50 protein-coding genes and 1 pseudogene (2 of these 51 only partly in view) are annotated in these 57671 nt (G+C 54.3%); 11 read left to right on the top strand and 40 right to left on the bottom strand.

Annotated features, from left to right (window positions below):
* The 3 genes in view from B5T_RS08625 to B5T_RS23025 are tightly spaced (at most 23 nt apart) and all read left to right on the top strand, a layout consistent with a single transcriptional unit that may run on beyond the window.
* Positions 1-1653, top strand: the 3' portion of a protein-coding gene (locus B5T_RS08625) for a glycosyltransferase (protein WP_014994109.1). It extends 264 nt beyond the left edge of the window; 1653 of the gene's 1917 nt are visible here — the last part of the coding sequence; its start codon lies off the left edge, out of view; it ends in the stop codon at positions 1651-1653.
* Between the two features lie 4 nt (positions 1654-1657).
* Positions 1658-5434 (top strand): glycosyltransferase, encoded by a 3777-nt coding sequence (locus B5T_RS08620; protein ID WP_014994108.1) that lies wholly within the window; start codon positions 1658-1660, stop codon positions 5432-5434.
* A gap of 23 nt (positions 5435-5457) precedes the next feature.
* Entirely contained in the window at positions 5458-6549 is a 1092-nt protein-coding gene (locus B5T_RS23025; protein ID WP_148279234.1) for a capsular polysaccharide export protein, LipB/KpsS family, read from the top strand.
* On the opposite strand, the gene B5T_RS08610 is transcribed toward B5T_RS23025, so the two are convergent.
* From B5T_RS08610 to B5T_RS08555, 12 genes are all read right to left on the bottom strand, one after another.
* Positions 6546-7499, bottom strand: coding sequence for a glycosyltransferase (locus tag B5T_RS08610; RefSeq protein WP_014994106.1), 954 nt, complete (start codon positions 7497-7499; stop codon positions 6546-6548). The two genes, B5T_RS23025 and B5T_RS08610, sit on opposite strands and share 4 nt — an antisense overlap.
* A gap of 18 nt (positions 7500-7517) precedes the next feature.
* A complete protein-coding gene (gene glf / locus B5T_RS08605; RefSeq protein ID WP_014994105.1) occupies positions 7518-8666 on the bottom strand; it encodes a UDP-galactopyranose mutase in 1149 nt (382 codons plus the stop codon).
* A gap of 34 nt (positions 8667-8700) precedes the next feature.
* Positions 8701-10038, bottom strand: a complete 1338-nt coding sequence (locus B5T_RS22270; RefSeq protein ID WP_014994104.1) for a glycosyltransferase family 2 protein — start codon at positions 10036-10038, stop codon at positions 8701-8703.
* Between the two features lie 22 nt (positions 10039-10060).
* Entirely contained in the window at positions 10061-11023 is a 963-nt protein-coding gene (locus B5T_RS08595; protein ID WP_014994103.1) for a glycosyltransferase family 2 protein, read from the bottom strand.
* A 30-nt stretch (positions 11024-11053) separates the two neighbouring features.
* Positions 11054-11692: an ABC transporter ATP-binding protein gene (locus tag B5T_RS08590; RefSeq protein ID WP_041716948.1), complete on the bottom strand. Its 639-nt coding sequence runs from the start codon at positions 11690-11692 to the stop codon at positions 11054-11056.
* The gene (locus tag B5T_RS08585) at positions 11692-13167 is read right to left on the bottom strand and encodes a tetratricopeptide repeat protein (RefSeq protein ID WP_014994101.1); all 1476 of its coding nucleotides are present in this window, start codon (positions 13165-13167) and stop codon (positions 11692-11694) included. Before B5T_RS08585 ends, B5T_RS08590 begins: the two co-directional genes overlap by 1 nt.
* Before the next feature lie 95 nt (positions 13168-13262).
* A complete protein-coding gene (locus B5T_RS08580; RefSeq protein WP_014994100.1) occupies positions 13263-14429 on the bottom strand; it encodes a nucleotide sugar dehydrogenase in 1167 nt (388 codons plus the stop codon).
* 156 nt (positions 14430-14585) lie between these two features.
* Positions 14586-15962 (bottom strand): phosphomannomutase/phosphoglucomutase, encoded by a 1377-nt coding sequence (locus B5T_RS08575; protein ID WP_014994099.1) that lies wholly within the window; start codon positions 15960-15962, stop codon positions 14586-14588.
* A gap of 12 nt (positions 15963-15974) precedes the next feature.
* Entirely contained in the window at positions 15975-17618 is a 1644-nt protein-coding gene (gene pgi / locus B5T_RS08570) for a glucose-6-phosphate isomerase (RefSeq protein WP_014994098.1), read from the bottom strand.
* Entirely contained in the window at positions 17615-18895 is a 1281-nt protein-coding gene (locus B5T_RS08565; protein WP_014994097.1) for a UDP-glucose dehydrogenase family protein, read from the bottom strand. The genes pgi and B5T_RS08565 overlap by 4 nt, the downstream gene beginning before the upstream one ends.
* Positions 18885-19766, bottom strand: coding sequence for a UTP--glucose-1-phosphate uridylyltransferase (locus B5T_RS08560; RefSeq protein ID WP_014994096.1), 882 nt, complete (start codon positions 19764-19766; stop codon positions 18885-18887). The genes B5T_RS08565 and B5T_RS08560 overlap by 11 nt, the downstream gene beginning before the upstream one ends.
* A gap of 291 nt (positions 19767-20057) precedes the next feature.
* Entirely contained in the window at positions 20058-21206 is a 1149-nt protein-coding gene (locus B5T_RS08555; protein WP_014994095.1) for an MFS transporter, read from the bottom strand.
* Between the two features lie 159 nt (positions 21207-21365).
* On the opposite strand from B5T_RS08555, the gene B5T_RS08550 reads away from it, so the two are divergent.
* The gene (locus B5T_RS08550) at positions 21366-22757 is read left to right on the top strand and encodes an aminotransferase-like domain-containing protein (protein ID WP_014994094.1); all 1392 of its coding nucleotides are present in this window, start codon (positions 21366-21368) and stop codon (positions 22755-22757) included.
* Between the two features lie 131 nt (positions 22758-22888).
* Here B5T_RS08550 and B5T_RS08545 read toward each other — a convergent pair whose 3' ends face one another.
* The 4 genes from B5T_RS08545 to galE form a co-directional block, all read right to left on the bottom strand.
* Entirely contained in the window at positions 22889-24865 is a 1977-nt protein-coding gene (locus tag B5T_RS08545; protein ID WP_014994093.1) for a polysaccharide biosynthesis protein, read from the bottom strand.
* 556 nt (positions 24866-25421) lie between these two features.
* A complete protein-coding gene (locus tag B5T_RS08540; RefSeq protein WP_014994092.1) occupies positions 25422-26198 on the bottom strand; it encodes an ElyC/SanA/YdcF family protein in 777 nt (258 codons plus the stop codon).
* A gap of 18 nt (positions 26199-26216) precedes the next feature.
* Positions 26217-26831 carry an acetyltransferase gene (locus tag B5T_RS08535; RefSeq protein WP_014994091.1) on the bottom strand — a complete coding sequence of 205 codons (615 nt, stop codon included), beginning with the start codon at positions 26829-26831 and terminating at the stop codon, positions 26217-26219.
* 209 nt (positions 26832-27040) lie between these two features.
* Entirely contained in the window at positions 27041-28054 is a 1014-nt protein-coding gene (gene galE / locus B5T_RS08530) for a UDP-glucose 4-epimerase GalE (RefSeq protein WP_014994090.1), read from the bottom strand.
* A gap of 267 nt (positions 28055-28321) precedes the next feature.
* Between galE and B5T_RS08525 the strand changes: the two genes are divergently transcribed.
* The 7 genes and pseudogenes from B5T_RS08525 to B5T_RS23740 all read left to right on the top strand — a co-directional run bounded on the left by B5T_RS08525 (position 28322) and on the right by B5T_RS23740 (position 35358).
* Positions 28322-29986 (top strand): AMP-binding protein, encoded by a 1665-nt coding sequence (locus B5T_RS08525; RefSeq protein WP_014994089.1) that lies wholly within the window; start codon positions 28322-28324, stop codon positions 29984-29986.
* Entirely contained in the window at positions 29983-31152 is a 1170-nt protein-coding gene (locus B5T_RS08520; RefSeq protein ID WP_014994088.1) for a thiolase C-terminal domain-containing protein, read from the top strand. The genes B5T_RS08525 and B5T_RS08520 overlap by 4 nt, the downstream gene beginning before the upstream one ends.
* Before the next feature lie 26 nt (positions 31153-31178).
* Positions 31179-31601 carry a Zn-ribbon domain-containing OB-fold protein gene (locus B5T_RS08515; RefSeq protein ID WP_014994087.1) on the top strand — a complete coding sequence of 141 codons (423 nt, stop codon included), beginning with the start codon at positions 31179-31181 and terminating at the stop codon, positions 31599-31601.
* A 148-nt stretch (positions 31602-31749) separates the two neighbouring features.
* Positions 31750-32886: a TRAP transporter substrate-binding protein DctP gene (gene dctP / locus B5T_RS08510; protein ID WP_014994086.1), complete on the top strand. Its 1137-nt coding sequence runs from the start codon at positions 31750-31752 to the stop codon at positions 32884-32886.
* A gap of 2 nt (positions 32887-32888) precedes the next feature.
* Entirely contained in the window at positions 32889-33419 is a 531-nt protein-coding gene (locus B5T_RS08505) for a TRAP transporter small permease subunit (protein WP_014994085.1), read from the top strand.
* Positions 33412-34729 (top strand): annotated as a pseudogene (locus tag B5T_RS22535) (TRAP transporter large permease). The gene B5T_RS08505 and the pseudogene B5T_RS22535 overlap by 8 nt, the downstream one beginning before the upstream one ends.
* A 386-nt stretch (positions 34730-35115) precedes the next feature.
* Entirely contained in the window at positions 35116-35358 is a 243-nt protein-coding gene (locus tag B5T_RS23740) for an addiction module protein (RefSeq protein WP_014994084.1), read from the top strand.
* Positions 35359-35503: 145 nt separating this feature from the next.
* Here B5T_RS23740 and B5T_RS08495 read toward each other — a convergent pair whose 3' ends face one another.
* From B5T_RS08495 to B5T_RS08395, 24 genes are all read right to left on the bottom strand, one after another.
* A complete protein-coding gene (locus B5T_RS08495; RefSeq protein WP_041716947.1) occupies positions 35504-35833 on the bottom strand; it encodes a HigA family addiction module antitoxin in 330 nt (109 codons plus the stop codon).
* Between the two features lie 14 nt (positions 35834-35847).
* Entirely contained in the window at positions 35848-36141 is a 294-nt protein-coding gene (locus B5T_RS08490; protein ID WP_041716946.1) for a type II toxin-antitoxin system RelE/ParE family toxin, read from the bottom strand.
* Positions 36142-36469: 328 nt separating this feature from the next.
* Positions 36470-37729 carry an O-antigen ligase family protein gene (locus B5T_RS08485; RefSeq protein ID WP_014994081.1) on the bottom strand — a complete coding sequence of 420 codons (1260 nt, stop codon included), beginning with the start codon at positions 37727-37729 and terminating at the stop codon, positions 36470-36472.
* 289 nt (positions 37730-38018) lie between these two features.
* Positions 38019-38579 (bottom strand): hypothetical protein, encoded by a 561-nt coding sequence (locus B5T_RS08480; protein WP_014994080.1) that lies wholly within the window; start codon positions 38577-38579, stop codon positions 38019-38021.
* On the bottom strand, positions 38576-39154 hold the full coding sequence (locus tag B5T_RS08475) for a ComF family protein (RefSeq protein WP_014994079.1): 579 nt from the start codon (positions 39152-39154) through the stop codon (positions 38576-38578). The genes B5T_RS08480 and B5T_RS08475 overlap by 4 nt, the downstream gene beginning before the upstream one ends.
* Positions 39155-39235: 81 nt before the next feature.
* On the bottom strand, positions 39236-40813 hold the full coding sequence (gene tnpC, locus B5T_RS08470; protein ID WP_014992699.1) for an IS66 family transposase: 1578 nt from the start codon (positions 40811-40813) through the stop codon (positions 39236-39238).
* A gap of 74 nt (positions 40814-40887) precedes the next feature.
* Positions 40888-41223: an IS66 family insertion sequence element accessory protein TnpB gene (tnpB, locus tag B5T_RS08465; RefSeq protein ID WP_014992698.1), complete on the bottom strand. Its 336-nt coding sequence runs from the start codon at positions 41221-41223 to the stop codon at positions 40888-40890.
* Complete coding sequence (gene tnpA, locus B5T_RS08460) at positions 41220-41603, bottom strand: IS66-like element accessory protein TnpA (protein WP_041716686.1); 384 nt, start codon at positions 41601-41603, stop codon at positions 41220-41222. The genes tnpB and tnpA overlap by 4 nt, the downstream gene beginning before the upstream one ends.
* 353 nt (positions 41604-41956) lie before the next feature.
* A complete protein-coding gene (locus B5T_RS23020; protein WP_148279233.1) occupies positions 41957-43318 on the bottom strand; it encodes an ImmA/IrrE family metallo-endopeptidase in 1362 nt (453 codons plus the stop codon).
* Between the two features lie 665 nt (positions 43319-43983).
* Positions 43984-45159, bottom strand: coding sequence for a DegT/DnrJ/EryC1/StrS family aminotransferase (locus B5T_RS08445; RefSeq protein WP_014994076.1), 1176 nt, complete (start codon positions 45157-45159; stop codon positions 43984-43986).
* A gap of 68 nt (positions 45160-45227) precedes the next feature.
* Positions 45228-45527 carry a type II toxin-antitoxin system RelE/ParE family toxin gene (locus tag B5T_RS22525; protein WP_014994075.1) on the bottom strand — a complete coding sequence of 100 codons (300 nt, stop codon included), beginning with the start codon at positions 45525-45527 and terminating at the stop codon, positions 45228-45230.
* The gene (locus tag B5T_RS08440; RefSeq protein WP_229682937.1) at positions 45524-45805 is read right to left on the bottom strand and encodes an addiction module protein; all 282 of its coding nucleotides are present in this window, start codon (positions 45803-45805) and stop codon (positions 45524-45526) included. The genes B5T_RS22525 and B5T_RS08440 overlap by 4 nt, the downstream gene beginning before the upstream one ends.
* A gap of 215 nt (positions 45806-46020) precedes the next feature.
* Positions 46021-46605 carry an acetyltransferase gene (locus tag B5T_RS08435; RefSeq protein WP_229682936.1) on the bottom strand — a complete coding sequence of 195 codons (585 nt, stop codon included), beginning with the start codon at positions 46603-46605 and terminating at the stop codon, positions 46021-46023.
* A gap of 152 nt (positions 46606-46757) precedes the next feature.
* Positions 46758-47381: a sugar transferase gene (locus tag B5T_RS08430; RefSeq protein ID WP_085942837.1), complete on the bottom strand. Its 624-nt coding sequence runs from the start codon at positions 47379-47381 to the stop codon at positions 46758-46760.
* Between the two features lie 23 nt (positions 47382-47404).
* Positions 47405-48640 (bottom strand): glycosyltransferase family 4 protein, encoded by a 1236-nt coding sequence (locus B5T_RS08425; protein WP_014994072.1) that lies wholly within the window; start codon positions 48638-48640, stop codon positions 47405-47407.
* An 11-nt stretch (positions 48641-48651) separates the two neighbouring features.
* Positions 48652-49719: a non-hydrolyzing UDP-N-acetylglucosamine 2-epimerase gene (gene wecB, locus B5T_RS08420; RefSeq protein WP_041716945.1), complete on the bottom strand. Its 1068-nt coding sequence runs from the start codon at positions 49717-49719 to the stop codon at positions 48652-48654.
* Positions 49712-50836, bottom strand: a complete 1125-nt coding sequence (locus tag B5T_RS08415; RefSeq protein WP_014994070.1) for a glycosyltransferase — start codon at positions 50834-50836, stop codon at positions 49712-49714. Before B5T_RS08415 ends, wecB begins: the two co-directional genes overlap by 8 nt.
* On the bottom strand, positions 50833-51930 hold the full coding sequence (locus B5T_RS23015) for a glycosyltransferase (protein ID WP_148279231.1): 1098 nt from the start codon (positions 51928-51930) through the stop codon (positions 50833-50835). The genes B5T_RS08415 and B5T_RS23015 overlap by 4 nt, the downstream gene beginning before the upstream one ends.
* A complete protein-coding gene (locus B5T_RS22520; RefSeq protein WP_014994068.1) occupies positions 51927-53102 on the bottom strand; it encodes an O-antigen ligase family protein in 1176 nt (391 codons plus the stop codon). The genes B5T_RS23015 and B5T_RS22520 overlap by 4 nt, the downstream gene beginning before the upstream one ends.
* 54 nt (positions 53103-53156) lie before the next feature.
* Positions 53157-53720 carry an acyltransferase gene (locus B5T_RS22515; protein WP_014994067.1) on the bottom strand — a complete coding sequence of 188 codons (564 nt, stop codon included), beginning with the start codon at positions 53718-53720 and terminating at the stop codon, positions 53157-53159.
* Positions 53717-55099, bottom strand: coding sequence for a lipopolysaccharide biosynthesis protein (locus tag B5T_RS22510; RefSeq protein ID WP_081586845.1), 1383 nt, complete (start codon positions 55097-55099; stop codon positions 53717-53719). The genes B5T_RS22515 and B5T_RS22510 overlap by 4 nt, the downstream gene beginning before the upstream one ends.
* Complete coding sequence (locus tag B5T_RS08405) at positions 55089-56180, bottom strand: DegT/DnrJ/EryC1/StrS family aminotransferase (protein WP_014994065.1); 1092 nt, start codon at positions 56178-56180, stop codon at positions 55089-55091. Before B5T_RS08405 ends, B5T_RS22510 begins: the two co-directional genes overlap by 11 nt.
* Positions 56180-56761 (bottom strand): acyltransferase, encoded by a 582-nt coding sequence (locus B5T_RS08400; protein ID WP_041716942.1) that lies wholly within the window; start codon positions 56759-56761, stop codon positions 56180-56182. Before B5T_RS08400 ends, B5T_RS08405 begins: the two co-directional genes overlap by 1 nt.
* A 10-nt stretch (positions 56762-56771) precedes the next feature.
* Positions 56772-57671 carry the 3' portion of a Gfo/Idh/MocA family oxidoreductase gene (locus B5T_RS08395; protein WP_014994063.1) on the bottom strand. It continues 48 nt past the right edge of the window, so the window shows 900 of its 948 coding nt (coding positions 49-948); the start codon falls outside the window, past its right edge — the gene reads right to left on this strand; the stop codon is at positions 56772-56774.

Raw genomic sequence — 57671 nt, 5'->3', positions numbered from 1 at the left:
GATGCAGTCTGGTGTGCCCATGTACTTGAGCATGTATCCGATACCGGCAGAGCGCTGGCCGAAATCCGCAGAATCCTGAAGCCCGACGGCTGGCTATTCATCGCTGTGCCGCCCTTCAAACACGAGGTAGTCGGGGGTCATGTCAACACAGGCTGGAATATCGGAACCCTGATGTATGTCCTGGCCAATGCGGGCTTTGACCTTACAAATGGACGTTTCGTGCGTCACGGCTATAACATTTTCGGCATGGCTCAGCGGGGACCTGGGCCTCTACCTAAAGAAGAGCTACGCCGCGCAAATGGTGATCTGGAAACACTGACCAAGGCAGGGCGCTTTCCAAAAGGGTTAGAAGTCAAACAAGGTTTCAATGGTGACTTACCATCTGTCAATTGGAAGTGGAACTGTGCTCCCAAATCAATAGAGGTATCACGGTTGATGCTAGCTTCTCCCGGCCCAGTGCCCAAAATGCGAATTGGTTTTTTCATACCCTGGATCACTCAGGGACGCGGGGGCACTGAAAATGTCGGCCAGATGATGGCCAATGCAATGGCTGGGCGAGGCCACAGCGTAGTCATCTTCACCTTCGACAATAACAATGGCCCATCCCTCTGGCCGCTCGACGATAGCATTGAGCTTGTCCACCTTTCTGAGCATGATGATGAAAGAGCGGATCAGATGATGGTAGTTGAAGTTGCCAGCCGCAATCTCGATCTGCTTGTCGGACTGCATATGAACCGCACCTTCTTGCGCTACGTACGCTGTGCGCAGAAGGTTGGGTTGCCGATTGTGCTTTCGGAGCATATTGATCCAAGATTTCCTGACTGGATAGGAACTTTTCCAGCGGACGAGAGAGTGATGGCGTTCTCCGGTGCCACGTTGGTACATACCCTCGTCAATGCCTTTGTGCCCACGCTGCCTGATTTTCTTCAGTCCCGGATGCGCGTCGTGCCGAATACCATACGAGAACCTGAGGTTCTGGCGAAACCCGGTAAAGAAAAAGAGGTTAAATATCTGCTCACCGTTGCACGTCTTGTGCCACGCAAGAATACCTCTCGCTTAGTAGAGGCCTTCGCTAAGCTGGCTCGCGATTTTCCAGATTGGAAGCTTCGTATCGTCGGGGGAGGCCCTGAGGAGAGAACCCTCAGAGAAAAAGCGCAGAGACTTGGTGTTGCCAATGCCATCGAGTTTCTGGGGGCTCAGGAAGACCCTTACGCCTTTTATCATGAAGCAGATATCTTCGTGATACCGTCTTTTTTTGAGGGATTTCCCCTGACCCTCTGCGAGGCGCTCGCTCATGGCATACCGGCCGTTGGTTATGAAGTATGTAACGGTGTTAACGAGCAAATCATCCATGGAGAAAATGGTCTTTTGGCACAAGGAAGAGACGGTGCCGATAATCTACCCGTGGAGCTGCACAAACTAATGGCAAGTCGAGAGTTGCGTGAGCAAATGGGGCAGGCAGCTCGTGAGACATTTCTTGCGCGCTTTAGCAACACAGTGATTCATACAGCGTGGGAAGAGATTTTTTCTGAAGCTTATGAAATAGGTCCAATTTTCTGTAATTCTAGTAAAAAAGATATAGCAGAAGTGCGACTTTCAGAGTTTTTATGGGGGAAGGCTCAGCTTAGCGACGCTGGCAACAAAAAGGCTTAATGTTATGACAAACAACCAGACTGCATTCCAGCGTTTTGCTGAACTCCTGGACATAAAGCAAAAAGAGTTCGATTCTGATCGTGATATTCGGGACTACGTTTTATCGGCTTCCCAAAAGCCTGTGGCTTTTAGCTATGTCAGAAAAAATATAGAGTCAAATTTTGGGTCTAATCTTCCTATGATATTCCCAAGAATAACTGCAGTCGATGAACCTGATGTAGGAGACTGCGCGTTACATTTTGTGTCAGGGACAATATATCGAGACGACCAATATTCACACAAAGGTGCTGTCAAGATTTTTAATAATATCCCTGAGACTGCTGAAATAATACTATTTGAAGCAGGCTTTTTGGCTACTACCCATAGTTGGTCACATAGCTTCAGAGAGGGCAAGCCGGAATATGCTTGCTTAGGGTATGTCTATGATGACATCGCGCATTATTTTATGGCGGATTACCCTAACAGAATTATCCAGAAACTTAACAGCGAAGAGCAACCAAGTACAGAAGAACTGACACGCGCCCGTGGCCTGATTCAACGTATCGTTGAGCGTCGTATCAGTAAATATAATGCTCAACCCATGCACGCACCGGCAATGACAGAAGGCTATACACGCCGGGTATTGGTATGTGACCAGGCCTTCGCCGATGCCTCGACAATCTACGGCAAAGCCGATGAAGCGGCATTCGAAAAGATGCTCGTTGCCGCGATCCAGGAAAACCCTGATGCGGAAATACTGGTCAAGACTCACCCCGATAGCAGTTGGGAAAAGAGCAAGCGATCGGGATACTACTCGCATTTGTCATCTTCCGGGCGGGTCCGCTTGCTACGTGAGCCGGTCAATCCCTACTGCATTTTTGATTTGGTAGACAAAGTTTATGTTGGAACTAGCCAAATGGGGCTCGAAGCTTTGTTTGCTGGCAAGGAAGTGGTCTGCTTTGGTGCTCCTTTCTATGCGGGCTGGGGATTGACGGACGACCGCCAGAAAATTCCGCACCGTCATCGGCAGCGCTCTCTGGAAGAACTTTTCCATTATTTTTATATCTGGTACACGATTTACCATGTACCAGAGTGTGAAGCCCCAAGCCAAATTGAGGACGCCCTTGACTATATCGAGGCTCATCGCCCTTATACTCTTCCCCCGACGGAAGTAGAGGCGGCTTCTCCACCCAGAGTCTCAATCATCATACCCGTGTATGGTGTGGAAGATTACATTGAGGAATGCCTTACCTCTATTCAGAACCAATCACTCCGCGAAATTGAAATCATCCCTGTCAATGACTGCAGCCCTGATGGCAGTCAGGCAATCATTGATAGACTCGCGGCCCAAGACCCTCGAATTCGCCCTATCGTATTGAGTGAAAATGTTGGGCAGGGGTTCGCCCGAAATCGTGGGATAGAGGCTTCGCAAGGCGAATACATCTGGTTTATTGATGCAGATGACTGGCTTGTTGATCCAGTCTTTCTTGAAAAGATAATTACTGCTGCCGATAAAAATAATGCGGATATGACTCGTGCAAAAAAAGCGGGAGAAGCGGTATTTGATAAGAACGATGAATTAATTAGAGTCATTGAGGATAAGAGCGAGGCTTTTTTTACTACTAACATCAGCAAGACAAATTTCAAGAATAGCCCTGAAATTCTTCAAAATCGGCACTTCTGGATGTGGCTTTATCGCCGCACTTTCCTTAAAGATAATAATATCCACTTTGTCACAACACAGTGGGAAGAGAGGGCATTTTTGCTTAAGGCTTTGCTGAGCGCAAGACATCTTACCCTAACGACCAACTTGGGCACGATGTATCGCATTCGACAGAACTCTACAGCCCGGCGTTCCAAAAACATGAAGGACGTCGAAAACTTCACACGAAATATCGAACAAATCGCCACTTTGCTAAAAGAGCATGGCGCAGCTGATCCTGCTAGTGAATATCGTGAGCATCTTAAATTTCAGATATCACAGTTCATCCACTTCTCGTTTTTTGGTTTCTTTTACTCTACGCTTATACGTGAATGCGAAAACCCCGAAGTCTACCTGGAGCGACTAGCTAAAGCATTAGAGAGCCTGGACTTCCTAGCCACCGACATTTCTCGCACACCGATTAATATTAGTAAGAAATTCTTATCGCTCGGGGTATATCAACTCGCCACATCAGCCCTATTGGCTCGCCATTTTGATTTACTTGCTATAGCCGCGAATCGCCAACCCGTACAACAAGATCAACTCTACGATTTTCAGCTTGCAGAACCAGAAAACGCTCGAATTGCCAACCTCCAGAATGCACTGAGTACTTATGCCCGCAATGAACAGGTGACAACACTCACTCATAAGGCAAGCTCAATCACTAAGAAGGCACGCATTGTGATCCACATAGGTGCGACCAAAACAGGTAGCACCTATCTTCAGCATTATCTAGAAAAGAACCGCCCCGCATTACTTCGTGCAGGTGTGTGGTTTCCTGAAGTTGGCCTATTCTGGCAACCGACCCGCCCCCATAAGCAAGCTGGGCATAGTGACGTCATCCAAGCCGCCGTCAATAATCAACCCGACGTGCTAAGGCATATCGAAGCCGGTTTGACATTGATGTCAGGCAAGATCCATACAGTTGTACTCTCTAGCGAAGCCTTCTTCCTGAATGAGAAAGCACACCGCATTGCAGAATACTTTGCAGGCTACCCGGTAGAGATGGTCGCTTATCTAAGACGCCAGGATGAATGGGCCAATGCGCAGTATTGCGAGTTCGTCGCAGGTGGCGCAGTGGGACGTGTGGACATCCCGTTTTCCGAATGGCTGAAGCGCCCTGAAACGAGGCGTCTGCTTGATTATCGCATCCCTCTTTCCGCATGGGCAGATGCAATTGGTCAGGAAAACGTGAAGGTACGAGTATTCGAAAAAGAGCGCCTTCACGATAATGACCTTCTGGCAGACTTTGCAAAAACCATCAACCTTCCTGCCCTTCTGGATCTACCAGAGCCTCCGGAGGATGATCGCAATTCCGCTCGGTTGTCGACAGCTCATGTGGAACTGATACGGCTTTTTAATAGTCGCCCCTTCCGAGATCGTAATGCCTACTTCGACTTCATTGAAGAAGTCACCCAAGGCCTACAGCGGTGGAGAACTAAACGTGGATTGGCAATGCCCAAACCCTGGGTTCTATCCGATCAATTGGCTGCCGAAATCATGGACGACGTCAGATACATTAACCAGGAAGTGGCCACAACATACTTTAAAGGCAATGAAGGCCCACTATTCGGTTCCGCAGCACCGCGCCCTGAAACTACCGGTATTTATCCTGAAGAAATAGTGTTGATTGCAGATGCTTATGAAAGAGCCAAGCCGCTCGATACAGCCCCATCGCAATCGGAAAGACTCGTTATGTCTTCACAAACAAGCCTAGCATCGCTCAAGATTGTCAATTATGGGCTTTTCGGCTGGCGCTACTGGCTCTTGACCCCCCTCCTCGCACTGCTTTTTGCGAAACGCGCAACACCAGAGCTACAGCGTGAGTTCTTGAAGGAGCCAGCTCAATTTGCACGAAAAAACTGGTCTCAACGCCGCCCGGTAATGACAAAATTACTGTATCCCGACACGGACCCTATGGGGCCATTTCAGGTTTTCCGTATTTGGGTGCGATTGATGAGCAAAGTGGCCCGGCTTTCTGGCCGAGCGCATTTATCCAAAGCCATTGAAGATGACCCGATTCGATTTGCCCGAACCATGCACAACCCTGTACGACGCTTTATTGGCCGTTTAATGTTCCCGTGTGGGGAACTTCGGTAATCGCTCTCCGTTGAGGTTTAGCAATGTTAGATTCCGATGTCATTCTTGAAGTCCCGGTCTCACGCCTGCAGAACCCGTTGGATGGGGAAAGGCATCGGCATCTTTTTTCCTCCATCTTGATTGCACTTTCACAGCTCTCTGTTTCCGTCCGTCCGGTTCCTGTGCCATTCGGTGCAGATGATGCAGAGCGGATATATGAGCACGGGCAGCTTGTTATCAGCTATCACTCCCGCGGCCCCTCAAGCGCCAATATATTAAGGGTTAAAGAATCCTACATTCCCCCTTACTACACCATTGACCGTCTGGGTTTCTCTGGTTTTTCCGAGCTTGCTCTGAACCCTACTTCTTTTCTTGAAGAAATAGAACGATTTCCTTTAGAGCAAGCTCAAAATTTAGTAAATGAAATAAAACAACAACTTATTGAGAAAAACCTGTCAAAATACTCCCAGCCACAATCAGTACAGGGATATTTGCCGGATGACTATATCTTTATCCCACTACAAACGGTTGGAGATCCCGTTGCTGATTTGAGTCAACTTGACCAACTGGATGTGGCACAAGCGGCAGCGGAATTCGCGGCTTCTATTGGAAAAGACATTGTAATCAAACGACACCCCCTTTGTCGTTCCGAGCAAGTTGAAGTTGCTCTCACCCATCTCGAACGGGACTTCTCCAATGTGCATGTAGTGGATCATTCCATTCACTCCTTAATCGAAAAAGCATTCTGTGTAATGGGCTGTAATTCCGGAGTGCTATGTGAAGCACTGGTGCATGGTGCTCACGTAATAACCTTTGGAGGGTCCGATTTCCAGATAGCAACGCGCTCCATTTCTCACCCGGATGACATTCCAGCCGCGGTACTCGGCTCCAGCGAGGTTGATCATTCATTTCGGTTGCGATTTCTGGCCTGGTATCTTTCCAGTTATTGCGTCCGCGCCGATGATGTTGAAGCTATCCAAAACCATATAGGCATCGCGTTATCTCAACTGGATGTCTTGCCAAAAGATGCGAACGCCAGACAATTGGAGAAATTCAATGAATGCGCCCAAAGAGAGCGCGAGCGCCGCAATCGTGTTCTTGCCGAATACAGAACCAGCCGAAACGATGTTATCTAGCCGGACTTATCCATCAGATCAAGCACCGCTTCATGAGACACGGAAAAGCGCCCTGCCAACCCATCTCTAACCGCACGGACCATCACGCGAAAGTGCTGTCGTGGCGATGGGTAATGGCGCGAATCCAGTGACCACTTGATCAGAAACAACGGCAGCAAAAACCAAAACAGCAAACCCATGGCTTTCCGGTACGTCAGCATCCGGTTGCGGTAAGCGTAATAGCCTTTCCAAAGCGGCTTGAATAGCTCGTGATTCCTGTCTGGCGCAGAACATTCGTGGGTAAAACGAACAGAAGGGAGAAAAGCCAGAGATTTACCTGCCGCCGACAATGTCATGGTGTATAAAACATCATCACCATAAATGAACAAGCGGCCATCCGGGTAACCACACTCTTCCACCACGCTCCTGCGCACGAAAAAGCCGACAAACGAAGTCACATCAATCCCACGACTGCCAGAGCTTTTATAGTCTTCATTTGAGACATGAAATGCCTGGCTTCCGGAAAACAGTGTTTTTACAAACAGCGAAAAATGCCAGAACGGGTTCCGCGTGGGGCGGTTCATCTCACAGACTTCTCCATCCGGGTAGTACACCGCTGCCGCCGCACCATCAATGCCGTCAAGATTTTCTGAGAGGAACTGTGCCAAAGCGCCGGGCTCTGGCCGGGCATCATCGTCCATACAGACGAGCCAGTCCGCCTGATGAACGTCAAAAGCTCGGCGAAAACCCAACTCAAAGCCACCAGCGCCTCCCAGGTTTCTCTCGGTATGCACCACGTCCAGGAGGGTGTGGTAATCGCCCTGCTCTTTCAACCATTCTCTGGAGCCATCACGGGAACCGTTATCCACGACCACCACCGCGTCACAGGGTTCGAGCAACAACTGCGTTATCACCTTTTTCAGTTTATCAAGACGATTGTAGGTAACAACAACAGCAACCAGAGAAGGCATAGTTAACTCAACAAAAAATTAGAGCGGTTGAACAAAGAAGGCGGGTACCGTTTCGCCTCTCTCTACATGAGACAAGAATTGTCTGGCTGCATCCAGCCCCTCACGAATCGTCACATCCATATCGAGATAGCGGTAGGTACCCAAACGTCCCACAAAGCTTACGCCAGTAGTTTGATTGGCCAACGCGATATAGTTGCCCAGCATTTCCTTTTCTTCGACCAAGCGAATCGGATAGTACGGAATATCATCCGGACCACATTCCCGGCTGTATTCTTTGTAGCACACCGTACCCTCATGTTCCTCCCAGGGTGAAAAATGCTTGTGCTCGGTAATGCGGGTATAGGGTACCTCTTCTTCGCCGTAGTTCATCACCGCACAACCCTGATAGTCCCCTTTGTCGGTGAACTTCTCAAAATCCAGAGTACGGTAACCCAAACGCCCCTGCTCGTAATCAAAGAAGCCATCCAGCGGACCAGAGAAGAAAACATGATCATAGTCTTGTGCCTGACTACGCTCAAAACGGGTATTCAGCTTCACCGTGATATTGGGGTGATCGAGAATGCCTTCCACCAGCCGGGTATAGCCATGTTCCGGCATGCCCTGGTAGCGATGGAAAAAGTAGTTATCGTTGTAGTTAAAGCGCACCGGCAAACGCTTGAGGATACTGGCTGGCAGCTTACTAGGGTGGCAGCCCCACTGCTTCTGGGTATAGCCTTTGAAGAAGGCTTCGTATAGATCATTGCCAACAAACCGTAGCGCCTGTTCTTCAAAGGTTTTTGGATCTTCAATAGAAGTGTCAGCCTGCTGCTCGATGAAGGCCTTCGCCTCATCCGGCCGCAAGGTTTTTCCGAAAAACTGGTTGATGGTGTGCAGATTGATCGGCAACGAAAACACCTGCCCCCGAGAGGTAGTCTTGACCCGATTAGTGTAATCCTTGAACGAGGAAAAGCGGTTCACATACTCCCACACTTCCTGATCGTCGGTGTGAAAGATATGTGGACCATACACATGCAGCATCACATTGGTATCAGGGTCACGCTCAGTGTGACAGTTACCGGCAACGTGCGAGCGAGAATCCACAATAGTGACCTGATGGCCAACCTCTGCCAATTCGCGGCCGATAACCGCGCCGGAGAAGCCGGCGCCAACAAGAAGGTAGTTTTTCATGAGCGAACCCCTTTCAAAATAGCCTGCTCAGCCATCAATCTCTTTTTTGACTCAATAAAACCTTGATCTCATCAATATCGCTTTGCAGTTGATCAACCTTTTTTTCAACACGCGCGACTTTCTCATCACCAAGCATTGTTAACAGCTTGGTGGTTTCCAGTTGAACTCTGATATCCCGCAGCTCTTTCTTTGTACTGCTCCTCATTCCAATAGAAGTATCTTCCGAGTTACTACGTAGTTTTCCGATTACCTTGCGAACGGGCATGGGCATACGACGGTAAAGGTATTCAACAACCTTACGCACCGTCGCGCCAATGCCGAATTCTTGACAATAGCGCAGCGCCTCAGCTGCCAGTGGAAATTTAGTTCCTACACCGCGAGAGACAGGCCAGCCTCCCGATGGCCGAAAATTATCGCCCATCGCCTCAGCTGCCAGGTTACGCCCTTTACTGCCCATTCTGTCCGGATTACCCAGCAGCTCGGACGCCAACGCGGAATCATGCTCACCAAGCTCTTCACCAAGACGACGAATCACATCAGGCTTGAACTCGTCCCTGATCGCGTCATAAATCCAGCAGCTATGGTTAACCACCCAAAGAATAATGTCTTCTTTATAGGTTTCGTAGAGATCATTCTCGGTTAGCCAGGTAAAGATAGTGCGATGATGCTCGTACATTGCCAGCAAACGCTTGTCACCGCTGGACATGGTTTGGCCAACCCGGTTCATACGGTGATAACAAAGACAATCTGGAATCAGGACAAAGCGCTCGCCTTTCGTCAGGCAAAACCAGTGGAACGGGTTATCTTCATAAAAATAGTCCCCTTCCGGAAAACGAATCTGGTTAGCTTCAAGAAAGTCACGCCGGTAGAGTTTCCGCCACGGAACAGGATTAAACGCCAATAGTGCTTTTTTATTGGCCACTCCCTCTAGCGCTTCTCCAAGAGGAAGCCCTTTCAGCCAAAGACGCTTATCAGCGGGGTCATAATAAGAACCCGACACCTCATCGTAGTTCTTGAAATCCCCAATAGCCACTTGTGAATCCGTGGCTTCCAATACTGTAACCAGCTTCTCGAACATATAAGGTTCGCACCAGTCGTCCCCATCCACAAAACCGATGTATTCGCCAGTAGCATGACTCATGCCCACATTCGCTGCGACCGCTACCCCGCCGGGCGTATTCTCTGGCATCAGAACTGGTTTGATACGCGCATCTCGTTTCGCTATCGACGCGATCAAGCCTGGTGTGCTGTCATTGGATCCGTCATCAACAACGATAATTTCCAAATCCAGATAGGTCTGCGCCAGCACACTATTCAGACATTCTTCAATATATTTTTCAATATTATAGGTAGTAACAATTACGGAAATCATAGTCTTCCTCGAAAGACCAGAATTACATCTGGCGCATACGATAACGAAGCACATCCAATGCTATATTGGGCACTTTTTTCGACAAATCAAAGAAATCACGGCTCGTCATCGACTCAAGCGTTCTACAGAAGCCGTCCTTGAACATTTCCTGGTGAGCATTATCAATTTTCGACATCCCCCAATGAAACAGTCTGATCTTGAAGGAAGTGTAAATATGATAAAAATGCTCTTTTAGTTCTGGATGCCGCACAAAATAATCATCCAGCTCAGCAAAGACATCAAGCATGGCCATGCGTCGCTCATCGGCGATATTGGTAATCTGATTGGAGTACAAAGAAACCCGGTGGCCGCAGAATGACGCATTCAGCACGGCAACCCGCGTGGCATTCATCAAAATCAGCCAATGGGCAAAGACATCATTATGCACTGGCGTCGACGAAAATCGCAGGCCGATTTCCTTGCAGTAGTCCGTACGCTGCAACTTATTCCAGGGGTAATTGGCAATTTCCAGTGCATACGCCGCATCCTTCATGGCAAAGGCGGATTGTCCAAATGCGCTGGTCAGCCGTGACAGAATGCCTTCATCCAGCGGATTCATGCCCAATTTTTTGTCATTGGCATCATGCACTCGCTCATACTCAGTCAGGACGACCTGTGCCCCACTCTCATTAGCCCGCTCAACGGCTTTATCCAACATGCCGGGATAGAGGAAATCATCCGCATCAAGAAACAGCACATACTCCTCGGTGACATTGGCAAAGGCAATATTACGACAGAATCCCGCACCCTTCCCCGCTTCGTTACGGCTTACTTGGTGGGGAATATTATTTTCCTTTAGGTAAGACTCAATCGCCTCTTTCGTACCATCACTGGAAGCATCGTCAACGATATAAAACTTTGCCTTAGCCTGATTGAAATCGACGATGGATTTCACCGCTTCAACCAGACGCACACATTCATTATGGGCGGGAATGACCACGGCCACTCTGCAATTCATGAGCCTTCATCCCCCCAATTAAAGAGCAATCTTTCTCTCACAAACCCGTTCCACCTGGCTTTCTGAGTGAGACACCAGTAACACCGTCTGATCAGAATGAATTTTTTTCATCATTTCGGCTTCGGCTTTTTGTTTGAACTCCTTGTCACCAACGCTCAGCACTTCATCCAGCAGCAGCACGTCCGGTGACAGATACATCGCCACCGAGAAACCCAGCCGCGAGCGCATTCCCGAGGAGTAGGTTTTCACAGGCTGCTCCATAAAGTCGCCCAGTTCGGAAAACTCCCGGATGTCGTCCATTCGAGCCTCCACCTGCTTGCGGGTGTAGCCCATCAGCATGCCGCCGACAATAGCGTTATCGGTGCCTGGCAGCTCGCCATCAAACCCCGCCTGCAAGGTCAGCAGCGATGCGGTGACACCATGGTTAATCACTTCACCACTGTCTGGCTGGATGATGCCCGCAATCACTTTCAGCAGGGTCGATTTACCAGCGCCATTGCGGCCGACGATGCCCAGGGTTTCGCCCCGATAAATGTCGAAACTGATGCCCTCCAGGGCTTGATAGTAGTCCGGTTTCCGGAACAAGCCCTTTCTGCGCTTGAAACGCACACCCACATCACGCAACGAGATAATGACGTCGTCTTTCTGACCCGACATCACTCAATCACCACTCTGGGGAAAACCGGTTCCAGGCGGCGATACATCCATAGCACCACGCCCAAACCCACCAACAAACCCAGTGTTAGCCAACTGAGCATACGCCATTCCGGCCATTGGTTTTCCACCAGAACCTGCCGGTATTGATACAGCAGATTCGCTACCGGATTACTGAAAAACAACGTTTGCCACTGAGTCGGTATGCGATCCACGGTGTAAAAAATACCACTGGCAAACATCACAAACTGAATTCCCGTGGGCACCAGATTACTCAAATCACGAATGAAGGGAATCACCATGGCCACCAGGCAGCACACCACCACCATCAGCAGTATCTGTACCAACACGATCGGCAGCAACGCCAGCCAGTGAATGGTTGGCGGAAGGCCATACAACACCAGAAAAATCCCCAGCATGGCAAACACCAGCAGCTGTTTGCCGCTATTCTGCACAATTCCCACCAGCGGGAAAAACAGCGGGGAAATCCGCACTTTGTGCATTAGCCCCTTGCCGGCAACAATGGAAGTCGCCGTCTGGTTGAGCGTTTTGGAAAACCACTGGAACGGCACCAAACCGGTGAGGAGGTACGCCACAAAGCCTTCACCGCCGCGCTGCAGGAGCAGACCGAATACCACGTAAAACACGGCCATATACAGCAACGGGTCCAAAATCCACCACATATAGCGCAGGTGATTACGGTTTGCCTCGGATTTCAAATTCAGGCGAGCCTTGGTCCAAACCAAATCGACAAAGTTGCGCCAATCTCGGCGTTGGGGAGGAGAAATCGGCTTGGCCTCCTCGGATTCAAGTTCCTCCAGCCATTCCGCACCATGCGCTTCAGCCAAACGCAGGCGGCGTGCCTCACGGGATCGCCCAAGATTCTCCTCTGCCTCAGCGGCCCGTCTGTAGCCTGCCGGCCAATCGGGGAAAAGCGCCCGCACTTCAGTCCAGCGCTCGCGGGCCGTTTCCCAATCACCGCTTTTCATAGCCATTTCCGCGTATTGACTGTGGCCACCCGGGTCATCGGGAAAACGGCTACGGGCATATTGGTTGTGTTCCAGCGCGATATCAACGTTCCCCTGGGCCCAAGCCAGGTCAGAACTGCACAGCCATACCGGAGCCTTGTCAGGAAATCGCGCCCGCGCCACCTCCAGTAATTCTTCCGCCTTTTTCAAATCACCCGCTGCCAGAGCCGTCCTGGCACCTTGCACCCAACCCCCTGGATGGTCCGCAAAGCGACGGCGCGCCTCCTCCAGCAATGTCTCAGCTTCCAGGTGGCGTCCCCGATGACGATGAGCGATCGCACCTTGAATCCATACTGGAGGATAATCGGGATAGGCTGCGCGCAACGTGGCCCAACGGCGGGCCGCCAACTCCCAGCGGCGAGCCGCCATTGCATCCCGCGCCCATTGAGCCGCATCATTCGGCTTGAGCAGGAGGTCATGGTCGATTTTAAAAGCACTATTCTCGCTCATTGGAAACCATTCTGATTACTTTTATGGCTACACCAAGCTCAGACCGCTGCCATTCCGGCACCTGCATCATCCATCTCCCTCAGGCCAAGGCCGGATCAGTCTCGATCGAACAAGTCTCGGGTATAAACTTTATCTCTTACATCCGACAATGATTGAGAGTGTCGATTAGATAGAATAATAGAAGAAATTTCCTTGAACTCCCCCAAATCTCGGATGATGGGGCAGCCCAGGAAATCGTCACCATCTAGCATTGGCTCATAAATCACCACCTTGACACCCTTATCCTTGATTCGCCTCATGACCCCTTGAACGGCTGACGAACGATAGTTGTCCGAGCCAGCCTTCATAACCAAGCGAAAAATTCCAACTACTGAAGGCGCTCGTGCAACAACAGCGTTCGCAATGTAATCTTTTCGAGTGTCATTTGCATCGACAATAGCGCCAATGATATTGTTCGGCACATCCCGATAATTCGCTCTCAGCTGCCTAGTATCTTTCGGCAAGCAATACCCACCGTACCCAAATGACGGATTATTGTAATAATTTCCAATTCGCTGATCCAGACATACCCCTTCAATAACCTTTCCAGCATCCAGGCCATGCGTTTCCGAATAGGTATCCAGCTCATTAAAATAAGCAACTCGCATAGCCAGATACGTATTCGCGAATAATTTTATGGCCTCCGCCTCCGTGGACTCGCAGAATACGACAGGCACATCGTCTTTTAGCGCTCCTTTCTGGAGCAACTCACAAAAGCGGCGTGCAGCGGAAGATTTATCGCCGATCACTATGCGGGACGGATAAAGGTTATCGTGCAGAGCCTTGCCTTCACGTAGAAACTCCGGAGAGAAAATGATCATTTCGTGATCGAGCTTTTCTCTTAACATTCGGGTAAAACCGACAGGCACTGTGGACTTTATGATGATGGTCGCATTCGGATTAATCGATTTGGCATCCTGCACTACCTCTTCCACAGAGCGAGTATCAAAGCAATCGGTATTACTGTCGTAGTCAGTCGGTGTTGCCACGACAATGAAATCCGCACCGTCATAGGCTGCTGCTACATTTGTCGTGGCGGAGAGGTTAAGCTGCTCAGTATCCAGAAAGCGCTGGATCTCCTCATCTGCGATAGGAGCCTGTCTCTGCTCGATCATCCTCACTTTTTCAGCATCAATGTCTAGTGCACACACCTGATTGTGACGGGCAAGCAGCACAGCCATAGAAAGTCCAACATACCCGATGCCTACTACCGTGATTTTCATTTATTGCGAACCTCGTGATTCATTGGGACCATGCTGTATTACCAACCTTGTTGATATTTTCAGCACCCTCCACAGAAATGCCCCTGTGGAATTGGACGGAAACAGAACACATCTTAGACCATCACTCAGCTGACCTTGTTATTGCCACCATCCGGCCTATATTTCAGCCATTTTGACGGCATTTTTGATGGCTCTTTCAAAGCAGGCCCTGATACGGGCTAATATCATTTCATCCACCGCCTCATACCGAGTCACCAACTTAGGCGACGTATTGGAGGCCCGACACAACCCCCAGCCATCCTCATAATCCATACGCACGCCATCGATCACCGTGCGTTTGCCCTCGCCGAGGTCGGCGTGCTTCTGCATGTATTCGACTATGGCGAACTTGGTTTCCTCGGTGACGGGGATGGTGATTTCCGGGGTGGTGCAAAGTTTCGGGTAGCGATCGAAGAAACTGACGGCGTCGCCGTCATGATGGCTTAGGATACGGAGGATACGGGCGGCGGCAACGGTGGCGTCGTCAAAGCCGTACCAGTCTTCGGCGAAGAAGATATGGCCGCTCATTTCACCCGCGAGCAGCGCACCTGTTTCTTTCATCCGTGCCTTGATCAGGGAGTGGCCGGTACGCCACATCTCCGGTTCGCCGCCCGCATTGCGGATAATATCAAACAGAGCACCGGTACATTTGACGTCAAAGATGATCTTGGCACCCGGCACCCGGCTGACCAGATCCTCGGCCAGAGCCATCAACAGGACGTCCGGGTAAACCACCTTTCCATCCGGCAACACCACTCCCAACCGGTCGCCATCACCGTCAAAGGCCAGGCCCAAATCGGCGTCTTCCCGGCGAACAGTATCAATAAGGTCTTTGAGGGTTTCAATATCGCCGGGATCGGGATGATGATTGGGGAAAGTGCCGTCGACTTCCGCATAGAGCGGTATGACTTCGCAGCCAAGGGAGGCGATCGCTTCCGGTGCCAACACCCCCGCGGCACCGTTGCCGCAGTCCACCACCACCTTCATCGGGCGCGCCAGTTGGTGGCGCGCCTTCAGCGCCGCCAGGTAAGCGGGAAGAATTTCGCGTTGCTCCCGCGTCCCGTGCCCTTCCGAGAAATTCCGTTGTTGGATACGGGCCTTCAGCGCCTGAATGGCGTCACCGGAAAGCGTCGTGCCTCTGATGACGATTTTGAAACCATTATAGTCCGGAGGGTTATGGCTGCCGGTAATCATCACGCCGGAGTCCGCATCCTCGAAATGGTAGGTGGCAAAGTAAAGTACCGGCGTGGGAACCAGCCCCACATCCACCACATTACAGCCGCTCGCTTGCAGCCCCTTGGCAAGGGCATCCAGTAAAGTGGGGGAAGAAAGACGGCCATCGCGCGCCACGGCAACACAATGTCCCCCTCTCTCAATAACCTCTGAACCGATGGCCTGACCGATCAGCTCCGCGGCGGATACCGTCAATGTATCCTCGAAGATGCCGCGAATATCGTAGGCTCGGAACAAAGTGTCGGATAAAACAGCAGCCATGCACTAATCCCTTCAATTCTCTTGCAACTGACGTACGTAGTCGGCCAAGGAGGCAGTGGAGACGTCCAGTCCCTCCGCGCCCTCTCCAGTATCAAGGACCTTTACCATATCCTTGGCAATACGTTTCCCCATCTCCACACCCCATTGATCGAAGGGGTTGATGCCCCAAAGCACCGCCTGAACAAACACTTTATGTTCATAGAGCGCAACAAGCGCCCCCAGTTGCCGTGGTGACAATGCCTCCAGCATGATAGTGGTGCTGGGTTGGTTGCCGCGATAGTGCATGAAAGCTGGCAGAGGTTCATTCGGCGGCAAGGCACTCTCCCCCAACGCCAACAGTCGGGATTGAGCCAGACAGTTGGCCACAGTGAGGCGATGCTGATCTTCCAAGGGTTGCAATTCCGCGCTATTACCATTACGACGGCCATGGCGCGCGGCGACAATAAATTCACAAGCCACGGGCTGCGTGCCTTGGTGTAGCAGTTGATAAAAGGCATGCTGAGCGTTTGGGCCAACCTCTCCCCAAATCACCGGGCAGGTGTGATGAGTCACCGTGGAACCGTCACGGGTAACGGACTTACCATTGGATTCCATCTCCAACTGTTCCACATACGCGGGAAAATGCTTGAGTCGACCATCGTAGGGCAATACCGCCCGCGCCGTGATATCGAGAAAGTTGAGATTCCAGACATCGACCAACCCATGCGTCACTGGAACATTCCGCTCCCAAGGGGTGTCCCTGAAATGCACGTCCATGTCATGGGCACCGGCCAGAAGCTCACGAAAATAGTCCATACCCGTGGTCAGCGCGATAGGCAACCCAATCGCGGACCACAGTGAATAGCGCCCACCCACCCAGTCCCAAAGCCGCAGTTGATTGTCGGGATGGATACCCCAACTTGTCATCCGCTCTGGCTGTGCGGATACACCAATAAAATGGCATCGCGGCACCGCACCGTTCATATCGGGGAAAGCACGCTCCAGCCAGGCCCTGGCAGTGGCTGCGTTACTTAAGGTATCCACCGTAGTGAACGACTTCGACGACACCACCATCAGAGTGGTGGCGGGATTCAGTTCGTCCAATAACGGCGCGATCTGACTGCCATCCATGGAGGAGACGAAATGCACCCTGGGACGCACACCAACGGCCGGGTAATGTTCATGAAGAGCGACCGAGGCCATCAAAGGTCCCAGATCGGAACCGCCCACACCGATATTGACCACATCGGTAATCGCATCCCCTTGGCAACCTCGCCACTGGCCTGAATGCAATCGCTCGACAATGCGCTCCATCAGGACAAGCTGGGCATCCACCTCCGGGGCCTGCTCGGCGTCCTCGCGCAAACGCCAGTGCATCGCCGGGCGGGATTCCGTCCAGTTCACCTCCTTACCCTGAAACAGACACTGTATCCATCGATCCAGGCCGCGTTCTCTCGCTAACGCTCGTAATAAGGAAAGGGTTTCCTGGGTGATACGTTGCTTACTGAAATCCACCAGTAAGCCGCAGGCCTGCAAGCTCAGATGGTCGAATCGCCCGGGATCGTGGCCAAACAGATCAGTGAGTTGCCATTGCGCCGCCTCCCGAGCATGCTGCCGAACAACGTGCTCGGCCTGACGCGCCGTCAAAGTATCATGGAGAGGCAATACCACGGTCATCCCCTCCCGATACCGTAATACTGGAAACCCTTGCTCTTGACATAGGACGGATCGTAAATATTACGTCCATCCAGAATCACAGGCGTGCTCATGAGGCTTTTAAGGGCGGTCCAATCCGGGCTCCAGTACTCCTTCCATTCCGTGACCACCATTAAAGCATCACAGTTATGGACGGCGTCGTAGCCATCATCATGCAGCACCAAAGGGCCACGGCCTTCGGCCCAACAGCTCAGTTCCGGCAACGCCAGTGGATCGTGTACGTGAACTTCCACATCCTGAGCCCACAATGCCTCTATCAGACGAAGGGCCGGTCCGTTGTCCACCCGATCCGAGCCGGGTTTAAACGCCACGCCCCAAAGAGCAACGCGCCGCTGAGAGACCTCGCCCTCATAATGGCGCCAGAATTTACGGAACAGCACTTCCTTTTGGCGTTCATTGATCTGCAGAACCTGTTCCAACAGCTCGGCGTTAATGCGGCGGCTGCGCAAAGTGTGAGTCAGGCTCATCACATCCCGGCTGAAGCCCGGGCCGCCGAATCCGCAGCCGGCATACAAGTAGGCTTCGCCAATGCGCGAATCCGACCCCATACCCTGCCGAATAACGTCAATGTCCACATCCAGCTCTTCCGCCAGCAGCGCCATGTCATTCATGAAACTCAAACGGGTGGCGAGCATGCCGCTGATAGCCAGCTTGGCGAACTCGGCTTCCCGTGGCCGCATCACCTGGATGACATCCTGCCGGCGATTGAATGGCCGCAGGATTTCACGAACCAATCGTTCGGCAACCGCATCATCGCATCCCAGCAGAATATGGTCCGGCCGGATAAAGTCTTGCAGAGCCCGGCCTTCCTGCAATGTATCCGGCAAACACACCACCGGTATCACATGCCCTCGCTGTTCCAGTTGCCGCTGCAACTCCTCAGTGGTTCCCACCGGGAAAACACTTTGATTGACCAGCAGTTCACACCCTGGCCGTTCCACCAGCCACGTCAGAACCGCTTCCGCCATTTCCCTGGCACCGGGCGACAACGCCATGAACACGACAGGCGCCGGCTTCTCATTCAGAGCGTCCATAGCCTGGATGGTCAAGTGGCCGGCATCCGCTTGCTCACGCACCAGCGCCATCAGGCCTGGCTCGTGGTAACTGTCCCCGCCGCTTTGCAGGCCTTGCCAATAACGCCCTTCAGGCAAGTACCAGGTAACCTGATGGCCGGTCTGCGCCAGCGCCGCCGCGGTTACCGCGGCACACAGCGTGTCCCCAATCGCATCAACGCGCATGGTGCCGCTCCAGAATGGACCGGGCGGTACCGGCCAATTCCGGGTGTTCAAGCGCGAAGTGGATGAACGCTTCCAGATAACCAGCCTTATTACCGCAATCAAACGTCTTTCCGGTCATGGCGTAGGCCTCCACCGGTGCCAGCCCTATCAGTTCGGCAATGGCATCGGTTAGCTGAATTTCACCGCCCGCTCCAGGACGTGTGGTTTTCAGAAGTTCCATGATCGCGCCCGGCAACACGTAACGCCCCACCACGGATAAGTTGGAAGGAGCATCTTCAGGGGCGGGCTTCTCCACCACACCGGTCATGGCCGCGCTCCCACCCGCTTCGGGAGCAGCGCCTTCGAGCGACACAACGCCATACTGATTCACCCGATCCATTGGCACCGGCTCCACCATAATCTGGGCGGCGCCGGCGGTCTGGTAGCGGCGAATCATGGCTTTTAAATCCACATCGCCACCGGCCGCATCCACCAGCACATCTGGCAGCATCACCACGAACGGCTCGGCTCCCACCACCGGAGCAGCTTGCAGGACCGCATGGCCGAGTCCCAGCGGCTCCCTCTGGCGCACACTGATAACGCTCACATTCTCCGGAATAATGTGACGCAGGCTCTGCCTCAAAGACTCTTTGCCTTTGGCTTGCAGTTGGGCATCCAGTTCCGCATTGATGTCGAAGTAATCCTCGATGGCTCCCTTGGCCGCATGGTTGACCAGAATAATTTCGGTAATGCCCGCCTGAACGGCTTCTTCCACCACCCAATGAATGGCTGGCCGATCCACGATCGGCAACATCTCTTTGGGAATGGATTTGGAAGCAGGCAGCATTCGTGTGCCCAACCCCGCCACCGGAATCACAGCCTTGGAAATCACAGCACCTTCCTTCTTTAGCACGGCATCAACATACTACATATTGCGCCAACTCTGACCCATACCCCTATATTTGGAGCTTAAACTCCTGCCATCCTGGAGCCGCCGAGTCAGCAAGGCACGGATTCTACCGACTTGGTCCCGACCTGTCCTTGCGCGAACCGGAACCACTAGCGGTATCACATAAGTTTTACCCGACATTGCACAGTAAGGCAGTGCCCGAGGGGAGACCATGGCCTTGGAGACATGAATTTGCGCTGTATTCGCTGGCAAGCCAGCTTCCCACAGAAGGAGCTACGAAACCGCTGTGGCGGGCTCGTCATGCAGGGAAGCAATCACCGCCAGAACCCCGATAGTCAGCACCGCTCCGTATGCCGTCAGCGCCACTTGATGCCCCCACAGGTCCACCAGAACCCCGGTCACTATAACCGGCAGGATGAAACCGAAATAGGCCATCAGGAAGAACCCGGCGCTGGCGGCGGCGCGGCGTTCTTCGCCCAGCGCCAGCACGGCGCTGAGGCCGCCCAGGTAGATGAAGCCGTAGCAGGCGCTGCTCGCCAGCACCGCGCCCGCCAGCACACCGGCGAATTGCCCGTGCAGCGCTCCCCAGGCGATCAGGGCGTAGGCCGCCGGCAGAATCAGCAGTCCGATACGGGTGGAAATGCGCGATGGCAGCAGCCGCGCCAGAGGCTGGAACAGCACGCCGCAGCTGCAGGTGGCCAGCACCGCGAAGCCGGACCACTCACTCAGGCCGTGCCTTTGCAGTGCCGAAGGCAGGATGGCGATGACCAGCCCCACCGTGCCCCAGGCCAGCAGGATTGCCCATCCGAAGATCAGCGAACCCACCGGGAAGAACGGTAATCGGGCCAACGGCGCCTGCTTTGATCTGGCCGCGCCATCCCTTAAGCCGGCGACCAGCACGAAAGCCACCGCCGCGGCCAGCAGATAGAGCGGGAAACTGGGTGGTGTCAGGCTACTGGCCTGTAGCAGAAACAGGCTGGTCACCGCCGGGCCCAGACCGAACCCGAGGGAGGTGGCGGCGGTCACCCAGTTGGCGGCACGCCGGTGGTCGCCGCCGGAGAACAGATCATACATGTAGCCCGGCGCCACGCTGGAGGCCAGCGCCGTGGCCACCCCGACCAGAAAACGGGCCGCGCCCAGGGCCAGAATTCCCGGGGCGACCAGGGTCAGCATCGTTGCCGCCAGGCACAATACCAGCGCCGTCAGGATCAACGGCTTGCGCCCTACCCGCTCCGATAAGCCGTTCAGCGCCAACAGCACCGGTATGATGCCGAACACATAGCAGGCGAAGGCCACCGTGGTCACCCCCACGCCAACACCGTCCTTGGCGGCCAGGGCGCTGTACAGCGGCGCCTGAAGGTTGGAGGCGGAAGTGATAATGCAGAGGGCAAAAGCCAAACGCAGGGCGTCGAAACGGCGCATAACGGACCTTGAGAAAACGGGATACAGGGGCCGCCTCACTCGGGCGGGACCACACCATGGTCGTATTCGCCGGATTCGACGGTAAGGTACACTTGGCTCTGGTTATCGATGAACTGTTCCGGGTTTTCCGGTAACGGTTATGCGGGTTAAGGACTTGGCATGAAGCTGAATATGGACCCGGACTCAGGGCTGCCCATAGCGCTACAAATCGAAGACGGGATCCGCCACTGGATCGTGCACAACGGCGCCGGTGGCGGCAGCCGGCTGCCGTCCATCCGCCGCCTGTCCAGTGAGCTGCAGGTGAGCCGCAACGCCGCCATTGAAGCCTATGAACGTCTGGTGGCCCAGGGACTGGTGCGTTCCAAGCCCGGCTCCGGCTTCTACGTGGCGGATGGCGCCGCCAGAATGCTGACCGGCACCGAGCCGGTCGCCGAGGAAGAAGTCGCCGATGATCGCTGGAGCCTGTTCCAGAGCGACGCTTCCACGCTGAAGCTCGGCTGTGGCTGGCTGCCGGGCAGTTGGCTGGAAGTGGAGGACCTCTCCTACGCGATCCGCCAGGTCACCCGCCAGGACAGTGCCGGCATCCTCGATTACAGCACGCCCCTGGGCACCCCGGAGTTGCGTTCACTGATCAGGGAGCGCCTTCGGCTGCTCGGTATCGACGCCGGCACCCAGCAGATCCTGCTTACCGGCGGCGGCAGCCATGCTCTGGACTTGCTGGTGCGGCTGTTGCTGAAACCCGGCGACACCGTGTTCGTGGAATCGCCGGGTTACTACAATCTGCTCGGCCTGTTGAAGCTGCAGCAGGTACATGTAGTGGGCGTCCCCCGGCTGGCCGGCGGGCCTGACCCGGAGCGCATGGCGCATCTGCTCAAGACCCACAAACCCAAACTGTTTTTCACCAACAGTGTGTTCCAGAACCCCACCGGCACCACCCTGGCACCGACCTTTGCCCACCGCATCCTGCAACTGGCGGATCGGCACGACTTCCAGATCGTCGAGGACGACATTTACGCCGACTTCCAACATGAGCCGACATTACGCCTGGCGGCGCTCGATGGCCTCAGGCGGGTGATCTACCTCGGCAGTTTCTCGAAAAGCCTGTCCAGTTCACTGAGGGTGGGATTTATCGCCGCGGCGTCGGCGCGGATCAAACCGCTGGTGGACATCAAAATGCTGACCAGCATTTCCGCCTCCCGTTTCTCCGAGCAGGTGGTCATGACCATGTTGCACAACGGCGCCTACCGCAAGCTGGTGGAACGGCTGCGCACGCGGCTTTCCGCGCAAATGGTCACCGCCCTCAACCTGGTGCGGTCGGCGGGCTGGGAGGTTCATTCCGAACCGGCGGGAGGCATGTTCATCTGGGCCCGCTATCCGGGCGTGGCGGATTCGCAAAAACTGGTGGATCTGGCCCGGCAATCCGGCGTCAGTCTGTCACCGGGGCATCTGTTCCTACCCGGTGAAACGGTCTCACCCTGGTTGCGGCTCAATGTAGCTTATACCCGTGACCGGCGGGCGATACGGTTTTTGAATGATCCGCTGGGAATGTGATCGCCCTTTCGACGGCTTGTTTCTCAGCCGCTGTAGGAGCCTGCCCTGCAGGCGAATTGGGCTTCAGGCCCAAAAGATTCGCCTGCAGGGCAGGCTCCTACAGCAGCGGCTCGAGAAAAGATTGAAGGAACTCAGTGCGTCGGCGAAGGCGCCTTGTAGGGAGCCGCTTTCTTGTGGACAGCCTGATCGGCGGTCGGCTGTAGAACCAGCGCGTCATCGTCATCATCCTGACGTGGCTGGTAGCCGTTCACATAAGCGCGCAGCAGAGCACGCAGGGCATCCTGATCGCCGCGTTCCAGCGCGGTACGGAAACGATCCAAAGCCTCTTGGATCTCGGCCGGCGTCAGTTTCTCCTCATGGGCCTGCATGATCATCTCATGCTCGGTTTCGATGGAGCACTCACCGATCAGCAGTTCCTCATACAGCTTTTCACCGGGACGCAGACCGGAGAACACCACTTCGATATCGCCGTCCGGGTTGGTGGTGTCGCGAACACTCATCCCCATCAGGCGAATCATGGTGGTGGCCAGATCCATGATCCGTACCGGCTCGCCCATATCGAGCACGAACACCTCGCCGCCCTTGGCCATGGCACCGGCCTGAATCACCAGTTGGGCCGCCTCGGGAATGGTCATGAAGTAACGGATCACGTCCGGATGAGTCACCGTCACCGGGCCGCCCTGCATGATCTGCTTGCGGAACAACGGCACCACCGACCCGGAAGAACCCAGCACGTTACCGAACCGCACCATGGAGAAAATGGTGTTGTCAGTGGTGCTGGCCAGGGCCTGCAGTACCAGCTCGGCAAAGCGTTTGGTGGCCCCCATCACGTTGGTGGGCCGTACCGCCTTGTCGGTGGAAATCAGAATAAAATGGCGAACACCGGCATCCCGTGCCCCTTCGGCGGCGGCCAGGGTGCCGATAATGTTGTTGCGCACCCCGGCGTCCGGGTTGGCCTCGACAATGGGAACGTGCTTGTAGGCAGCCGCATGGTAAAGGGTATCAATGCGCTGTTCCTGGCACAGGCTCTTCACCAGACCCCGGTTCACCACTGAGCCCAGCATCGGCACCAACTCGATGTCCTTACCGCTCTCGCGCAGCACCCCGCCCAGTTCCCGCTCAATGTCGTACAGCGCCACCTCGCTCTGCTCCAGCAACACCAAGCGGCTTGGGTTCAACTTCAGAATCTGGCGGCACAACTCGGAACCGATGGAGCCGCCGGCGCCGGTCACCATCACATGTTTACCGCTGATACAGCGGCTCAGCAGATCCAGCCGCGGCGGCACCGCGTCGCGACCCAACAGATCCTCGATGGCGACATCCTGAATCTCTTCCAGGCGCGCCTTGCCGCTGGCGATATCGGCGAAGGCCGGTACGGTCTGTACCCGCACATCCAGCTTCTCCAGCCAGCTGACCACCGCCATGCGGCGCTGCCGGGACAGGTTCGGCATCGCCAGCAACACGGTGCGAATACGTTCTTCCGACACCGCCTGTTTCAAGGTCAGGCGATCCACCACCGGCACACCGGAGAGCAAGGTGCCCTGTTTACCCGGATCGTCATCCACCACTAAAACCGGATGCAGCTCCCGCCCTTGTTGTAAAGCGGTCACCAATTGTCCTCCGGCGCCACCGGCACCATAAACCGCCACCGGCTCGGTGGTAAAATAACCGGACATAATCCGGTACAGGAACCGCCGTGCCAAAAACCGGCTGGATCCCAGATACAGCACACCCAGGGCCCAGAAAATCAAAAACACGGACCGCGGCACCATCGCCGGCACCATATAGGAGAGGCTCGCTAAAACCACCACCGTGGCGGTCATGCCAAGCACCACCGACCAAGCCACCTCCGCGCCGAGGTAACGGACAATGGAACGGTAAAATCCAAGCAGATAGAGCGCGGGCAACCCCACCAGCACGGTCAGAGGGAATAACCAGGGGTCCTCGATCGGCGGGAACAGATTGCCGAAGCGCAGGGCGTAGGCGGTCCACAACATCACCGGCAGTGCCACCGCGTCCGCCATCAGCATAATGGCTCTTTTCTGCCAACGGGAGCATTTGAGCACCCGAGCCACAGCACTGTGCAGCGGTGAAGAAGCGGTATGCATAGGACCTGTCCTTAGTCGTCTCAATGTCAACGAAAGAGAGCCATTATCATGTGATACAAGTCACACTTCCAGGCCCGCGCGTAACGTTTTATAGTTCACGCGTTAGGTAAACGGAGTGTAAATGTGAATGCATGACACTCGGTGTGACACACCCACGACGCCCTGCTGTTTTTGCAATAATTTAACGTTTTTACAGCAGCCGGCTGAGCAGGAAAATCCCCCATTCAGGGGATTGACAACGCCTGGCCAATTCCTTCTGACGAAGGGGCGATATAATAGCAGGTTTAATACCCAGGGAAGTACTCGAAAGCGACATTTTTGTAACAGGGGAAAGAGCACCATCCTCTCATGGAGCAACACTCCGCAACATTTGGTAATTGTAATCGGCGAAGTGACACGGCATGCTCGAATTATCGCGCAATGGATGAGCAACAACATGGATGTGGCCGGAGCGTGATGATCAAAGCTTTCTTTACGACATTATCTCCTTTTGATTTCGCATTCCGCGCCTCTTTTAGAGGCGCATTTTATTTCATATTTCCGTATACCACTTAAACTACCCCGAGTGCCGCTGCCACCAGGCACCCAGCCTCTCCCACCAGCTCAGTTCCAGCACATAGAGCGGCTCCGCCCCCGGCAAGCGATCGCCCCAGTGCGCCCGCCCCAGCCCTGGTGTCCAGTAGGGCCCGGCCGGCGCCGGCACTGCATTAATGCCATGTTGGCGAAACTGCGCCAGCGCCCTCGGCATGTGTAATGCCGACGTCACCAGGATCACCCGCTCTTCCGGCGGCACCCAGCGCGCCACCGCCCGGGCCTCCTGCTCCGTATTCAGCGCATCCCGGGAGCGCCAGATCGCTTCCTCCGGCACGCCCCAGGCCGTCGCCACCACCGCCATGGCATCCGCCGAAGTCACGGTGTCCGGGGTGGTGTCCGGGGCGCCCCCGGATACAATCAGCTTCGCCGAGGGCTGCAGCTGGAACTGGCGTACCCCTTCGGCCAGGCGGGCCAGGGAATGGGCTCGTAATCGGGAAGGTGGCGGCAAGGCAGGATCGTCCAGCGCGCCGCCGCCCAGCACCACCACCCAGGACGCCGGTGGCGGCGTGGTCAGTGGCGGGTAGGCATGCTCAAGAGGGCCGCCGAGCCAGCGGGCGGTGCCCGGCAGGGAGAACAGCAGCAGCAGCGCCGTGCCCGTGGTGATCATGGCCAGCGCCCAACGGCGCGCCCGCCCCCACCACAACAACACGGTACCGCAGATCAAAAGCAGCAATACTGGCGACACCGGCATCGCCAATGAGGCCACGACCTTGGCCCATTGAAAAGTATCCAGACTCATCGGGGGAAAACGGGCTCCTTATCGCGCCGGCACGCCCATGACGGTGAGGCCGTCGGGCACATCGTGCAGCACCACGGCCCCCGCGCCCACCACCACGTTCGCGCCAATGGTGACCCCCTCCTTCACCACCGCGCCGATACCAATGAAACTGCCCTCCCCCACGGTCACGTCACTGGCCAGATGCACGCCGGGACAGACATGGACACAAGCGGCCAGCCGGCAATCCCGATCCACCGTGGCCCCGGTATTGACGATGCAGCCCATGCCCAGCACGCAATCCACGTTGACCACGGCGCTGGCGAAGACCACGCTGCCGGCGCCCATCTCCGCGAACCGGCTCACCGACGCATGGGGATGAACGATGGTCGCCAGGGTCGCCCCCGACTCCAGCAATTCCGACAGTTTCTGCAAGCGGACATTATTGCGTCCGATACCGACGGTCACCGAATCCATGGCGCCGATTTCCTCCAGCAGTTCGCCGCTGCGCCCGGAAACCTGCCAGCGCCCGTTGGTCTGCTTCTTGGGCCAGGCGTCATCGTAAAAAGCGATCTTGCGCCACCCGGACGCAATGGCGGTATCGGCGATGACTTTGCCGTGCCCCCCGGCTCCCAGAATCCCCAATGAACGCGTCATGACAACCTCCTTGGTCTGGTCAAAGCGTCCTTTCCTTGTATCACCGACCCGCACCACACGCCAGCGGGATTACATTGCTGCTGCCCTCGAGATCGCTACAAGGCCACTGTAGGAGCTTGCCCTGCAAGCGAATCTTTTGACGTGAAGCCCAATCGCTTGCAGGGCAAGCTCCTACAGCGGCTTCGTGGTCCGGTCTGTGGGAAGCTGCTTTAGCAGCGATAGCCCTCGGGATTACTCTGCTGCCAGCGCCAGTGATCCGCGCACATGGCGTCCACGCCACGGGTAGCTTTCCAGCCCAGAACCCGCTCCGCATGGGCGGGGTCCGCGTAGCACACCGCCACGTCACCGGGCCGGCGCTCGACGATATCGTAAGGAATGTCGCGACCGCTGGCGCGGGCAAAGGCCTGCACCATATCCAGCACACTGTAACCCTGGCCGGTACCCAGATTGGTGGTGATCAGCCCGGGGCCGGTCAGCGCCTCCAGCGCCGCCAAGTGGCCCTGGGCCAGATCCATGACGTGGATATAATCCCGCACGCCGGTGCCGTCCGGCGTGTTGTAATCGCCGCCGAATACACGCAGTTTCTCACGCTTGCCCACCGCTACCTGGGCGATATAAGGCATCAGGTTATTCGGCTCGCCGTTGGGATCTTCACCGATGCGGCCGCTCTCATGCGCCCCCACCGGGTTGAAATAGCGCAGCAACGCCAGCCCCCAGGATGGCTCGGCACGATAAAGATCGCGCAGCATATTCTCGATGTGGAGCTTGGTGGCGCCATAGGGATTGGTGGCACTGAGTGGAAAATCCTCACGGATCGGCACCGTGGCCGGGTCACCATAGACAGTGGCGGAAGAGCTGAACACCAAACGACGCACACCCACATTGTCCATCGCCTCCAGCAAGCGAATCGTGCCCACCACGTTGCAATCGTAATAGCGCAGCGGCTGAGCCACGGATTCCCCCACCGCCTTCAGGCCGGCGAAATGCACCACCGCTTCCACCTGGTGATCCCGCAACACCTGCTCCATAAGCCCGCCGTCACGGATATCCCCTTCCACCAGCGCCACGCTCTTGCCCGTCAGTGCTTCCACCCGGCGCAGCGATTCCGCACTGCTGTTGCTGAAGTTATCCACCACCACCACCCGATGGCCCGCTTCCAGCAGCAACAATACCGTGTGAGAGCCGATATAACCGGCACCGCCGGTGACCAATACCATCGCCATATTGATTCCTTCTCCTTCGTACGCGTCCTGGATGCATGGAGTGGTTGCTACCTTAATCGTTTCCCACGGAGAGGGCCACGAAGCCGCTGTGGGAACTTGCTTGCAAACGAAGTACTTGGGAGACCGAGACCCCATTCGCTGCCAAGGCAGCTTCCCACAGTGGAAGCCCGCATACGTCTAGCCAGTTGACGCAAGAACAGGAGTGGTGCCCGTTCTAGGCTGACCGGTCAGTCGAGCCTGCCCCCCCGCCAACAAGGAGAACCGATCATGGCCAGCGAGCCGTCTCTGTTGCACAAAACCATTCCCGACGCGGCCCGGGACGCGGCCGAGCACTGGCCGGACGGCGTCGCACTGCGTTATCACGGAGAGTCGATCACCTTCGCACAGCAATACCAACGGGCCTGCGCGTTGGCCAAGGGACTGAGCAACCTGGGTATCGGGCCCGGCGATCACGTGGCCACCCTGATCGGCGGCCGGCCGGAATGGTTCTATCTGTCCTACGCCATCAGCCTGCTGGGCGCGGTGATCGTGCCGATCAACGTGACGTTCCGCCGTCAGGAACTGGAACACGTGCTGCACTGCGCCGACGTCAAGGCACTGGTGACCATGGACGAATTCCGCGACGTGGACTACCTGGCCCTGTTCTCCGAACTGCTGCCGGAACTGGCCACTGCCGCGCCGGGCTTCCTGCACAGCCAACGCTTCCCCCATCTGAAAACCGTGGTGACGCTGAGCCCGGCGGGCCAAACCCACGACGGCTGCTTCGACTTCAACGATGTCATGGACTCCGGCGCCCACGTGCGGCCACGGGAAGTGGAAGCCTGGTTCGCCCGGCTCTCCCCCAGCGCACCGTCCTATATTCTGTTCACCTCCGGCAGCACCGCCTTCCCGAAACCGGCGCTGCGCAGCCACGGCAGTAACGTCGCCATCGCCGGGCACCTTTATCAATCCACCTTCCGCATGAAACCCGGTGACCGCCAGCTCGGCATGTCGCCCTTCTATCATGTCGGCGGCTGCATCTATACCACCCTGGGCAACGCCTTGTTCGGCGCCACCACGGTGCTGATGGACTACTTCGAAGCGGGCCACGCCCTGAAGCTGATCCGCGAGGAAGGCATCACCTGCATGGGCGGCTTCGACACCCACTACCGGGCCATGTCGGCGCACCCGGACTTCGCCGATACCGACGTCAGCCAGGTCGACCGCATCATGCTGGCCTGCGGCCCCGAGTGGTACGACAAAGTCCGCGAGCTGGGCTTTGGCCACACCTCGGTCACCCACCACTACGGCTTTACCGAAGGCACCTCGGTGGCGGTACCGCCGGAAGAAAGCGACGAGGTCGTGCGCAAGAACAGCAACGGCCGCCCTTTCCCCGGCTGCGAAGTGAAAATAGTGAACCCGGAAAGCGGCCGGGAATGCGGCGCCGACGAGCCCGGAGAAATCTGCGTGCGCGGCTGGTCGCTGTTCCTCGGCTACTACAAGATGCCGAAGCAAACCGCCGAGAGCATGGACGACGAAGGCTTCTTCCACACCGGCGACTACGGCTGGAAAGACGCCGGTGGCAACGTCTACTACCGGGGCCGTTTCAAGCAGATGGTGAAAACCGGCGGCGAAAACGTATCACAGCGGGAAGTGGAAATGTTCCTGGAACAGCACCCGCATATCGCCACCGTGCAGGTTGTCGGCGTTCCCGACGACCGCTGGGGCGAAGCTGTGACAGCCGTGGTGGAAACCCACCCCGGCAAGGATTTGGAACTGGAAACCCTGAAAGCCTTCTGCAAGGAACGCATCGCCGGCTTCAAGATACCCAAACACCTGGTGGCGGTAACCCGGGAGGAATGGCCGATCACCCTCACTGGCAAGTTCGACAAGCCGGCCCTTCGCACCCTGGCCATGGATAAACTGGGGCTGAACACCGGGGCCGCGTCATGAGCCGCTATCAACCGGACACCGCCGCCATCGCCGGCATCGGCGAAACCGAATACACCCGGGGCACCGACAAAAGCGGCCTGCAACTGCTGATGGAAGCCTCGCTGAAAGCCTGCGCCGACGCAGGTACCGAAAGCGGCGCCGTGGACGGCCTGGTGATGACCTCACGGGTGGGCACCAACGAGGACTTCGTCGCCGGCCTGGGCATCACCGATCTGAAGTTCCACGCCCACATCAAGATCGGCGGCGCCAGCCCGGTGGCCGGTTTGCACCTGGCCTGCCATGCGGTGGCCTCGGGCATTGCCGAACGCGTGCTGGTCAGCGCCGGCCGCAACGCCTACAGCAGCATGCGCCTGGGTGCCACCGACTCCGGCCCCCGGGTGGTGTGGCCCGGCGATGACATCCGCCGCAATCTGGAATACCCCTACGGCATGATCGCGCCGATGCAGTGGTACAGCCTGCACGCCAACCGCTGGTTCCATGAAACCAACGCCAGCCGCGAAGGCATGGCCACGGTGGCCTTGAACACCCGCCGCCACGCCCACCTCAACCCGCGCGCCTGGTTCCGTGACCGGCCCATGAGCCGGGAGGACTACGATGCCTCCCCGATGCTGGTGACGCCGTTCAAGCTACTGGACGTATGCTTGGAAACCGACGGCGCCGCCGCCATTCTGGTAACCCGCGCCGACGCCGCGCGCCGCGCCGGTGGCAAGCCGCCGGTGTACGTGGCGGCCACCGCCGAAGGCCATCCCGATTCTCCGGACGATCTCAGCAATCGCCCGGACATTCTCGGCATGGGCATCGGCAAAGCGGCACCGCGGGCGCTGGACATTGCCGGCATCCGCCTGGACGAACTGGATTTCGCCGAGATCTATGACTGCTTCACCTTCATCGTGCTGCGGCAGTTGGAGGAAATCGGCTTCTGCCAGCGCGGCGAAGCACCGGACTTCGTCGCCAACGGCCGCATCGCCCTGGGCGGAGAATTACCGCTGAACACCCACGGCGGCTTGCTCTCCCAGGCGCATATCTCCGGCATGAACCACGTGGTGGAGGCGGTGCGCCAACTGCGCGGCGACGCCGATCAGGCCCAGGTGGCCGGTGCCCATCTCGGCCTGGTCACCGGCTATGGCGATTTCGGCGACGGCGCCATCGCCATCCTGCACAACTAATGGTCACAGGACCCAGCGAGGACACCATGGGTAACCCCGTTCAACGCCCCCTGCCCGACATCGAGGACCCGCTCTATCAGGCTCACTTCCAGGGCCTCAAAGATCAGCAGCTGCGGGTACAACAATGCGACGCCTGCGGTCAGTTGCAATGGCCGCCCCGGGACCTGTGCAAACAGTGCCACGGCGACCGTTTCCATTGGCCGGTGATGCCCGATCAGGCGGTGGTCTACACCTACTCCGTGGTGTACCGCGCGCCCCACCCCTGGTTCAAGGACCATCTCCCCTACGCCATCGTCGTCGCCGAACTGGAAAACGGCTTAAGGCTACTCGGCAACGCCTTCGGCGCAGACGTGGAGAAGATTCAATGCGGCGTGCGTGTGAAAGTGCACTTTCAGCAGGACGAGGACAGCGGTGTCTGCTTTTTGCAGTGGGTGCCCACGACGAGTTAATCGAAGCCGCTGTGGGAAGCTGCCTTGGCAGCGAATTGCTTTCCTGCCGTTGGCGATTCGCTTGCAAGCAAGTCTCCCACAGCGGCTTCGTAGGCAGAACAAAGCGAACCCACCAACGCCATTCCTAAAACAAATCCAGGAGCGTTCCATGAATCCCATCAAAACGATGCTGATCGGCATCACCGCATTCACCCTGTTCACCCTTGCCGGCTGTTCCGGCGAAGCCGGTGACACCGCCAATGCCAGCACGGAAAAAAGCACCGCAACCTCCCAGGAAACCTTCACCTGGAAAATGGTCAGCACCTGGAGCGACACCTCCAGCTCCGGCGAATACGAACAGGAATTCGTTGATCTGGTGGACCAGCTCAGCAACGGCCGCCTGAAAATCAAACGCTATTCCCAAGGCCAGTTGGTCAGCCCGACCCAGGTGCTCGACACCGTCAGCAAAGGCACCGTGCAAGCCGGTGGCGACTGGCCCAACTACTGGTCCGGCAAGAACACCGCCTTCGATTTGCTCGGCTCTCATGTCATGGGCTTCAGCGGTTTCGACTTTTTCCAATGGATCTACGCCGCCGGCGGCCTGGAGCAATACAACCGCATTTACGGCCAGTTCAACACGGTCTATTTCCCGATCACTACCCTGGGCACCGAGTCCGGCATTCGCTCCAATGTGCCGATCCGCGGCCTGGAAGATTACAAAGGCCTGAAAGTGCGTATCGCCGGCCTGATCCAGACCCGGGTAATGACCGAGCTCGGCGCCTCGCCGGTATCCATCGGCGTGTATGACGTCTATGAAGCACTGCAACGGGGCGTGGTGGACGCTGGCGAAGTGGGCGGCCCGGACTCCGATGAAATCCTGCACCTGCAGGACGTCACCAAATACTGGTCCACCCCGGGCTGGCATCAGAGCGCGGCGGTCTACGGTATCGCCATCAACAAGGACGCCTGGAACGAGCTGCCCGAGGACCTACAGAACATCGTCGCCACCGCCAGCGAAGCGATCATGGCCCGTTCCAGCGCCAACCGGAATTACATGGATGGCGTCGCCGCGCAACGGTTCGAGGAGGAGTACGGCATCGAAGTCAACCAAATGCCCGACGAAGATCTGAAAACCATCGAAGGCATCGTCAACAAGGCGGTACGCGACATCGCCGCCAAGAACCCGGACTTCCAGGACGTGCTGGAAAGCCAACAGGCCTACCTCAAAGCCTACGCGCCCTACCGCCGCATGCAGGGCCCCTGGAGCTTCGGCACCAATGAACTCAACGGCTACCGGCTGGATTGATCATGCAGGCCATACGCCACCTTATCCGTATTCTCGACGGCATCAGCGACTGGGTTGGCCGCATCGGCGCCTGGTCGGTGCTGGCGATGATGCTGGTTACCGTGTTCGAAGTGGTCAGCCGCCGGGTCTTCAATGCGCCCGGCATCTGGGCCTTCGAGACCATCACCATGCTGTTCGGCTTCCACTTCATGATCGTGGCCGCCTATGCTCTGCTGCATCGCAGCATCGTCTCGGTGGACCTGCTCTACGAACACCTGGGCCCGCGCGCGCAAGCGTTACTCAGCATCGTCAGCTACCTGGTGCTGTTCTTCCCGTTCGTGATCACCGTGGCGGTCTACGGCATCGGCTTCACCGAGTATTCCTGGTCCATGGGCGAAACCAGCAACACCGCCTTCGCGCCACCACTGTATCCGTTCAAGGCGGTGATTCCGGTCTGCTTCGCCCTGCTGGCACTGCAAGGCCTCTCGGAAACCCTCAAACACCTTCTGGTACTGATCGAAGGCGGCGACCAGCCGGAGGCGCAACATGAATGAAGTCTGGATCATCGCCGGCATGTTCGCCGCGCTGCTGCTGGGCATCGCCACCGGCCACCCGATCGCCTTCGTGTTCGGCGGCATCGCCATGTTGTTCGGTCTCACCAGTTGGGGCACCGGCATCATCGACATTTTTGTCAGCGCCGTGTTCTCCACCATGAACAACTACACTCTGGTGGCGATCCCGTTGTTCACGTTGATGGCCAACTTCCTGTCGCGATCGGCGGTGGCGGAAGGCCTGTTCGAGTCACTGCGCTACCTGCTGGGCCCGGTGCGCGGCGGTCTGGCGGTGGCGGTCATCATCGTCTCCACCATCTTCGCCGCCACCACCGGCATCGTCGGCGCCTCGGTGGTGACCATGGGCCTGCTGGCCGCGCCGGTGCTGGAAAAATATGGCTACCGCAAGGAAATCTCCGCTGATCACCGCCGGCGGCACCCTGGGCGTACTGATCCCGCCCAGCATCATGCTGATCGTCATGGGCAATGAAGCGGAGTTGTCGGTGGGCAAGCTGTTCCTGGCCGCCATCGTGCCGGGCCTGTTGTTGTCGCTGTGCTACGTGCTGTACGTACTGGGGCTGTGCTGGCGCTACCCGGAACGGGGCCCCGCGCTCAGCCCGGAAGAAGCCGCCGCCATGCCGGTTGGCAAACGCATCAGCGGCGCTCTGATCAATCTGGTGCCGCCGGTGATTCTGGTGGCGGCGGTGCTCGGCTCGATCTTCTCCGGCTGGGCCACCCCCACCGAAGCCTCCGGTGTCGGCGCCTTCGTCGCTCTGCTGATGACCATCGCCTACGGCCGCTTCAGCCTCACCATGCTCAAGGAATCGGTGCAGGAAACCGCCAAGATCACCGCCATGGCGATGATCACCATCGTCGGCGCGGTATGCTTCACCGCCCTGTTCCACAGCATGGACGGCGACCAGATCATCGTTGACTTCGTCAGCCACCTTAACCTGAGCAAATGGGGTGTCTACCTGGTGATCATGGGGCTGACGTTCGTCCTCGGCGCCTTCATCGACTGGATCGCCATCGTGCTGATCCTGTTCCCGATCTTCCTACCGCTGATCCGGCAGTACGATCTGGATCCGCTGTGGGTGATCACCTGCGTGGCGGTGATGCTGCAAACCGCCTTCCTGACCCCGCCGGTGGGCGGCAGCCTGTTCTACTTCAAAGGCGTGGCACCACCGGGCATGCAATGGGGCCACATCCTGCGCGGCGCCCTGCCCTTCGTGGCGGTGATGCTGGTAGTGGTGGTGCTGATTTCCCTGTTCCCGCAACTGGTGCTGTGGCTACCCGGGCAGGCGAAGTTCTGACCTCTTCGTTCGCCTCCAGGGTAGCTCCCACAGCGGCTTCGTAACCCCGCTGTAGGAGCCTGCCCTGCAGGCGAATAGGTCCGGAGCATTTGCAATAGCGGCTTTGCAGCTCTTCTACACGGGAGCTTTTCTCTGTCGGACGCTGCCCGGGCGGACTCCGGATTAGGGTCCAACTGAAAACCATCATGCCGGACAACGAAGCCGCTGTGGGAGCTGCCTTGGCAGCGAATTATTTTCCCCTGCCGTTGGCAATTCGCTTGCAAGCGGAGCGCCGCCCGGCAATCTTCCCACAGCAGCTCAGAAATCAGCTTTGCGCCCCTTTTGACCGCCTTGTTAGCGCCTCTGAACCGCGATAGCATGGCAACATCACCACTCGCGGAGGCACCGTGACTACCGAAGCATTCCATTTCCTACGTTCCCAGATTACCAGTCTCTCCGAGTCGGAGCGTGCGGCGCTGGCTCGCGAGCTCATAATGAGCTTGGACGGCCCTCGGGATGACTCTGTTGAGCACGCCCAAGCCTGGGACGATGAAATTGCTCGCCGTGTGTCCAACGTCAAGAGCGGCAAGGCCACGCTGTTAAGCCGCAATGGGTTCCGACCAAAGGTTCGCGCAAGAATAGGCCGATAAAAGTGGGACACGGTAAGGATACTGCAAGAGGCCTCGCAGGAAGCGATAGAGGCCGCCGCATGGTACGAGTATGAGCAACCAGGACTCGGAACCAGGCTATTGGCGGGTGCGCACCAAACTCTGAGTTTCTATATTTTCATGGTGATCAAAGAGTCGCCGCTTTTCTATTCTCCAAGTGCCCCGTGACTCTTCTCACGTTTCTCGCTTCATGCTCATGGGCACTCTGGCGTACATCCCACAACGCCACCGCGTGTTGAATATTGAGCCAGAATTCCGGGGTGTTCCCCAAGGCCGCGGCCAACTTGATCGCCATGGGGGCGGTCAGAACGCCTTTGTCGTGAACGATCCGGCTCAACGTGTTCCTGTGGACGCCCATTGCCTCGGCCAGCTCACCGATTTCGATATTCATGGGCTCCAGGAACTCGCTCACCAGCATCTCGCCAACCGTGACCGGACGACGTCTTGTGTTCCGCATAACCTTATCCTCCACTAGCCCTTGTAGATATGAGGATCCAGATAAGTGCCTTGAGCAACGCCATCGATCCATTCGAAGATCAGGCGGTACTGCTTGTTTACCCGGATAGAACACCACCCGTCCAGATTTCCTTCAAGGTGCTCGAACCGATTCCCCGGAGAGCTCCTCAAGTCAGACTCCCGGGTCGCCGCGTCCAGGATCTCCAGCTTCCTGAACAATGCCCCTTCGATGGTACTGGGTATCCTCCGATGGCTTTGGCTATTCTCGTAAAACGCCTCCAGCCACACGTCCCTGAATTCGACAGCCATGTCCCTGATTCTCTTTGCTCATTCTATGCACAACACCATTGTGCGTCAAGTGATGGCTCGTTAGCCCCCGCCACGAGTACCGAAGTCATGAATTGACCCATGGATTACCCATCACAATATGCTGCCCATATAAACAGTATCAAGCAGGCTTGGCCAGACCCAAGACCTGTGTCGTTACCTTGCAGGAGATCAATCAGTGGGAAGCTTGCCGGGCGGCTCCCACAGCGGCTTCGTAGCTGAGGTTTCTGTGGGAGCCAGCCTGCTGGTGAATACGGCCTCCGGTGTTGGGCATTCGCTTGCAAGCAAGCTTCCCACAGCCGCTCAGAAATCAGCTTTGAGCCGTTTCTCTCGCACCCTCCGGCGTCGCCTTCAACAAACACCAGCACGCCGTCAGCATCCCGAGGAAGCCGGACAACCCGCGCACATCCCGCAACAGGGACTGCGTCAGCCCGAAACCGATGAACGCCACCACCACGATTACCCCGGACAAGGCCAGCGCCTGTCCCTGAACATCCCTGCGACGCCGCAAGTGTGTAGCGAACAGGACGAGCGGCACGCCATACAGCAGCAATAACGAAACCAGCCCCACCAGACCACGGCGGGCGGCGGTATCGATCAGGTCGTTGTGGAGTTGGTCGTAACGGCTGATGCCCTTATCGTAAAGCCCCTCAGACACCCATTGGTCACGGCGCTCCTCCAACCGCCCTTCGCCCCAACCAAGAATGGGCTTCTCACGGAACAACCGGACACCGGCCCGCCACATTTCCAGGCGAATGCCCAGAGAGGAATAGGTATCGCCTTCAGTATATTCCTCCAGATTCTCCACCGCCTGGGCCACGCGCTGGGTCACCCCGGCCCGGGGCATGAAGGACGCACTCAGAACCACCACCGCCACCAAAAGCGCCAAGGCCACCATGCCGCCCCGATGCAATTGCCGCCAGAAAACGCCAAACACCAGCAAAATCAGAGCCGGGAAAACAATCCAACTGCCTCGGGTGCCCGACAGCACGGCGGCGAGCAAACCGGCACCGATTGCCAGCGCGTAAAAGCCCCGCAACCACCACTCCCCTTTCACAGGCCGCATCCCCAATCGCGTTAGTAGTCCCACCAGCGATAGCGTCGCCAACAACAACGAAATATTACCGAAGGGAATGGCGTTCATGCCATTGTCCGGCCGCCCGCGCCCCAGCACCCAATGCTCATAGGAAGCGATGCCCCCGGCCAGCAACGCCCCCAACGCCACCCCGGCCCACCAAAACCCAACCTTCGGCGGAAACGCACGCCAGGCCATTAGCACCAGGGCCGCCAGCATGGGCCACAATGGCAGCAGAATACCCTGGTTCCCTTCGCCTACCGGCCACTTGCCCGTCCGCCCCACATCCGCCAACCAAAGCAGGGAGAACAGAAGAAGAACAGCCAGGCAAAGAACATCTCCCCGGCCCAGCCGCAAGGAATGCCCCGGCTGAAGCCACACAAACAACAGCCCACTCAAGGCCACACCTCCGGCCAGTAAAGGCACCACGGCATAGCTGTAGCGGAAGGTCATCAACAGGGAGAGGAAGGCGAAAAGCAGAAGACTGGAAAGCACGGAAAAAACACGATCCGGCCCAGACGCGAGGGGGAGAGAGGACACCATAATCACCTGTATTCCTTTATCAGGGCCAGCCTGGGACAAACCGGCCCTGGCGAATGAATCCGTCGGTGATTGGACAGAAGGGAAGACAGGCCGTTCCTGTGGAGCGCATGAACAGGTTCACGAAACGGCTAAAAGAGTGGTTGCGGTCCGTGGACCGAGCGATCCACGGACCATCATCCCCAGCTATTCAGCCGCCTCCCCCATTACCGCCCGAAACACTTCACAAAAGGGTTTGCCGCCTCTAAAAATGAAGCACAGACTGTTCTGATTCCACCGCCTTTCGCAGTTTATCTTTCAGTCCCACTTTTTTTTCTATTTTCAACACATCATCAGGAGCGCAATGAAGGAGCAGACCTTCCATATCACACACGGATCCAACGGGCAGAAACAGTTGCTTCGGGGCAAAATAGACCAGAACTTTCCTTTCTCTCTTCAAAAGTTCGGCCACATTGTTGATCGTACCAGGGCTTTTCCCATCCCAAAGCATCAAGCCGTAATCTGCTTTTTTGGCCATTTCGATATCTTTATAGGTGTAAAAAGCCCTTCCCGTGACACCTTTCGGCACATCGACGTTAAAGGTAGGCCATGCCCCCAGATTATTGCGGCATTTCAAACCTGAACAGAAAACCAAAACCTTCGAATAACCCTGCCCGAACAGGAAGGATTGGACCGCCTTGTCGGCCCCGTTGGCATCCCCTATCAGAACCTGATAAGAACCCGTGACGATGTTCCGCAGGCGTTCCAGGACTTGCTCATTGAGCCGCACAAGCTGCCGGGAACCCGCTACGAATACCGAAGTCATTGGTTGCTCCTGGTTTTGGTCATCGTTAAGACATAGACATCCCTGACACCAGCTTGCTCATACAGAATATCCGCTGCTACCCTCAATGTGGTGCCGGACCTGTAGACATCATCAAGCAATAACACACTCTTGTCCCTAAGGCTAACGGTGCCGCCAAGGTAGAGGTTATCCCGAAGAAGAGTCTCTCGGTCATTTGCATTGGAGAGGTTCTTCAGTTCCGGCCCTCCTCCACGTTTGCACAGAGCGGTCTCCAGCACTTCAACATTACGCCGCTCGCCAAGCGCACGGGCAACCTCCATGACAGGCTGAACAGGCCGGAGGTGGTTTGTTGACGGTATGGGCAGTATGTAGTCCATGGACTCAATACCCTTGATTTTGTCAAGTAGCTGCACAATGGCCTTAATATTCCTCGTTCCACCGCGATATTTTAGTTGGTAGAGCAGCTCCCCGATTTCACTGCGAGTATTTTTCCACTGATCATGTCCGAATTCATCCACCCCCAGATACGTACTGTCCAGGGTGTGAACATCATAGGCCAGCCCTCGCTTCCAATTCCCCTCTAGTTTGATCGACATCGCCCTCTCCTCCCCATTGTCCATCTGCTCCCAACAGGCCGAAACCCGTTCCCAAGGTAAGCGTCCGGTAATCCCACCTTGTCAGGCGGAGGTCGGCGCCCAGTTTTGCGGCAGGAGTTCGTCGATGGCGTTGTTCTTGTGCGTCGGCAGCCGAGCCAGCACATCCTTCAGATACGCATAAGGATCGTGGCCGTTCAGCTTCGCCGACTGGATCAGGCTCATGACGGCGGCCGCACGTTGACCACTGCGCAGAGAGCCCGCGAACAGCCAGTTATTGCGCCCCAGCGCCCAGGGGCGGATCTGGTTTTCCACCCGGTTGTTGTCGATCGGCACCGCGCCATCGTCCAGGTAGCGCGTCAGCGCCGCCCAGCGTTTCAGGCTGTAGTCCAGGGCTTTGGCCGTACCCGAGCCGTCCGGGACTTTTTGCCGTCGGGAGATCATCCATTGGTGCAGGGCGTCGGCGATGGGCCGGGCTTTTTCGTTGCGCAAGCGCTGGCGGTCTTTATCCGGCAGATCCTTCGCCTCTCGCTCGATCCCGTACAGCGCACCGATGGACTCCAGCGCTTGGGCGGCCAGCTCACTCTTGTTGGCCACGTGCAGGTCGTGGAACTTGCGACGGGCGTGCGCCAGGCAACCGATCTCGGTAATGCCCTCGCCGAAGCCCGCCTTATAGCCAGCGTAGTCGTCACACACCAGCTTGCCATGCCAGTCCCCCAGGAAGGCGCGGGCGTGTGCGCCCGCCCGGCTGGGCGCGAAGTCGTAGACCGTGGCCTTCAGTTCAGAGAACGAGGTGCTGCAGTAAGCCCACACATAGGCCCGGTGGGTTTTCTTCTTGCCCGGTGCCAGCATCGCTACCGGCGTTTCATCCGCGTGCAGCACCGGCTGGGCTAGCAACTGGGCTCTGAGCGCATCCACCAGTGGCTGCAACCACACACCGCAGGTGCCCACCCACTCGGCCAGGGTGGAACGGGGGATCGCCAGACCGGCCCGGCCGAAGATGCGCTCCTGGCGGTACAGGGGCAGATGATCGGCGTACTTGGCCACCAGCACCTGGGCCAGCAGCCCAGACGTCGGGATGCCTTTGTCGATGACTTGCCTCGGCACCGGCGCCTGGATCAAGGTCTCGCATTGCTCGCAGGCCCACTTGCCCCGGATATGGCGCTCCACCGTGAACTCGCCCGGCACGTAGTCCAGCTTCTCGCTGATGTCCTCGCCGACGCGCTTGAGCGCACACCCACAGCGGCATTGCGTATCCTCGGGTTCATGGTGGATCAGGGTGCGGGGCAGTTGGGGCGGTAGCGGGGCGCGCTTGGGCTGTTGCTTGGCAGCGGCGGGGGGCGCCTGCGTTGGAAGTAACTCGGCCAGCTCCGCCTCCATGGCGGCCAGGTCGGCGTCGATCAGTTCGTCAAGCAACTGGCCCTGCACGCCCTTGAACTGCTCGCTGCGCCGGGCGAACTTGTGGCGCTTGAGCAGCGCCAGTTCGTGGGCCTGTTTCTCGATCACCGCGTCGCGGTGACGGATCGCTTTTTCTTGTTGGCTGAGGGTCCGGTCATTTTGGGCGAGGACCCGATCCTTGCTCTCCAAGTGATCGAACAACTCGGTGGCCAGGGCACGGAGTTGGTCGGGAGAGAGGGCGTTGAGGTCAGGGCGCGAGGTCATGCGGACAGTATGCCAAGCCAGCGCCCGGTGGGCGATTGGAGGTTGGGCGTATAGCCAACGGGAACGAGGTGTGGTTACAGCACCGAGATCACGGCCTCGTCGCCCAGTCGCTGCCAGGGCAGGCCCTGCACCAGGGCGGCCAGTTGTTCTTCATTCAGGCGCAACTGATCGCCGCGCCAAGCGTCACCCCAGTGGAACTTGCCCCGATGGAGCCGGCGGGCGCACAGCCAGATACCGAAGCCGTCGTGGATCAGCACTTTCATGCGGTTGCCCCGGCGGTTGGCGAACAGGTAAGCCTGATGTGGCTTCGCCGCACCGAACACCTGGATCACCCGGGCCAGGGCCTTGTCCGGTCCGGCGCGCATGTCCAGTGGCGCGGTGGCCAGCCAGATCTCGTCGATGCGGATCATCGCAGCAGCTCGCGTAACAGGGCCAGGCACTGATGGGCTTGCTCGGCGGGCCATTCCACGATGACCGGTCCGCCGGAGCGGGGCACTTCAATGCGGATGCGGTTACCCGACTCCTTGGCGCAAGACCGGTCAGGAGGGCTCGACGCCACCGGTACCGCCAAGGGCATAAACGCGGGTGACGTTATTGTCTGGCCGGCTTGCTCGGCTTCACGGATCCAGCGGCGGACCAGGTTGGCGTTGAGTTGGTTGTCCAGGGCGATCCGGGAGACGGACACGCCCGGTTCCTGACAGGCGGCCACGATGTGCGCCTTGAACTCACGGGAGAAGTGACGGCGACGTCGTGGTTGAGGTTGGGGCTGAGATACGCTTAACGGGTCCATCGATAGTGTCCACTAAGAAATAAGTGGACACTATCGTGAAGGCCGCAACCGTCGACTCAAGATGGGGTCGCCGGACGCTTACTTCCCAAGGGGAGTATGGAGTGGAGAGAAAAGTTGATCTGTCAGTCAGAACAGCAGCTCGTGTAAGCCGTTGCCGTCACTTTATAGGAGATCAATCGGTGGGGGCTCCTCGGGCAGTACCGCGGTCCGTGGACCGCGATGTCCAGGGCTCAAGCCTAAGCCGACGCTTCCGCCATCACCGCCCGAAGCGTCTCACAGGTCTTGTCGATATGTCCCTGCTCCAGGGTGGGATGCACCAGGAACATTGAACTCGTGGCCGGCAAAACGCCGCGTTATCCAACCGTTACCATAGGGCGGTAAGGCCAGACATCTTTACCATCGGAAAAATCATCCGTTTCAATAAGGTTGTTGCTTGCCAGCAAATTGGTAACTGCGGTTGTGCTAACGTCGAAGTACTCCGCAGCATCCTCAACAGATGACTCTGAATAATCGTCCTGCATAAACGCCTTTGCCCCCTCAATTGGGCATAACAGCTCCGCAGCGAAAGCGCGCTGATATTTCTGCCGAAACGTGCTCAGATCCGAAGAGACAAGCCAACCCTCGTCACGTTGTTGGAATATACAGTCCCCGAGAAGGCGAGCGTACTCAAAGCGCCGGGCCACGGGATGCTTCTTACGTGGCATGAAACGGATTAGGCCCTGACGCTGCGGGATCGCCACCGATACCCTTGATGTGTTTTCCGGCGTGTAACTGTCAACGGTCTTAGCACTGATGCCCAGAGCAGAAAGAAGTTTCTCATTGGACAGCGGTTCCAAGCCCCACCCAAAATAATCACGTATGTTTCTCGCATCCTGAACCGCCGGCATCCATGGTGCATGGCTTTCTCCGACACCGTTTGAGGTTGCAAGATCAGGGATATCCGGTTTGCCTTCCATTCCCTTCAATTCGGCAAAACGCTCAATTTCCTTCTCCTGGCATGAGCCGAATTCCTTGCCCCTTGCGAAAGCGGATATCAGCTCGGACAAGGACTCCTCGCCCACCTCATCCGTCATGCGGATCATAGATTGCATAAGTAATTGAGGACATTCTTCCGGATCATACCCCATCATCGCTTCAAAGGTACGTAACCGTGCAATCTCCGGATCAGCAAGTTCATCCCTGACAAGCTTCCAAAGCGTTGCAAGCTCAGTATCGGTGCAGCCACAATCACGTAACCGACTTAGTACCGCGTCGATAAATGCCGAAACCTCCTTACGGAAATCATCCATTGGGACAAAAGAAGGGAAGCGTGAACTATTCAGATATCGAACCGACTGTTCAGTACCATCATCCGATGGTGAAGACCAGACTTGTATGCCTTCGCCATCGGTCGCAAACATGACAGTAGGCCAAACATAGCCCTGGTTAGCAGCAGCTAACTCATGGGCCATGCGCCAAGATACCGACGGCCGCACCCCTTTACCCGGGTGCGGCTCATGCAACAAACGCCACCATGAAGAGGCAAACCAGACAGCCAACGGGTACAACGACACCAGCACATCGCCCTTAACCGTACGCGACCAGCTATCTTCATTACGTGTCAGGGAATAACCATTAACGGCTAACGACAACCGCGCCATGGTGTGATACGACTCAGCATTATCATTACCCGCGGCTTCCCATTGAAAGCCCAACCTCAGGCCCTTGTTGGTCATGGTCGCCGAGCCTCCCATTCCGTCATCACCAGCTCGACAAAAGGGTCAGTCGGTGGCATGGGGTATCCGTGATAGGCCCCAGTCTCCCGATTCTCCAATTGCGCCTCCAGTGGCATGCCATCGTCGGTAACGGCCCAAATATTTTGGGGCCAGTCATTATTGACCTGTCGGCTTACCAAACCGCGCCTGGCGCCTTCCTTCAATAACTCGCCAGCCACGGCCTTTTCGAAGATAGCCGCCGTATCACACAATGACTTGCCGGGCCGCGGGCCAGCAGGCGGGCTTAAGCCGAAATCGCCTGGGTTCCTCTTGTGCACAGGGTTACCGCAATAGACCACCCTATCGCTCAGAGACACTAGATACATTCCCTCCAGTTCTTCCAACGAGCGGATTCTTCGCTTGCTGTTAAACCGTCACCTACGAGCTTGCATGACTTGCACTCGAAAAGATTAGAAAATCAACGGATTAACGGCATCTTCACCGCCCCGCTTCAGGCTGTCAACCTACCCCTCGCCTGGGAAGCAGCGGTCAGCCCACGGGCCCCTTGCCCTGTCATCCGAATGTTCCAAACAGGCCGTACGGCGTTGGCACATTCGCCTGCGAGCAGGCTCCCACAGCGGCTTCGTGGCATGGTCCGTGGGAACCAGCCTGCTGGCGAACGGCCTCTAAGCCGAAGCTTCCGCCATCACCGCCCGAAGTGTCTCGCAAGTCTTATCGATATGTACCTGCTCCAGGGTGGGATGCACCAGGAACATCAGGCTGGTTTCGCCCAGTTCCTTGGCTACCGGCAGGCGCTCATTCGGTGCCAGATCGAGGTCCTGGAAACACTTCTCCAGATAGACTTCAGAGCAGGAGCCAGAGAAGCAAGGCACGCCACGAGCAACGATCTCGTTCATGATACGATCACGATCCCAGCCCTCGACCAGCTTTTCCGGCTGCACAAACACATAGCATTTGTAACCAGCATGCCCCACTTCGGTGGGAATTTCCGGTATACGCAAAGCGGGGATGTCACTGGCGGTTTGCCAAATGGCCTGGGAATGGGCCAGACGTAGGCGAGTCCATTCCGGCATACGCTTCAGCTGAATCCGCCCAATGGCCGCCTGCATTTCCATCATGCGCCAATTGGTGCCCACGCTCTCATGCAACCAACGGAAGCCCGGCGGATGGTCACGTTCATACACCGCATCCCAGCTTTTGCCATGGTCCTTGAAACTCCACATGCGGGACCAGAGATCACGGTCATTCACGGTGACCATGCCCCCCTCTCCACCGGTGGTCATGATCTTGTCCTGGCAGAACGACCAGCAGCCCACATGACCCAAGCCGCCCACCGGGCGCCCCTTCCAGGTAGCGCCATGGGCCTGGGCGCAGTCTTCAATAACATAGAAGCCCTGTTCGTCGGCCAAAGCCATCATGGCATCCATATCGCTGGGCCAGCCGGCCAGGTGCACACAGATAACGGCTTTGGTACGCGGTGTTATCACCTTGGCGACGGTTTCAGCAGTGATGTTCTGAGTGTCCGGATCCACATCGGCAAATACCGGTGTCGCCCCGGCATTGATCACCGTGGTGGCGGAAGCCAGGAAAGTACGTGGCGTCACCACCACTTCATCGCCAGGCCCAATGCCCAGCCCTTGCAACGCCAGATCAAGCGCCACGGTGCCGTTGGCCACGGCGATAGCGTATTCAGTCCCGGCAAAGGCAGCGAATTCCTTCTCGAATTCCCGGCACTCCTGGCCGGTCCAGTAGTTCACTTTGTTGGACAGCAGCACGCGTTGCACCGCGTCCGCTTCCTCCTGGGTAAAGGAAGGCCAGGGGGGGAAAGGTCCGTTCAACATGATTTATCCAGAAGTTCGTTAAATGAAGGGCGAACAGAGAAAGTGGCTAAGAGAATATATGTGGCGAGCTATTCTGTGCGCTTATGCCATGACCTTGGATCTTTTCTGGCATGGAAAACAGCAGTGATGACAATACGATCCCCCTTTACCAAATAAAATAACCGATAAGGAAAGCGTCTAATGGGAATGCGCCTTAAATTTTTATAGATCAAGGGATATATTAATGGGTTTCTTCTCAGCTTACCCAATGCTTCTTCCACACAAAGCAGAAAATCGTGACCAAGACCTTCTCTTTTCTCCTCGTAATAATCAAAGGATGAGCCAATATCAAACTCCGCCTCCTTCCGGAAAGTGAGTCTGTAGATCATCTCTTTGACAATACCCTGGCTTTGACCTCAGACCATGAGTCACCTTCATCCTGATCTATTTCGAACGCAGAGAGCCGATGATCAAGTTCGTCTCTCTGAGACTCCGAGAGAGGGATATCCGCATTCTCCGCGACAACGCTGTCCCACAACGCTTCTGCCAGGAGGATTCGTTCTGATATGGTAAGAGATTGAATTTCCACGATTTTTTCCTTTAGATTAAGTAGGTATCTCTGGCATCTTAGCTCACATTCAGAGGCGGCAACCACCCACCGCTCCATGTATTATTTCGCCTGCCCCATAGATCAACCTTCACAATACACTGGCCATACGTTCAGCATCAAGAGCGAATTCGTCATGCCCTCTACTTCACCGCAGCACCCGGCCAGCGCCCCTGGGCAGCGTCTTTAACGCCCATCGGAGGCAGCAAGCTTGGGTTGTAATCCCAAAATGACTCAATCCCTCTCTACAACTTTGGCGGGCACGCCCACCACAGTCACATCATCCGGGATGAAACTACCGCCGCACCAGCGCCCACCATCACGTTCCGGCCAATGGTGATGCCCTGGCGAACACAGGCCCCGATACCAACCCAGGAGCCCTTTCCAACCGTCACATTGCCAGCAAGATTGGCTCCAGGGCTGATATGAACGCCTTCAGCCAGGCGACAATCGTGATCCACCGTCGCGCCGGTATTAATGATGCAGCCGTCACCAAGAGCGGCACGGACATTGACGATAGCCCCGCCAAAAATAACGCACCCCTCGCTAATAGAGGCGTAACGACTCACCACGGAGGCAGGGTGAATAACGCTGGTCAACGGAATACCCGCATCCTTGAGAGCCGCCATCTTGGCAAGGCGAACCTCATTACGCCCGATACCCACAACCGCAGCATCAAAGTCAGTACCTTCTTGGCGCAACATACGGGCGAAGTCCCCCACCACTGGCCACTCATCATTACGCTCAAGCGCCGGCCAGGCATCATCAAAGAAGCACACTTCGTCCCAACCGGCGCATAAGGCGGCATCAGCCACCACCTTGCCGTGCCCGCTAGCACCTAGGATCGCTAGTCGTCTCATATCAATTCTCTGATTATTTCTCCCCTTTCCCTTGAGGGGACCAGCGCAGCGCAGAACAGCCGCAGGCTGGCCCCGAAGGGGTGAACCCTCTCAGGGTGAATAAGGGGCTTGGGGGAGAGGGTGAAGCGAGGAGAGGATGAAACGCCCTTGCTCTACTCAGAAGAAGACGTTCCCTCTTTGGAATCATCGCTACCCGTAAACTTCGGCATCGTCGCCTCCCCACCATGGCTAATCCCATCCCGCTTCACCACCTTCAAGACGGTAAGAAACAGAATCTTGATATCCAGCCATAGAGAGCGATTCTCCACGTACCATACGTCAAGCTCGAACTTCTCATCCCAAGACAAGGCATTCCGGCCATTGATCTGTGCCCAACCGGTAATGCCAGGCCTTACTTCATGGCGTCGATACTGGCGCTCGGAGTACAGGGGCAAGTACTCCATCAGCAGCGGGCGAGGCCCGACCAGACTCATATCGCCCTTAAGGACATTAATCAGCTCGGGTAACTCATCCAGACTTGTGGAACGCAGAAAAGCGCCGAACTTGGTCAAGCGCACGTCATCGGGCAGCAGTTCGCCATTCTCGTCCCGCTCATCCGTCATGGTGCGGAACTTAACCATCTCGAAGACTTTGCCATTTACGCCAGGACGGTGCTGACGGAAAAAAACGGGCTTCCCTAGCTTCATCCTAATTAGCAGACAAATTGCAAGAATAACGGGAGAAAGCAGAAACATCCCGATACTAACACAGACAACGTCCAAAAGGCGCTTAATCACTATATATGTCCAACTTAGGCTTACTAATCTATCTGATTTTTCAGCAATACATTTTCAAGTTTCTTCGCCAGCATGCCATACTCGTGATACTCAAATGCTGCCTTCCGTCCATTCCCCCCCATTTCTGACAGTTCCCTTTTAGATCTACTCTTTAATTCTTTGACCGCATTCGCGAGACCGACGGGGTCTTCCGGCTTTATCTGCAAACCAGCACCAAACTCCTCGACCGGTCGATAGTCACCGGAGTCAATTCCATAAATAATAGGTTTTCCAGAAACCAGATAGTCAAACAGCTTATTAGGCGAGACACCAAAGCGAAACAAGCTGTCTCCGGTCAAACCAAGATAACAAACGTCACATTCCTGCAATATAGACTGAACCATATTTTTTGGAACAGGGTCGACAAAGAAAACATTACTCAACCCAAGTCTTGTGACGCTTTCCTTCAGTGCTTCCTTCTCGCTCCCCTGACCGACTATTGTAAAACTGATACTCGGCTCATCCTTCAATAAACTAGCAGCCTTAACTAGTGTATGAAGAGCATTAGCTGTACCAATGGTGCCCGTATAGCAAATGTTGAAAGTATCCTTTGGGAGCTTAGAGTAAACTTCGCTGGGCAAGGGCAAACACTGATCCACATCCGCTTTTGAGAACCCATTTGGTATCCAGCGAAACTTCTCAGAAGACAATCCTCTGCCAATCATGTGATCTACCGCACCCGGCAAATTCGATATGACAAAATCTGAGTTTCGATAGGCACGATCCTCTATCCATTGTAGAAAACGGATAAATGGATGACGATGGGAATATCCACCCAACTCAGAAAAAGTAAGAGGCCATATATCCCTTACCTCAAAAACCAATCTAGCGCTATATTTTCTAGCGAGCCTCTCAGCGCCTAGGAACCCGATGAGTGAAGGCGAGGAATATAGCACAACGTCCGGCCTCTCATTAAGGGTGCCCGCCAGTCCTGTCAACTTCCAAGCAAAAGAAAACCAGTTTAGGATCCTCTTCTTGTCTTGAGCATGTGCATAGCGCCCCACGGAAACTCGAACGAACCGAAATCCTTCAAACATCTCTTCATCTGGTGCAGCTTCGGCAGCTTCGTTATCTCGCACCAGGTGGGTCCAACGAGCCGAAACCAATGTAACCTTGTGCCCTCGCCTGGCTAACTCCCTAGCCAAGTCCCGGTGGCGGCCGCCCATACCCGTGGAAGGAAGAGAGGCATATTGGTTAATAATCCAAATAGTCTTTTTCATATCACCCAAATTTATTGGCCGCTCAAATAATTGGCTATTCTTGACGCAGCGCGCCCCCCGCCATAGAGCTCATTCTCATCTTTCACAACTCGCCCATAGTGCCGTTTTACTGAGTCGATGATTGAAGAATAGTCCGCCCCCACCAGCTCGTTCACACCAGCATTTATGAGTTCCACCCACTCGGTCTGATCCCTCATGGTCACACACGCTTTTCCAAAAAAGAAAGCCTCTTTCTGGACTCCCCCACTGTCTGTCAAAACGAGACCAGATTTACTCAACAGCCAAACCATCTCAAAATAGCCAACCGGATCTATGACTTGAACGCTTAAATCAAGACCAAGCTTTTTGACAACGTTACGAGTTCTAGGGTGAAGAGGAAGAACCACGGGGGCAATTGTTCCATGAATATCGTTAAGAGCTTTAATGATGCTACCCAAACGTTCAGGATTGTCAGTATTTTCAGCCCGGTGAAGAGTAGCAACAATAAACTCTTCCGATATCGTAACACCCCTCGGCACCTCAGCCCTTTCCGCAAAAAACAATGCGGAATCCTGCATAACATCGCCAACCTGCACAACTGAAACAGGCTTATCTTCAAAACCCTCTCTCTTCAAATTGCTCACAGCAATATCAGTTGGACAAAAAAGAATGTCACTGATTTGATCTGTCAGGATGCGATTGATCTCCTCGGGCATATTCATGTTAAAACTACGAAGACCAGCTTCAATATGGGCAACCGGAATATGTAATTTAGCAGCAGCAAGGGCGCCAGCAAGTGTGGAGTTGGTATCACCATACACCAACACCCTATCAGGCTTTTCGCCTAACATTACCTCCTCAAGTTTCTCAAGCATTCGGCCAGTCATTGCACCATGGCTGCCACCATGAATGTTCAACTGGCAATCAGGGGCGGGAATTCCTAGCTGATCAAAAAAGACATCAGACATATTCGCGTCAAAATGTTGGCCAGTATGAACAATGATTTCATTTAAATCAGATCGCGCCGATATAGCTTTTGAGACAACACCAGCTTTAATAAACTGAGGGCGAGCACCAACGATAGTTAAAATTCTATTCATAACCTTCCATCTCGCAAGAATCGATCACTCCAGTATAAGTTTGAAGCATTTTCTCTAAACAAGCATCCCAACTGTAATTAGATTTCACATAAATCTGAGACTTCATCCCAACTTCAAAACGCAATTCAGGCTCTTTCAATAATTTAAAAATTACATTAGCCGCCAACTCCGGGCGATCTGGAGGCACTATAAACCCCGTTTCCATATCAATGACGACTTCAGGTAACCCTCCGACGTTAGATACAACCACTGGCAGGCCAGCGGCTCCAGCTTCGAGGACTGCAACGCCAAAGCTCTCCCGCCGGCTGAGAGCAACATATATGTCAATGCTCTTGAGCATCTTAGGCACCTGAGAGTGAGGAATCCGCCCGACAAAGTCCGTGATCTCCGAAACGCCCAATTCAATAGCCAATGCCATTAAATATTCTTTCTCGTTTCCATCCCCCACCAGCCTCAATCTAAGCCTCGATGCAAGAAGCGGATCCTCGTCCATCAATCTCTGATATACGAGAGAGAAAGCACGAATTAGAGTATCAACCCCATACTGTGCCTCCAGCGTTTTTACTGTACCAACCGTAACGTTACCGCCGCATCCTTCTTTATGGCTATTGGCAGCCCTGTTTAATTTTTCATAGGCCGAAACATCCACGCCAAAAGGAGTAATATGCACACTCCTGAGACTAGGTTCCAAATTAACAACTTCACGAGCCATACATTGACTTGTTGAAGCGATCGCATCAGCGGAACGTAAATTCGAACGAACCAACCAGCGATGAACTGCGCTCTTATTTGGAAATTCAAAAATGTCGCTGCCCCATACTGATAAAAGCCAAGGACGAACATTTAAAAAACGAGCCGTAGTGGCATATCCGCTTGCATAATGGGCATTTAGAATATCTGGCTTAATACTCTTGATAGTCTTACCTGCTCCTCTTATCATAGAGAAGTAGCCAAAAACCCCACGAAAAGGGAAGATATGCAAGCTTATGGATTTTTCAAAAAATTGTTTTACGGGGTGTTGAGAAACAACATGAACCTCCACCCCATTTCTTGACAGACCATTAGCCCACTGCGCAGTGTGTATAGAGGATGCGCTTGCCAGTAATACAACCTTCATAATTCAGCATCCTTTTCCACTTTGCGAGCGCGTTCCAACCAGGTATTTTCTTTTGCGGTAGACAATACACTTTCTTTAATAACGCGGACTTCATTTGGGTTTGAAGTCAAAAATTGCAGAAGATTCACAAGATCTTGACTTGCGTAGGGAATAGACCAGCCGATGGTAGCCTTTGCCACATAACTCCCTGCGAGAGTTCCACTAGAAGCAATAATGGGCTTCCCAAAACCAAGATACTCATACATCTTTAAAGGTACGGCAAAATCACGATAAGTATGGGGCTCAACATATAGTAGTGCTATATCAGACTGTTCCAGTATGGCGTACATATCACGCCCGCTTGCATGGATAATATTAACAACATCCGGAATGGGAGAGTATTCATGTTGAACAGAAAGCCATTCCTCTCTCCTAGTACATATTGTTATCTTTATCCCGGAAACAAGTTTTGCAGCCTCGAAAAGCTCATGCATTTTATAATGCTCAGAAACCCCCCCAACATAAAAAAGCTGAAGCCCTTCATTTGAGCGATCCTCATTCATATCAGAATCATTCAGTTCTCTTGAGTGCGCAGGCGGGAGCTCATCCATTTTTCCCTTTGGGTATATAGGAATATACTCTCCCATTTCCAGAGAAGGAAGATACAATCTGTCAATTGTCATTCGATACATCCAGAGGTCGCATATATAGAAAAACTTTGCAAATAATGCCTTTAACCAGCCGACCTTATCGGAGTATTCTGAAAAAGCCCAATAGATATCTCTATAAAAAAGAAAACAAGGAATGCCTTCTCTTTTGCACACGCGAAAAAAACCGTAATCTAAAAAAGGAGATACAGGAAAGTGATGTTTTTCAGTAAGAGCCGTTGGCATAGTTGACGACTCAGAGTACAAAAAATCATACCTGACGCCTCTTTTAATATTTTTTTTTATTTCTTCTATTGCTTTTCTTCTCTCTTTCGAACTTCCTGAAACAACATCCACATTAAACCCTAGACTCCGGAATGCATCTAACATTTGAGCGGGGCGAATCCCACTAGCGGATGTTGCACCTTCCTCAATTCTGAATGGAAAATGAACGATACAGCATTTCACTTTATAACCTCAGCACTTTTTTCTCGTTGAGCAACACCAAACGCCAATCCTAGCAGCATCCACATTGGATAACTTAATGCCATATTATTCTGCAAAAGGGTCACCTCAAAATTCTGACTCATTATCACCACCACAAATAATGCACTAGCAGTTCTTGTCAGTGAACCATCCCTGTAAAACCATAGTGCATTCCATACGCAACAAATCGAGAAAAGTAAAAACAGAAGACCAGTCAATCCAGTTTGCATCGCAGTCTGAAGATAATAGTTATGTGCTGAAAAGTGGAAATCTGTAATATCTGATAAATTCACGCCTCCTCCCCACCCTAAGAAAGGCTTTTCTTTAATCAAATCGATAACAATTGGCCATGCAACATCCCTTCCTGACAAAAGGTTTTTGCCTGAAATTTCCCTCATAACCTGATTTGCATCAGACAGGTCGCCAAGCACTCCTGATATTAATAAGATCATTATGGAGGACAGAAAAAATATGAAGAACAATGTAAACCAAAATAGAAGTCTATTACTCTTCAGTGCTGGCCAGAAGAAATATAAAAGCATGCCGGACAACATACCCCCTAAAGCTGTCCGAGAACCGCTCAAAAAAACCAGAAGAGAAGCAATGAGAAATGGAATCCAAAAGAAGACACCGACTTTTCTGGTTGCCAAAACGGAAACAGCCATAACCGAGGCCCACAAACCAACAACATTCGGGTTATCAAACCCGCCATCACTACCACCAAAGCCCCATAATGCAAAGCAAAATAAAACAGCAAAGAAAGAAAACAGCAATATATATTTTAGTATTTTCTCTCCACCTCTTCTCATTCCAAGCACAAAAAAAACATACAAAACAAATATTACAGATAGTATCTGCACATTTCTTGAAATAAGAGGCAAAGGGTTCAGAGACCAAACACTGCTAGCGAGATAAAGAAGGAGAAGAAAAAACAGTCCTTTCGTTGCTTTAAAAAAATTCCTATTTATAGTTCCGGAGTTAGTAATCATGTGAAAAGATAGGAAAAGAACAGCGCCTGCCATTCCAAGCAGAAAAAACCTCCCCATGGAAGATAGTATTACCCATGAATGAACGTTCCAATACGAAAAAATAATAAAAAAAACTAAAACAGAAGAGACAAGAGATGCTTCAGCTCTCTCTCCATTATCTATCATATTCAGCCCGGACACAGTCAATTTATAATATGGATTCTCAAATATGCAACACTACTACACTTCTTTGATTACTTTCGCTGGAACCCCGCCTATCATTACACCCCCCTTTGGGAAACTGTTCGCCACAACGGCACCAGCTGCCACAATCGTTCTTGGCCCCAGGATAACTCCGGGTAAGATAACCGCATTCATGCCAATCCAACATTTCTCTTTTAAAACTATAGGCTTCCCCGGCTCATGAAGATCAGGGTCTTTTAAGTTATGATTCGCCGTTATGAGGCCAACGTTTGGACCAATATAGACACCCTTTCCGAGAGTTATCTCGGCACTAAAGTTCTGAAAATATGTTCCCGGTGATTGAAAGTTATTTAGATCGTCAGGGTGGAAGTTTATTTTTTCTGGGTTACTTATATGGCAACCCAGAACGACTGGAAAAGGATACGGTCTTGAGATCCGCAAAATGTTTCTAGTCCAAATAGCCCTAATTCCGCACTTCAGACCATAAAAGCTATTATCAAAATGCTTCCCTTTTAGATATTTTTTCTCAAAAAAAAGTGAAAAAATGAAAACAAAAAAAGGTTTAAATTTTAGAGCAGATTTTCTTATCAAACTTTTCATAAAGCACCTTCAATGACATAAACCAAGGCCATACCACCCAAAATCCACGGCAAAGCAAAGAGGAAAAAACTTTTAAGGCTAGAGGCAAGGAAAGTTCGGAGAAGCCCACCTGAAGCCTTAATGAAGACGAGCATGCATATAGCATAAAAAACAAAGCCTGAAATCGCATGAATAGCAACTAAATCGAAATCATAAAAGACTGGCAGCAAAAATAAGGCTGAAACTCTCAGCATCCCGCCAGTCAAAGTTAAAGCAAGCATTCTCCTTTGCTTATCACAGACATGCATCACCATCGATATTGGGGAGGCTAGAAATTGAATTACAATCCATGGGGTAATCCACGCGGCGATAACACCAGATCGTTCCCAACCCTGACCAAAAAACAAAGGAAACAATATAGGGGAAACAATCCCTACAAATGCAAGTGGACCTACCCCAATTTTAATTAGAGCGTCTACAGTATTCAAAGAAAATACAGACAGACCACCTTCTCTATATTTTTTTCCAGCTTCAGACAAAAATACCTGGGCAGTAGCATTACCTATTAATGACATTGGGATTGTCATTACTTGAGAAGCCAAAAGAAAGAAACCTGCCTGTTTATCCGATGAAGCAGTAGCTATAATAATTATAGGGAGATGAATTCCTGCATTATTAGATATGGACTCTAATGCAGAATATTTTGGAAATCTCTGGTATTTTCTTAAAGTCTCCCACAGCTTAAGAAGGTTGATTTCAGATAGTCGGAAGTTATTTTTTTTAAAAACAACGCTAACCAAGCCAATGCTTCCAATACCACCTTTCAGCATATGTCCCAGAAGAAGTCCAAGAGCCTTTCCACTAAGAAAACCAAATACGACTTGAGTTGATATACCACCAATAGATTGGAAAACACGAGTTTTCGCCACCAGCGAGAATCTTTTTTCTCTTGAACACCAATACTGAAGAGCTGAATAGAGGCCCGCCAACAACACCCCTAATGGGATCAAGTAAACGTAGCCCTTAACCTGTTCCAAATGCAAGGCTGTGTACGCCCTTCCTGGAAGAAGAAAAAAGAATAAGGCCACGACTGACGAAACGAGTATCGATGCGAGCAGAGACAGTCTTAGGAGATCTAACGCTTCGGCATTTTCATTAGGTATAGGTATAGCTATCTCCAACCGTAAACATGCTACGGACGCACACAGACCTAACACTGCAACATAAACGGCTAATACATTAAACTCCTCAGGCCCATATAGTCTTGTTAATATAGGCAAGCATGCGACAGATAGCGCCTGAGCCAGAATAGTACCACCGGCCAAAACCCCAACAGATTTAATAAAGCTATTTGCGAGCAGCGCTTTAACCCTCCCCCTCATTTTGTAGTTACTTTTCATCACTCCATCTTCTTACTGCTTCTATTACAAGGGACTGATCGTCTTTCGCTAGATATGGGCTCATCGGCAAACTTAGCACTTTATTTGAAACACTATCCCCGACATCTAAATTGCATGCCGTAGTTTCAAGAGCCTTCTGCTTATTGAGAGGAATTGGGTAATGGACAGCAGTTGGAATGTTCATATTCTCGAGAAAAATTCTCATTTCATCCCTGTTTTTTACCTCTATTGAATACTGAGCCCATACACTTGAATTATAATTCTCAATTATCGGCACAGACACCCCCTCACCATCGAGCTTACTATTATAATAGTCGGCAATCTCCCCTCTCATCTGAACCTCATTATCGAAGATATCCAGCTTGGAAAGTAAAATTGCTGCCTGTATTGTGTCTAACCTACTATTAACACCTATACGTACGTGACGATAGCGTTGCTCTTGCCCATGTCGAGCGATCTGGCGAATAATCCTTGCCAGTTCGTCATCGTTCGTAAATACAGCACCTCCATCTCCATAGCATCCCAATGGCTTACTTGGAAAGAAGCTCGTTGTCGCAATTGTCGTTAAATTGCATGATTTCCTTCCTTTATAAGTGGCACCAAAACTTTGAGCTGCGTCTTCAATAACAGGAATGCCATGTTTCCCCGCAATATCGTTAATTGCATCAAAGTCTGCACACTGACCATATAGGGAGACAGGAATTATTGCCTTAGTTCGAGGGGTTATTGCCTCTTCCAGCTTTTCGGGGTCCAAATTGTATGTTCTGGGGTCAATATCCACATAAACCGGTTTCGCGCCAAGTAGGGCTACGGTTTCAGCCGTGGCAATGTAGGTAAATCCAGGTGTAATTACCTCATCACCGAGTCCTATCCCGAGTGCCATCTGAGCAATCTGCAGTGCATCCGTGCCATTAGCACAGGTAATGCAATACTTAGCCCCTGTATAATCGACCAACCGTTCTTCCAATTCTGAAACTTCCGGACCCAGAATGTACTGACCGTGAGCCAAAACTTTCTGTATAGCCGCGTCGATCTTATCTTTAATGCGCGCTTGCTGCGCGGCCAGATCAATAAACTGCATCAGACTTTCACTCTGGATACTTGATTGTCGTTAAGGATATAACGGTCACCGGTATGCTGGCAGGCCACTTCAGCCTGTCCTTGCAGGGGCAGGTCAAGCTGCTCACCATAGGCGCTCATCCACCCGATTTGCTTTGCTGGCACTCCAACCATCAGGGCATAGGCGGGTACGTCCTTATTTATGACAGCCCCGGCTCCGACAAAGGAGAACTCGCCAACGGTGACACCGCACACGATGGTGCAGTTGGCTCCCAGTGTGGCACCGGTTTTGACCAAGGTATCCCGGTACTCATCTTTCCTCTCTATCAAAGAACGGGGATTGTATACATTGGTGAAGACCATGCTTGGGCCGCAGAAAACGCCTTCTTCAAGGTGAACGTTGTCGTACACGGAAACGTTGTTCTGGATCTTGCAGTTGTCACCAATGGTCACTTTGTTGCCAATAAAGACGTTCTGTCCCATCGACACATTGCGGCCAACCTTGGCCCCTCCACAAACGTGAACAAAATGCCAAACACGGGAGCCTTCACCAATTTGAGCACCTTCATCGACAATCGCACTAGAATGCTTCTGATAATTCATATAACGGACCTCAAATCAGCCGGCTCAGGAATGGATGCGCTTCCCCTTCCTGAGCTTGTTCTGGGGTGGCTTGACGGATATGTTCCACTGTTTCCACGCAATGGCGCGCGTCCTCAATTCCGTAGCCTCTGCCTTCCAGGATTTCCTGGTAACTCACCGTATGCAGATCAGTAAAGCCCTGGGAGAACTCAATCTCTTCTCCATCCACGGTAATTGAGCGATAGGTAGGTTGCTTGCCTTTCACACTTTCAGGCAGATCATTTGCGTCGATGGACAAGAACCAAGGCACCCGGGCCTTTTCATACTCCAGATAACCTGCCGCTTTATTCTCGGACGTATAATGAAGAACGTTCTTTTGCAGCTTCCCAAAGATGAAATGAAGCATATCAAAGAAGTGCACACCAATATTGGTGGCGACGCCGAATGACTTACGAGGGTCCCCTTTCCAACTTTCCATGTACCACTTGCCGCGGGAAGTTACGTAAGAAAGCTCCACTTCATATTTGTCGCTTTTGCTTTCCTGCATGACTTTATTTTTCAGGTCAAGGATCGCCTGGTGATGCCGAAGCTGAAGGATGTTGTATACCTTCTTGCCCGTCTCTTTCTCCACTAAAGCAATTTCGTCCAGAGCTTCGGCATTCGGCACCAAAGGCTTCTCGCAAATTACGTCGCAGCCCAGACGTAACCCTGCTGCAATATGGGCCTGATGCAAGTAATTAGGGGAGCAGATAGCCACGTAATCCAAAGCCGTAGCGGAATCTCTTTTCAACTGCCACGCGTACTCTTGAAACCGTTCAAACTCGGTAAAAAACTCACTTTGTGGGGAGATGGAATCGATAATACCTACGGAATCATTGGTGTCGTATCCGACGGCCAGATGGTTCCCGGTTTCATTGATAGCCTTCATGTG

Origin of the sequence: Alloalcanivorax dieselolei B5 (genome assembly GCF_000300005.1) — a bacterium.
In the GTDB taxonomy this organism is placed as follows: Bacteria; Pseudomonadota; Gammaproteobacteria; order Pseudomonadales; family Alcanivoracaceae; genus Alloalcanivorax; species Alloalcanivorax dieselolei.
This window is presented reverse-complemented; position numbering and strand designations above follow the sequence as displayed.

What these genes read in the sequence shown, in the direction of transcription:
- B5T_RS08435 (WP_229682936.1), bottom strand. Translation starts at nt 46,605, where the DNA reads ATGAGACGACTAGCGATCCTAGGTGCTAGCGGGCACGGCAAGGTGGTG.
- B5T_RS22520 (WP_014994068.1), bottom strand. Translation starts at nt 53,102, where the DNA reads ATGATAGATAATGGAGAGAGAGCTGAAGCATCTCTTGTCTCTTCTGTT.
- galE (WP_014994090.1), bottom strand. Translation starts at nt 28,054, where the DNA reads ATGGCGATGGTATTGGTCACCGGCGGTGCCGGTTATATCGGCTCTCAC.
- B5T_RS08480 (WP_014994080.1), bottom strand. Translation starts at nt 38,579, where the DNA reads ATGACTTCGGTATTCGTAGCGGGTTCCCGGCAGCTTGTGCGGCTCAAT.
- tnpA (WP_041716686.1), bottom strand. Translation starts at nt 41,603, where the DNA reads ATGGACCCGTTAAGCGTATCTCAGCCCCAACCTCAACCACGACGTCGC.
- B5T_RS08620 (WP_014994108.1), top strand. Translation starts at nt 1,658, where the DNA reads ATGACAAACAACCAGACTGCATTCCAGCGTTTTGCTGAACTCCTGGAC.
- B5T_RS08515 (WP_014994087.1), top strand. Translation starts at nt 31,179, where the DNA reads ATGGGTAACCCCGTTCAACGCCCCCTGCCCGACATCGAGGACCCGCTC.
- B5T_RS08475 (WP_014994079.1), bottom strand. Translation starts at nt 39,154, where the DNA reads ATGTCGATCAAACTAGAGGGGAATTGGAAGCGAGGGCTGGCCTATGAT.
- B5T_RS08495 (WP_041716947.1), bottom strand. Translation starts at nt 35,833, where the DNA reads ATGCGGAACACAAGACGTCGTCCGGTCACGGTTGGCGAGATGCTGGTG.
- B5T_RS08540 (WP_014994092.1), bottom strand. Translation starts at nt 26,198, where the DNA reads ATGAGTCTGGATACTTTTCAATGGGCCAAGGTCGTGGCCTCATTGGCG.
- B5T_RS08415 (WP_014994070.1), bottom strand. Translation starts at nt 50,836, where the DNA reads ATGAAGGTTGTATTACTGGCAAGCGCATCCTCTATACACACTGCGCAG.
- B5T_RS23020 (WP_148279233.1), bottom strand. Translation starts at nt 43,318, where the DNA reads ATGACCAACAAGGGCCTGAGGTTGGGCTTTCAATGGGAAGCCGCGGGT.
- B5T_RS08440 (WP_229682937.1), bottom strand. Translation starts at nt 45,805, where the DNA reads ATGGAGCGGTGGGTGGTTGCCGCCTCTGAATGTGAGCTAAGATGCCAG.
- B5T_RS08405 (WP_014994065.1), bottom strand. Translation starts at nt 56,180, where the DNA reads ATGCAGTTTATTGATCTGGCCGCGCAGCAAGCGCGCATTAAAGATAAG.
- dctP (WP_014994086.1), top strand. Translation starts at nt 31,750, where the DNA reads ATGAATCCCATCAAAACGATGCTGATCGGCATCACCGCATTCACCCTG.
- tnpC (WP_014992699.1), bottom strand. Translation starts at nt 40,813, where the DNA reads ATGACCTCGCGCCCTGACCTCAACGCCCTCTCTCCCGACCAACTCCGT.
- B5T_RS22510 (WP_081586845.1), bottom strand. Translation starts at nt 55,099, where the DNA reads ATGAAAAGTAACTACAAAATGAGGGGGAGGGTTAAAGCGCTGCTCGCA.
- B5T_RS08535 (WP_014994091.1), bottom strand. Translation starts at nt 26,831, where the DNA reads ATGACGCGTTCATTGGGGATTCTGGGAGCCGGGGGGCACGGCAAAGTC.
- B5T_RS08575 (WP_014994099.1), bottom strand. Translation starts at nt 15,962, where the DNA reads ATGGCTGCTGTTTTATCCGACACTTTGTTCCGAGCCTACGATATTCGC.
- glf (WP_014994105.1), bottom strand. Translation starts at nt 8,666, where the DNA reads ATGAAAAACTACCTTCTTGTTGGCGCCGGCTTCTCCGGCGCGGTTATC.
- B5T_RS08425 (WP_014994072.1), bottom strand. Translation starts at nt 48,640, where the DNA reads ATGAAAAAGACTATTTGGATTATTAACCAATATGCCTCTCTTCCTTCC.
- B5T_RS08545 (WP_014994093.1), bottom strand. Translation starts at nt 24,865, where the DNA reads ATGCATACCGCTTCTTCACCGCTGCACAGTGCTGTGGCTCGGGTGCTC.
- B5T_RS22270 (WP_014994104.1), bottom strand. Translation starts at nt 10,038, where the DNA reads ATGATTTCCGTAATTGTTACTACCTATAATATTGAAAAATATATTGAA.
- B5T_RS08400 (WP_041716942.1), bottom strand. Translation starts at nt 56,761, where the DNA reads ATGAATTATCAGAAGCATTCTAGTGCGATTGTCGATGAAGGTGCTCAA.
- B5T_RS08550 (WP_014994094.1), top strand. Translation starts at nt 21,366, where the DNA reads ATGAAGCTGAATATGGACCCGGACTCAGGGCTGCCCATAGCGCTACAA.
- pgi (WP_014994098.1), bottom strand. Translation starts at nt 17,618, where the DNA reads ATGACCGTGGTATTGCCTCTCCATGATACTTTGACGGCGCGTCAGGCC.
- B5T_RS08555 (WP_014994095.1), bottom strand. Translation starts at nt 21,206, where the DNA reads ATGCGCCGTTTCGACGCCCTGCGTTTGGCTTTTGCCCTCTGCATTATC.
- B5T_RS08445 (WP_014994076.1), bottom strand. Translation starts at nt 45,159, where the DNA reads ATGTTGAACGGACCTTTCCCCCCCTGGCCTTCCTTTACCCAGGAGGAA.
- B5T_RS08525 (WP_014994089.1), top strand. Translation starts at nt 28,322, where the DNA reads ATGGCCAGCGAGCCGTCTCTGTTGCACAAAACCATTCCCGACGCGGCC.
- B5T_RS08490 (WP_041716946.1), bottom strand. Translation starts at nt 36,141, where the DNA reads ATGGCTGTCGAATTCAGGGACGTGTGGCTGGAGGCGTTTTACGAGAAT.
- B5T_RS08585 (WP_014994101.1), bottom strand. Translation starts at nt 13,167, where the DNA reads ATGAGCGAGAATAGTGCTTTTAAAATCGACCATGACCTCCTGCTCAAG.
- B5T_RS08580 (WP_014994100.1), bottom strand. Translation starts at nt 14,429, where the DNA reads ATGAAAATCACGGTAGTAGGCATCGGGTATGTTGGACTTTCTATGGCT.
- tnpB (WP_014992698.1), bottom strand. Translation starts at nt 41,223, where the DNA reads ATGATCCGCATCGACGAGATCTGGCTGGCCACCGCGCCACTGGACATG.
- B5T_RS08565 (WP_014994097.1), bottom strand. Translation starts at nt 18,895, where the DNA reads ATGCGCGTTGATGCGATTGGGGACACGCTGTGTGCCGCGGTAACCGCG.
- B5T_RS08590 (WP_041716948.1), bottom strand. Translation starts at nt 11,692, where the DNA reads ATGTCGGGTCAGAAAGACGACGTCATTATCTCGTTGCGTGATGTGGGT.
- B5T_RS08610 (WP_014994106.1), bottom strand. Translation starts at nt 7,499, where the DNA reads ATGCCTTCTCTGGTTGCTGTTGTTGTTACCTACAATCGTCTTGATAAA.
- wecB (WP_041716945.1), bottom strand. Translation starts at nt 49,719, where the DNA reads ATGAATAGAATTTTAACTATCGTTGGTGCTCGCCCTCAGTTTATTAAA.
- B5T_RS08505 (WP_014994085.1), top strand. Translation starts at nt 32,889, where the DNA reads ATGCAGGCCATACGCCACCTTATCCGTATTCTCGACGGCATCAGCGAC.
- B5T_RS23025 (WP_148279234.1), top strand. Translation starts at nt 5,458, where the DNA reads ATGTTAGATTCCGATGTCATTCTTGAAGTCCCGGTCTCACGCCTGCAG.
- B5T_RS22515 (WP_014994067.1), bottom strand. Translation starts at nt 53,720, where the DNA reads ATGAAAAGTTTGATAAGAAAATCTGCTCTAAAATTTAAACCTTTTTTT.
- B5T_RS08520 (WP_014994088.1), top strand. Translation starts at nt 29,983, where the DNA reads ATGAGCCGCTATCAACCGGACACCGCCGCCATCGCCGGCATCGGCGAA.
- B5T_RS22525 (WP_014994075.1), bottom strand. Translation starts at nt 45,527, where the DNA reads ATGATCTACAGACTCACTTTCCGGAAGGAGGCGGAGTTTGATATTGGC.